The following is a 55,358-nucleotide window of genomic DNA, read 5'->3' on the forward strand; positions in this document are numbered from 1 at the left end:
CCAGTTCATCGGCGGGCAGGTCGGCCAGCTCCATGCGCGGTTGGTCGAGCACCAGCTCGTGTTCGTGGGTGCCGTGGCTGGTCAGGTAGATAAACACCAGGTCTTCCGGACCGCTGCGCTCGGCGAGGGTCTGGACCGCGCGTCGCAGGCTTTCGCGCGTGGCCATCGGACGGTCGGCGATATGGTCGCGGTGGTTGACCAGGCGAATCTGCCCGCGGGCACCGAAGCGCGTGGCGAGCATATTGCTGACGTAATCGGCTTCGCGCAGGAACACGCTTTGTTTGCCGTCACCGGCCAGTACCAGGGTGTACAGCTCCACCGCCGAGGTGGAGGCGGGCACCGCGGCGAGGGCGGCGTCGAGCAGGTGGCCCTGGGCCAGGATCCCGGTCTCCAGCGGATCGGGCAGCAGCTTGCCGTCGGCATCCCGCACGCGCATGCCGTTGACCCAGGTACCGGCCTGCACCGTGCCATCGGTCAGCACCAGGGTGCCTTTGCCTTGATAGCTGTCGCTGTCGAAGCCGCCGATATAGAAGCTGCCGTCGGTGAGGTTCAAGCGGCCTTCGCCGGTAAAGCGCCAGTCAACGAACTGGCCGACATAATGGCTGCCGTCCACGCCGATCAACTCGCCCTTGCCGCTGAGGGCGCCTTCCTTGAACTGGCCGATCCAGACATCGCCGTCGGCGTTTTCGTAGCGGCCCTTGCCGTTGAGCTGGTTCTGCTTGAACTGGCCGACATAGATGTCGCCGTCGGCGCTGTTGAACGTGCCGTTGCCTTCCAGTTGGCCATCCACGAAGTGGCCGTTGAACTGGTTGCCGCTGTCATCGTTGCGCTGGCCTTCGCCGTTCGGCTTGCCGTGGGCGAACTGGCCCTGGTATTGGCTGCCATCGGCCAGTTCCAGGCGGCCGAGGCCGGAATACTGGTCGTCCTTGAATTCGCCGCGATAGGTCATCTGCCCCTCTTTGAGGGTGCCTTCGCCGTTGCGCCGACCGTTCTTGAAGCCGCCGACATATTGACTGCCGGCCGTGGTCAGGCTGCCCTGGCCGTCGAACAGGCCTTGCTGGAACTGGCCTTTATAGACTTCGCCGTTGCTGCCATGCCACTCGCCCTGGCCGTGCCACTGGCCTTTGTCGAACTGCCCGGCGTACCAGCTGCCGTTCGGGTAGTCCACGCGGCCCTTGCCTTGCAGCAAGCCATCGACCACATCGCCCCGGTAACGGCCGCCATCGGGCAGGCGCGCATCGGGCGGCAACAGCGATTCGCCGTCTCCGCAAGCGGTGAGCAACAGGGCAAGGGCAAGGGGAGCGAGTGGGCGCATAGCGGGATCCGGATAATTGAGCGCCGAGTATGCCGTAGCTGCGGGTTTCATACATAAATTTACATCTGTTGTGGTAAGGATTTTGCCTTTCCACAGATCCGTAGGAGCCAGCTTGCCGGCGGGCATTCAGGGGGAATGCGGCGGCTGTGCGTTTTTCGCTGGCAAGCCAGCTCCTACACGGGGGCGGGTGGTTACACGAAGTAGAGCGACAACGACTCGGCTACGTAAGCGGGTTTTTCCTGGCCTTCGATTTCCAGGGTCGCGGTGGCCTTGAGCAGCCATTGACCGGGCTTTTTCTCGGTGACGTCATTGAGGGTCACGTTCAGGCGCACCTTGGAATTGACCTTCACCGGCTGGATAAACCGCACACTGTCCAGGCCATAGTTGACGGCCATCTTCAAGCCTTCGGGCACGATCAGCAGGTCTTCCATCAGCTTGGGCATCAGCGACAACGACAGGAAACCATGGGCGATGGTGGTGCCGAACGGCGTCTGCGCGGCCTTGACCGGGTCGACATGGATGAACTGGTGATCGCCGGTGGCCTCGGCGAACAGGTTGATACGAGCCTGGTCGATGGTGAGCCATTCGGAACGTCCCAGTTCCTTGCCGACATAATCTTTGAGCTGCGCTACGGGTACATAGGGCATTGCGTCTCTCCTTGGTTCATCGGTGCTGTTTTTATGGGTTACAGAGAACCAATGTAGATCATCATGGCCAATCAGCTCGGTCAACCCACCATGCTTTTGGCGAATGCCGATGCATAGGGCGGGCATGCTTATAATGCGGGCGGGTCTTGAGGGGGGAGAGAACGGATGCTGTTACGCGGTCTGACATGGCTGGTGTTGTTTCAATTGATCGGCACGGCGCTCAATCATTTGCTGTTACCGGTGCTGCCGGGCCCGATCATTGGCCTGCTGTTGATGCTCGGCTACCTGGTGTGGCGCGGCGAAGTCGGCGAGCCCCTGAGCCTGGCGGCCAGCAGCCTGTTGCGCTATTTGCCGTTGCTGCTGGTGCCGCCGGCGGTGGGGGTGATGGTGTATGCGCGGGACATTGCCGCCGACTTCTGGGCAATCGTCGGCGCGCTGGTGGTGTCGCTGGTGATCGCCATGGGCTTTGTCGGCCTGTTGATGGAGCACATGGTCAAGCGCAAGGAGAAGGATCAATGATCTTCGACTGGCAAGGCGCGTGGACAGCCGTGATTCACCACCCTCTGTTTGGCATCGGTATCACACTCGGCGCGTATCAATTGGTACTCGCGGGCTTTGAGAAAACCCGCTGGATTTTCCTGCAGCCGGTGCTGGTTTCCATGCTGCTGGTGATTGGCGTGTTGCTCACCTGCGGGCTGAGCTACGCCGAGTACCGCAAGAGCACCGAGATCATGAGCATCCTGCTCGGCCCCGCGACCGTGGCCCTGGCGGTGCCGCTGTACTTGAACCTGCGGCGGATTCGCCAATTGTTCTGGCCGATTTTTACTACGCTGGTGATAGGTGGCGTGTTGGCCACCGGCCTGTGTGTGTTGCTGGGGTGGTGGTTTGGCGCCGAGCATAGGATGCTGATGACGATGGCGCCCAAGTCGGTGACCTCGCCGATCGCCATGCTGGTGGCCGAGCAGATCGGCGGCGTGGCCGCATTGGCGGCGGTGTTTGTACTGATCACCGGGGTGATCGGTGCGATGATCGGGCCCGCTTACCTGACGCGCCTGGGAGTGCGCAGCCCCGAGGCGCGCGGCATGGCGCTGGGCATGACCGCCCACGCCGTCGGCACCTCGGTGGCCCTGCAGGAAAGCGAAGAGTGCGGCGCCTTTGCAGCGCTGGCCATGAGTCTGATGGGCGTGGCCACGGCGGTGTTCCTGCCGCTGGCTGTGTCGGTGATTGTTTAAACCGGGTTTAAGGAAACCTTTATGAGTCTGGCGCTGTTCCCGCTCAATACCGTGCTGTTCCCTGGCTGCACCCTCGATCTGCAACTGTTCGAGGCGCGCTATCTGGACATGATCAGCCGCTGCCTGAAAAAGGGCGAAAGCTTCGGCGTGGTGTGCATCCTCGACGGCAAGGAAGTGGGCATCGCCCCGGACGGCTACGCGCTGATCGGCTGCGAAGCGCTGATTCGCGACTTCAAGCAACAGGACAACGGCCTGCTTGGGATTCGCGTCGAAGGTGGCCGTCGCTTCCGCGTGCGTGACGCCGGCGTGCAGAAAGACCAGTTGCTGGTGGCCGAGGTGCAGTGGCTGGAAGAACAACCGGACCAAGCGCTGGAAGAAGAGGACGCCGACCTCCTGGCCTTGCTGCAGGCCCTGGCCGAACACCCGATGGTCGCCTCGCTGGACATGGGCGCCCACGCCGACGGCCAGCAAGCCCTGGGCAACCAACTGGCGTATCTGCTGCCGTTCACCGAGGCCGACAAGATCGACCTGCTGCAGCTCGACGACCCGCAGCAACGGCTGGACGCGATCCAGATGTTGCTCGATGAACTGCAAGGTGAGCTGTTCACCTGAGTTTCGGAAAAGTCCGGTGCTGCTTTCGGACGTTTCTTCGCGGCCCGCTGTGCGTTGCCTGAAATAGTCGCCGATCACATAACGATGATCGGGGGATGGACATGATTCGGCTAGCGCAATCGGAGCAGGCGGTCTGGGACGCTTTTTTTGTCAGCATTGCCGGGCAATTGCTGCAGTCGGACGCCAAGCGCGGTGCGGAATACATTGCCGAGCGCGCCGCAGAGATTGCCGATGAGATGCTGTTGGAGCGACGCGAACGCTGTATTGAGCGTCGCGTTGCTCCCGTCGATTGGTTGGGGCCGGCCCGGAGTCAGTAGGCATACCTGAGCAGCGCGTGCGGTGTGCCGGTAAAGGCGATAAAACTCAGCACCGCCACTATCGCCGGCAGTAACAGCCACCAGGCTTTCTGCGACATCGGCGGCAATGGGCTGCGGTACTGGCTGACGGTCAGGCTGAACGCACACACGGTCATCGCCAGCAGCGTGCCCGCCAGGATATCGGTGGGCCAATGAGCGCCCAGGTACACCCGGGACAATGCGATAAAAGCGGCGGGGATGCAGCCCAGCAGCATCCAGGTCAGGCGCAACCGCGTGGGCTGGCCGCGACCGGCCAATACCGCCAATGCCAGGAAAAACGCGAACGCGCCGGACGCGTGGCCGCTGGGCATGCTGAAGCTGGTGAGTGGGTCGGTCAGGATCTCCGGGCGACCGCGCGCGAAAAACAGCTTGGTCCCGGTATTGATCACCGCAGCGCCGGCCAGTGTGGCGCCGACAAACACGGCATGCCGCCATTGCCGTGCCAGGAGCAGCAGCCCGGTGAACACGGCGCTGGCGACGAACATCTTCTTGAACTCACCCAACTGCGTAATCCGCACCATCACCTCGTCCAGCCAGGCGCTGCGATGTTCCTGGACCAGCGCACTGAGGCCCTGGTCAAAGTCGTTGAGGTGCGGATAGCCGATAAACAGTGCGATCAACAGCGTCAGGCTGGCGCAGCCGATCCACAGCGTCGCGCGACGATGCCCGCGCAGGCTGCTGTTCAAGCTCAGCCCCAGCAGTATCGCCAGGCACGCCGCGACAATCCCCGCTTCCGGCCAGAACCCTGGTGGCAATGGCAGGCGAAACGCGGCGCCGGTCGCCCAGCCTGGCAACAGGTAGGCCACCGACCAGCCGGCGGCCGCTAGAACGCTGACGGCGGCAAAGCGCGGAAACGGCATGTCGCACATGCCGGCCACCATTGGCAGCATGGGGCGCAGCGGGCCGATGAAACGTCCGACCAACAGGCTGGCGATGCCGTACTTGTGGAAGTAGGTTTCTGCGCCGCTCATCCACTCGGGGTGGTGGCGCAGACCGGGCAGGCGGCGAATGTTCTGGTGGAAATGACGCCCCAGATAATAGGACACAGCATCGCCCAACAGCCCTCCGAGAAACCCCAGCAACAGGGTTTCGCTCAACGACAGCGCACCACTGCCGGCCAAGGCAGCGATGGCGAACAGCAACACCGTGCCAGGCACGATCAGTCCGGCAATCGCCAGGCATTCCACGCACGCGACGATAAACACCGCCACCGCCAGCCATTGCGGGTTGAGGGTCAGCCAGCCGGTAATGCTATCGAGCCATTGGCCCATACAATCCACTCCATCCAAGTTCGTACACCTTGCACGCGCCCGGCAAGCCGGGCTCCTGCAGGCCGTGTCATCACATCAAAAAATAATCGCGGCCTTCGACCTGGCCCCGACGCAGCGGGTTGCGCGTGCAATACGGCGCATAGCCCGCGTCCACGAAGCGGTACATCAAGTGTTCGTCACGGCCACTGGGGATGCCCAGGCGGGTGGTCTGGATGATCTGTGTGGGTGACTGGCCAACGTCTTCCACATAGAGCAAGTCCTGATCGAAGCGCTTGGCGTCCCAAACCGGTACCTTCAGGCCCAGCGCTTTGCACAGCAGCGTCTGCCCGGCGCACAGCTTCTGCGAGGCGCGGGGGCTGCCGTCGGCGTTCGGATTGTTCAACAGCATCTGCGCCAGGCTGGCGGGGCCGGAGCGTTCATCGACCCACGGATAGGCCGATTTGATCAGTACCGCATTGCCCGGGCCGTGGGCGCTGAAGTTCAGCGAATCGCCGCCACGGGCGTAGTACATGTAGATATGGCCGCCATCCAGAAACAAAGCCTTACGCTTTTCTGTGTAGCCGAGTGAGGCGTGGCTGCCTTTTTCGGCCACGTAATAGGCTTCGGTTTCAATAATTCGCGCCGAAAGCCAGATATCGCCGACGCGATGGCGTATGACTTTTCCGAGCAATTCGCGCGCGAGCAATTGTGCATCGCGGTCGAAGAAGCTGTCGGGCAGGGCGCTGGCGGGGAGTTGCGGGGTCAAACCGGACATGGCGTTCAGGGTTATTACGGCTAAATGTGACGGAATAATAACAACTCCCACCTTAATTACCGCTGAACCCCAGGTTTTTACAGTTCATTTCGACCATCCGCCCCTCACCGCTGTCAGTCGGGCGGCGTCACAGCTATAATCTGCCGCTTTCCTCTTTGCCAAGACTCCCTGACCATGACTGAGTCCGTTCTTGACTACATGACCCGCCTGGGTCGCGCTGCCCGTCAGGCCTCGCGGTTGATCGCCCGTGCGAGCACCGCGCAGAAGAACCGTGCCCTGCTGGCGGCCGCCGACGCTCTGGACGCCTCGCGCTCCGAGCTGACCGCCGCCAACGAACAGGACCTGGCCAACGGCCGCGCCAATGGCCTGGAACCCGCGCTGCTGGACCGCCTGGCGCTGACCCCGGCACGTATCGACGACATGATCGAAGGCCTGCGTCAGGTGGCCAAGCTGCCTGACCCCATCGGTGAAATCCGCGACATGCGTTACCTGCCGTCCGGCATCCAGGTCGGCAAGATGCGGGTGCCGCTGGGCGTGATCGGCATCATCTATGAGTCGCGCCCGAACGTGACCATCGACGCCGCGAGCCTGTGCCTCAAGTCAGGCAATGCCACCATCCTGCGTGGCGGCTCCGAAGCGATCAATTCCAACCGTGCCATTGCCGCCTGCATCCAGCAGGGCCTGGCGGTGGCCGAGTTGCCGGCTGAAGTGGTGCAAGTGGTGGAAACCACCGACCGCGCCGCCGTGGGCGCCTTGATCACCATGCCGGAATTCGTCGATGTGATCGTGCCGCGCGGTGGCAAGAGCCTGATCGAACGCGTCAGCCGCGATGCCAAGGTGCCTGTCATCAAGCACCTGGACGGCGTGTGCCACGTGTTCATCGACGTGGCCGCCGATATCGACAAGGCGATCCGCATCGCCGACAACGCCAAGACTCACCGCTACGCCCCCTGCAACACCATGGAAACCCTGCTGGTGCACGCAGGCATTGCCGAGCGCGTGCTGCCGCCGCTGGCTGCCATCTACCGTGACAAGGGCGTGGAGCTGCGGGGTTGCGAGCGCACCCGTGCGCTGCTCGGCGCGGAGGTGATCGAGGCGACCGAGCTGGACTGGTACACCGAATACACCGCGCCGATCCTGTCGATCAAGATTGTCGACGACCTCGACGAGGCCATCGAACACATCAACACCTACGGCTCCAAGCACACCGATGCCATTGTTTCCGAGCATTTCAGCGATGCCCGGCGTTTCCTCAACGAAGTGGATTCCGCTTCGGTGATGATCAATGCCTCGACGCGTTTTGCCGACGGCTTCGAGTATGGCCTGGGGGCGGAGATCGGCATCTCCACCGACAAGCTCCACGCACGCGGCCCGGTTGGCCTGGAAGGCCTGACCAGCGAGAAGTACGTGGTGTTCGGCGACGGTCATGTGCGCACTTGATGGCTAAACGCATCGGGCTGCTCGGTGGCACCTTCGACCCCGTGCACATCGGCCATTTGCGCAGTGCCCTGGAAGTCGCGGATGCCCTGGCGTTGGACGAACTGCGCCTGATCCCCAATTTCCGGCCGCCGCATCGCGATACTCCACAGGTGTCGCCGCAACAGCGCCTGGAAATGGTGCGCCTTGCCGTGGAAGGCATACCGCCGCTGGTGGTGGACGATCGCGAGCTCAAGCGCGATAAACCGTCCTACACTGTCGACACCCTGGAGCTGATGCGCGCCGAGTTGGCCGCGGATGACCAGTTGTTTCTGCTTTTGGGCTGGGACGCATTTTGCGGCCTGCCCTCTTGGCATCGCTGGGAGGAACTCCTCCAGCATTGCCACATCCTGGTTTTGCAACGCCCGGATGCCGACAGCGAACCGCCGGATGCCTTGCGCAACCTGCTGGCCGCGCGGTCGGTAAGTGACCCCTTGGCCCTGACCGGGCCGAACGGGAATATTGCATTCGTCTGGCAGACCCCGCTTGCGGTGTCCGCCACCCAGATCCGTCAACTGCTGGCCAGCGGGAAGTCGGTACGTTTCCTGGTGCCTGACGCGGTCCTGGCCTACATCGATGCGCACGGGCTTTACCGTGCGTCGAACTGAAAAGGCGCGCTTGAACGCACGGACAACCGTGCAGCAAGCGCCCGAACATACGAGCAAAACGAGTTTTTTATGACGAACAAAGACGTAAGCAAAGTTAAGCGCAAAGGCACGTTCAAAAGCGCCCCGCTGCCGGTCGAAGCGCACACCGGCCCTGAGCTGGCTGGCGAAGAGCTGGTAAAAGTCGCCGTGGCGGCCCTGGAAGACGTGAAGGCCCAGGACATCCAGGTCCTGGACGTACGCGACAAGCAGAGCATCACCGACTTCATGATCATCGCCACCGGTACCTCCAACCGCCAGATCGGCGCGATGCTCGACAAGGTCCGCGAAGCCGTCAAGGCCCAGGGCGTCAAGCCGCTGGGTGAAGAAGGCAAGGGCGACAGCGACTGGGTGCTGCTGGACATGGACGACGTGATCGTTCACATGATGACTTCCAACGCCCGTCAGTTCTACGACCTGGAGCGTCTGTGGAAAGGCGCCGAGCAGAGCCGTGCGGCTGACGGCAAGCACCACAGCCCGGAAGTGGGCCACGCGCACTTCGACAAGCTCAACAAAGACCAGGAATAAGGAACGGCTGTGCGCCTGCGTCTGATTGCTGTCGGTTCACGCATGCCCAAGTGGGTGGAAGAAGGCTGGCACGAGTATGCCAAGCGTCTGCCCGCTGAGCTGTCGCTGGAACTGGTAGAGATACCGCTCAATACCCGGGGCAAGAATGCCGACGTGGCACGCTTTATCCGTCAGGAAGGCGAGGCCATGCTGGCCAAGGTCGGCCCCAACGAGCGCATCGTCACCCTCGAAGTGCACGGCAAACCCTGGAGCACCGAGCAACTGGCGGTCGAGCTGGATCGCTGGCGCCTGGACTCGCGCACGGTCAACTTCATGGTCGGCGGCCCAGAAGGGCTGGCGCCGGAAGTCTGCGCGCGGGCGGATCAGCGCTGGTCGCTGTCGGCGCTGACGCTGCCGCACCCGTTGGTAAGGATCCTGATCGGTGAACAGCTGTATCGCGCCTGGACAGTTCTGTCCGGGCACCCTTACCACAAATAATCTGCGCCCCTCCCGATGACCCAGCCGATCCGCATCAAGGACCACGAGAAAGACGCACGTCTGGTACGCGCGCGCGTGGTGTTTGGCGCGATCATGGTCGTGGTGCTGTTGGGGGTGCTGATTGCCCGCCTGTATTTCCTGCAGGTGATCCAGTACGACTATCACTCCACCTTGTCGGAAAACAACCGGGTGCACGTGCAGCCGATTCCGCCGACCCGTGGCCTGATTTTCGACCGCAATGGCGTGGTGGTCGCGGATAACCGTCCCAGCTTCAGCCTGAGCATGACCCGCGAGCGTTCCGGCGACTGGCAGCAGATCCTCGATGTCATCGTCGAGGTGCTGCAGCTGACTCCGGAAGACCGGGTGATTTTCGAGAAGCGCATGAAGCAGGGGCGCCGGCCTTTCGAGCCGGTGCCGATCCTGTTTGAGCTGACCGAAGAGCAGATCGCGCGGATCGCGGTGAACCAGTTCCGCCTGCCGGGCGTGGAAGTGGTCGCACAATTGGTGCGTCATTACCCGCAGGGGCCGCACTTTGCGCACTCGGTCGGCTACATGGGGCGGATCAACGAGAAAGAGCTGAAAAGCCTCGACCCGGTCAACTACAGCGGCACCCACCATATCGGCAAGACCGGCATCGAGCGTTTCTACGAGCCGGAACTGCACGGCCAGGTGGGTTACGAAGAAGTCGAGACCAACGCGCGCGGCCGCGTGCTGCGGGTGCTCAAGCGGACCGACCCGGTGCCGGGCAAGGACATTGTGCTGAGCCTGGACATCAAGCTGCAGGAAGCGGCGGAGATGGCCTTGGGTGGGCGTCGTGGCGCGGTCGTGGCGCTGGACCCGACCACCGGTGAAGTACTGGCAATGGTCAGCCAGCCGAGCTTCGACCCTAACCTATTCGTCACCGGGATCAGCTTCAAGGCCTACGCCGAGTTGCGTGATTCCATCGACCGACCGCTGTTCAACCGCGTGTTGCGTGGCCTGTACCCGCCGGGTTCGACGATCAAGCCGGCGGTGGCGATTGCTGGCCTGGATGCGGGCGTGGTCACCGCCTCCAGCCGCGTGTTCGACCCGGGCTACTACATGCTGCCCAACTACGATCACAAATACCGTAACTGGAACCGCACCGGTGACGGCTATGTCGACCTGGACACCGCGATCATGCGCTCCAACGACACCTATTTTTACGACCTGGCCCACAAGCTCGGCATCGACCGTTTGTCTGCCTACATGGGCAAGTTCGGCCTGGGCCAGAAAGTCTCCCTGGACATGTTCGAGGAATCCCCTGGCCTGATGCCATCGCGCGAGTGGAAGCGCGCGACCCGTCGCCAGGCCTGGTTCCCGGGCGAAACCCTGATCCTCGGGATCGGCCAGGGCTACATGCAGGCCACGCCGCTGCAACTGGCCCAGGCCACGGCGCTGGTGGCGAACAAAGGCGTCTGGAATCGGCCGCACCTGGCCAAGACCATCGAGGGCGAAAAGCCGCTGGATGAAAACCCGATCCCGGACATCGTGCTGCGCGACCCGTCGGACTGGACCAAGGTCAACCACGGCATGCAGCAAGTGATGCACGGCGCCCGTGGCACCGCGCGCAAGGCGGCGGTCGGCGCGCAGTACCGCATTGCCGGCAAGAGCGGGACCGCCCAGGTGGTCGCGATCAAGCAGGGCGAGAAATATGACCGCTCCAAGGTTCAGGAACGCCACCGTGACCACGCCTTGTTTGTCGGCTTTGCCCCGGCGGACGACCCGAAAATCGTGGTGGCGGTGATGGTCGAGAACGGCGAGTCCGGCTCCGGCGTTGCTGCGCCCGTGGTGCGCCAAGTGATGGATGCCTGGCTGTTGGCCGACGACGGCAGGCTCAAGCCCGAATATGGCGGCCCCCCTTCAAGCACCGAGGTTACGGCCAGTGAAGAGTAATTTTGACCGCATCCTCTCCAGCGAGGATGTGATGCGTCGCCGCGCGACGTTGCTGCAGCGCATGCACATCGATGGCCCGTTGCTGATCCTGCTCCTGACCCTGGCGGCCGGCAGCCTGTTCGTGCTGTATTCGGCCAGCGGCAAGAACTGGGACCTGCTGATCAAGCAGGCCTCGTCCTTCGGCCTTGGCCTGTTGTCGATGCTGGTGATTGCCCAGCTCGAACCGCGGTTCATGGCGCGGTGGGTGCCCTTGGGCTACGTTGCCGGCGTATTGCTGTTGGTGGTGGTGGACGTGATGGGACACAACGCCATGGGGGCGACGCGCTGGATCAACATTCCCGGGGTGATTCGCTTCCAGCCGTCGGAATTCATGAAGATCCTGATGCCGGCGACCATTGCCTGGTATCTGTCCAAACGCACCTTGCCGCCGCAGCTCAAGCATGTGGCCATCAGCCTGTTCCTGATCGGCGTGCCGTTTATCCTGATCGTGCGCCAGCCAGACCTCGGCACCTCGCTGCTGATCCTGGCGGGCGGTGCGTTCGTGCTGTTCATGGGCGGGCTGCGCTGGCGCTGGATCCTCAGCGTGCTGGCCGCCGCCGTGCCGGTGGCCGTGGCCATGTGGTTCTTCTTCATGCACGACTACCAGAAGCAACGGATCCTGACCTTCCTCGACCCGGAAAGCGACCCGCTGGGCACCGGCTGGAACATTATCCAGTCGAAGGCCGCCATCGGTTCCGGCGGTGTATTTGGTAAGGGTTGGTTACTGGGCACCCAGTCGCACCTGGACTTCCTGCCCGAGAGCCACACTGACTTCATTATTGCGGTAATGGGCGAAGAGTTCGGCCTGGTGGGCATTTGCGCGCTGTTGCTGATTTATTTGCTGTTGATTGGTCGCGGCCTAGTGATCACCGCGCAGGCGCAGACGCTGTTCGGCAAATTGCTCGCCGGCAGCCTGACCATGACTTTTTTTGTTTACGTTTTCGTCAACATCGGTATGGTCAGTGGCCTGTTGCCGGTGGTTGGGGTGCCGTTGCCGTTCATTAGCTACGGCGGAACTTCGCTGGTGACATTGCTGTCAGCGTTTGGGGTTTTGATGTCGATTCATACGCATCGCAAATGGATCGCACAGGTTTGAATAAGGTGAAGATGTCAATGCAAGTAATGCGCGGCTGGGCGACTCGGCATGCGTCCTGGATGGGCCTGATCGGGCTGCTGGGGGCAACGCAGGAGGTGCAGGCCGGTGACTACGATGGCTCACCCCAGGTCGCCGAATTTGTCGGTGAGATGACCCGCGACTACGGTTTCGCCGGTGAACAACTGATGGGCGTGTTCCGCGAAGCCCAGCGCAAGCAGGCGATTCTCGACGCCATCTCCCGTCCCGCCGAGCGCGTGAAGCAGTGGAAGGAATATCGCCCGATGTTCCTGACCGACGCCCGCGTGGCCCGTGGCGTGGACTTCTGGCGCCAGCACGAGGCAGTCCTGGCCCGCGCCGAGCAGGAGTACGGCGTGCCGGCCCAGGTGATTGTCGCGATTATCGGCATCGAAACCTTCTACGGCCGCAACACCGGCAGCTACCGGGTGATCGATGCCCTGTCGACCCTGGGCTTCGACTACCCGCCGCGCGCCGACTTCTTCCGCAAGGAGCTGCGTGAGTTCCTGCTGTTGGCCCGCGAAGAGCAGGTCGACCCGCTGACCCTCAAGGGTTCCTACGCCGGTGCCATGGGCCTGCCGCAGTTCATGCCGAGCAGCTTCCGCGCTTATGCCGTGGATTTTGACGGCGACGGGCACATCAATATCTGGAGCAATCCCGACGACGCCATCGGCAGTGTGGCCAGCTACTTCAAACGCCACGGCTGGGTCGCCGGCGAACCGGTGGTGATCCGCGCCGATGTGACCGGCGATCGCGCCGATGAAGGCCTGACCCAGGGTATCGAGCCGGCCAAGACGGTCGGGGAGTTGCGGGCGCTGGGCTGGTCGAGTCAGAATGCGCCACGCGATGATATGCCGGTGACGGCGTTCCGCCTCGAAGGCGAAAATGGCCCTGAATACTGGATGGGCCTGAAGAATTTCTACGCAATCACGCGTTATAACCGCAGTGTGATGTACGCCATGGCCGTGCATCAGCTGTCAGACATGCTGGTCCAAGCACGGGGCAACAAGTAATGCGGGCATCGCCGTTCAATAAACCGCTCAAGCTGGTGGCGTTCGCCGCGTTGTCCTTGCTGGTTGTCAGTTGTTCCACCAGTCGCGGTCCGGCGCAGAAGTCCGGCGGCACCGCCATCCGTTCCCAGCCAGGCCTGGACATCAACCGTGCGCACAAAGATGGCGCGCCGTGGTGGGATGTCGACGTATCGAAGATCCCGGATGCCACCCCAACCCTGCACACCGGCGCCTACAAGGCCAACCCGTATACCGTGCTGGGCAAGACCTATTTCCCGCTGCAGGAATCCAAGACCTACGTGCAATCGGGCACGGCGTCCTGGTACGGCACCAAGTTCCATGGCCAGAACACCGCCAACGGCGAAGTGTATGACCTGTATGGCATGAGCGCGGCGCACAAGACCCTGCCGCTGCCCAGCTATGTGCGCGTGACCAACCTGGACAACAATCGCACGGTGATCCTGCGCGTCAACGACCGTGGGCCGTTCTATTCGGACCGGATCATCGACTTGTCCTACGCCGCCGCGAAGAAACTTGGCTACGCCGAAACCGGCACCGCGCGGGTCAAGGTCGAGGGGATCGACCCGGCGCAGTACTGGGCCCAGCGTGGCAAGCCGGCGCCGTTGATGCTCAACGAACCGCAAACGCCGCAACCACAGATTACCGCGTCGGCCGGCAAGGTCGAGCAGTGGACACCGCCGCCGGCGCAGCACGCGCCGGACACCGTGGCCGTGCCTCAGGCCGCGCCGGGCAGTTCGATGGCGGGCGGGCAGTACCTGCAGGTGGGCGCTTTCGCCAACCCGGATGCGGCAGAACTGTTAAGGTCCAAGCTGAGCAGCATGGTCAGCGCGCCGGTCTTCATCAGCTCCATCGTGCGTAACCAGCAGACCCTGCACCGTGTGCGCATGGGCCCGATCGGCTCGCCGAGCGAGGTCGCGCAAGTGCAGAACAGCGTGCGCCTGGCCAACCTGGGGCAACCCAGCGTGGTCACCGCCGAATAATAAAGATTGATGGTTCTGGCCCGTGCGCGGGCTTGAACCCTGGTTGTTGGCTCGTTGAACAATAAAAACCCAGGGGCAAGGGGTGAGCGGGCAACCGAACACGTGACAGTCTGGTAGCGGGCTGTCTGAATAAGTTTTGCCCGCGAGGGCAAGTTTCCATAAGCAATTTCGAGAGACGGATGAACATCACCACCTTAGCCAAACGCACGTGCCTGCTTCTTTCGCTGATCATCACCCCGGCCGCCTGGGCGGTTGAAATGGTGCCGGCTTCCCCGCAACTGGCTGCCAAGGCCTGGGTCCTCATGGATGCCGCCAGCGGCAACGTGCTGGTCGAGAACAACGGTGACCAGCGCCTGCCCCCAGCCAGCCTGACCAAGCTGATGACCGCCTACATCGCGACCCTGGAAATCCGTCGCGGCCAGATCGGCGAGAACGACCCGGTCACCGTCAGCGAAAACGCCTGGCGCACCGGCGGTTCGCGGATGTTCATCAAGGTCGGCTCGCAAGTGACCGTGAGCGACCTGCTGCACGGCATCATCATTCAGTCCGGTAACGACGCCAGCGTGGCCCTGTCCGAGCACATCGCCGGCAGCGAAGACGCGTTCGCCGACATGATGAACAAAACCGTGGCTGACCTGGGCATGACCAACAGCCACTTCATGAACCCGACCGGCCTGCCAAACCCAGAGCATTACTCGTCGGCTCACGACATGGCGATCCTGGCGCGCGCGATTATCCGCGTCGACCCGGTGCACTACGCGATCTACTCCCAGAAGGAATTCTTCTGGAACAACATCAAGCAGCCTAACCGCAACCTGCTGCTGTGGCGCGACAAGACCGTCGACGGTCTGAAAACCGGCCACACCGAAGAAGCCGGTTACTGCATGGTGTCGTCCGCCGTACGTGATGGCCAGCGCCTGATCGCCGTCGTATTCGGCACCAACAGCGAGCAGGCCCGTGCGGCCGAGACGCAAAAACTGCTGACCTACGGTTTCCGCTTCTTCGAAACCCAGACCTTCTATCAGAAGGGTGCTGAGCTGGCGACCGCTCCGGTCTGGAAAGGCGCAACCTCGCAGGTCAAGGCCGGCCTGGCTGAAGACCTGACCCTGACCATGCCTAAAGGCCAGCTGAAAAAGCTCGCGGCCAGCATGACCATGAACCCGCAATTGGTCGCGCCAATCGCCAAGGGTGACGTGATCGGTAAGGTCGAAGTGAAGCTGGACGACAAGGTGGTGCACAGCGCCGACCTGATCGCGCTGGACGCCGTCGACGAAGGTGGTATCTTCCGCCGCGTGTGGGATAGCATCCGTCTATTCTTCTACAGCTTGTTCAACTGATTAGTGTGCACCTGCAAAGCCCCGTGTTGATCCGACACGGGGCTTTGCCCGTCGCCACGGCTTACGCTTACGAGGCCGTTTCGCCATGACCGATAAAGAAGTAGAAGTAAAGGCGCCAAAGATCGAATTCCCAGTGACGGATTATCCCGTCAAGGTGATCAGCGATACCGGCGTGGGCCGCAAGGACAAGATTCTCGAGATCGTCAGAAAACACGCGACGATCAACGACAACCGTGTGGACGAGCGTCAGAGCTCCACCGGCAAATACACCACGATCCAGTTGCACATCGTTGCCACGGATCAGGACCAGCTCTACAACATCAACAGTGAACTGCGGGCCACCGGCTTCGTGCACATGGTGCTGTGATGTCGCATACCCTGGGCTTTCGCGAGCTCGGCCAGATGGACTATGAGCCCGTCTGGCACGCCATGCAGCGCTTCACCAATGAGCGCGGCAGCTCGGCCCCCGATGAGATCTGGCTGGTGGAACACCCGCCGGTATTTACCCAGGGCCAGGCCGGCAAGGCCGAACATCTGTTGCTGCCGGGTGATATTCCGGTGGTGCAGGTCGACCGAGGTGGCCAAGTGACTTACCATGGGCCGGGTCAACTGGTGGCGTATCTGCTGCTGGACGTACGCAAGCTTGGGTTTGGCGTACGCGACCTGGTGAGCCGCATGGAGGCTTGCCTGATCGAGCTGTTGGCCAGTTACGGCGTGACCGCCGCGGCCAAGCCCGATGCACCCGGTGTGTATGTGGACGGCGCGAAAATCGCCTCCCTCGGTTTGCGCATTCGCCACGGTTGTTCCTTTCATGGCCTGGCCTTGAACGTGGACATGGACCTGGCGCCGTTTCGGCGGATCAACCCGTGCGGTTACGCCGGGCTGGCGATGACCCAACTGAGCGACCACGCCACACCGATTAAATTTGCCGAGGTAAGTGCCCGGCTGCGTGCGCAGCTCGTCAAACACCTCGACTATGCTGAGCAGACGACCCTCACGGGCGGAATCGACTGATTATGACTACTGATGCAGTGCAAACCATGATCCCGACGCTGGACATCACCGAGCGTCCGGCCCCGGCCCCGCGTGCCAAGGTGGAAGCCGGCGTAAAGCTGCGCGGCGCCGAGAAGGTTGCACGCATCCCGGTCAAGATCATCCCGACCACCGAACTGCCGAAGAAGCCTGACTGGATCCGCGTGCGCATCCCGGTTTCGCCGGAAGTCGACCGTATCAAGGCCCTGCTGCGCAAACACAAGCTGCACAGCGTGTGCGAAGAAGCCTCCTGCCCGAACCTGGGTGAGTGCTTCTCCGGCGGCACCGCCACTTTCATGATCATGGGTGATATCTGCACCCGTCGTTGCCCGTTCTGCGACGTCGGCCACGGCCGGCCGAAGCCACTGGACGTCAACGAGCCGGAAAGCCTGGCCATCGCCATCGCCGACCTGAAACTCAAGTACGTAGTGATCACCTCGGTAGACCGCGACGACCTGCGTGACGGCGGTGCCCAGCACTTTGCCGACTGCATCCGCGAAATCCGCAAACTGTCGCCGAACGTGATGCTCGAAACCCTGGTGCCCGACTACCGTGGCCGCATGGACGTAGCGCTGGAAATCACCGCTGCCGAGCCGCCGGATGTGTTCAACCACAACCTGGAAACCGTGCCACGCCTGTACAAGGCCGCGCGCCCAGGTTCGGACTACCAGTGGTCGCTGACCCTGCTGCAGAAATTCAAGCAGATGATGCCGCACATCCCGACCAAATCCGGCCTGATGCTGGGCTTGGGCGAGACCGACGACGAAGTGATCGAAGTCATGAAGCGCATGCGCGAACACGACATCGACATGCTGACCCTCGGCCAGTACCTGCAGCCTTCCCGCAGCCACTTGCCGGTCCAGCGCTTCGTGCACCCGGACACCTTCGCCTGGTTCGCCGAGGAAGGCTACAAGATGGGCTTCAAGAATGTTGCCTCGGGCCCGCTGGTACGTTCCTCGTACCACGCTGACGAACAGGCCAAGCTGGTCAAGGCCAGCCTGGTTTCGTAAGCCGGCCCCGATCCAATTGTAGAAGCCGGTTTGTGTGGGAGCTGGCTTGCCTGCGATAGCTTCACCTCGGTGCATCTGTTGCATCGAAGTGACCGCATCGCCGGCAAGCCAGCTCCTACAGTTGTTTCTGCGTCACCGATACGGAGAGCATGGATGACCACTCAACTCGCGGCCGCCGTACCTGCTTTACGCAGTGAAGGCACCATCGCCCTGATCGCCCCCGCCGGCCCTGCCGCGCTGGACGTTGAAAAAGCCGGGCAATGGATGCGTGCCCGTGGCTACGACTTGCGAATCTTCCCCGGTGTGTATGAGCGCTACGGCTACCTGGCCGGCAGCGATGACGTGCGCCTGCATGACCTCCATACCGCCTTCGCCGACCCTGAAATCGATGCGATCTTCTGCCTGCGCGGAGGCTATGGCACGCCGCGCTTGCTCGATCGCCTGGATTTCGACCTGCTGCGCGCCAATCCCAAGCCGTTCGTGGGTTACAGCGACATCACCGCGGTGCACCTGGCGATCAGCCGCTACGCCGGTTTCGTGACCTTCCACGGGCCGATGCTCAATGCCGACCTGCTCGGCGACAAGCAACAACCCACCGAGTCTTCCTTGTTCAGCCTGCTGCGCGGCCAGCTGGGCAGCGGCAGCCTGTTGGCGCACCCGGTGGCGTACCCGTTGACCACGATTGAGCCTGGCATTGCCTGTGGGCGCTTGCTGGGTGGCAACCTGTCGATGATCGCCGCGGTCATGGGCACCCCGTTTGAAATCGACGCGCAGGGCATCATCCTGCTGATCGAGGACGTCAACGAGCCGATCTACCGCATCGACCGCCTGCTGACGCATCTGCGCCTGGCGGGCAAGCTTGCACAAGTGGCCGGTGTGCTGGTGGGGGATGTAGCAGGTGTGGACGCTGTGGCGCTGGAGCGCCTGCTAAAACAGACCTTCGCCCCGTTGGGCATTCCGGTGTTGTCTGGCTGGCGCACCGGGCATTGCGACCCGAACCTGACGCTGCCGATGGGCGCGCTGGTGCGGTTGGATGCGGGGGAGAAGCGGTTGGTGCTGGAGCAGGATGTCGTGCTCAAAGGCTGAGTTTGATGTTGCCTGTCAGGCCGTCTTCGCAGGCAAGCCAGCTCCCACATTTGGAACGCATTCCCCTGTGGGAGCTGACTCGCCTGCGATAGCGGTAGTTGCCTTACGACGCTCTACCGGGTCTGCAGCGACTCCAGCAGATTCACTGTCGGCCAGCCAGCTCCCACATTTGGAAAGCATTCCCCTGTGGGAGCTGGCTTGCCTGCGATAGCGGTAGTTGCCTTACGATGCCCTACCGGTTCTGCAGCGACTCCAGCAGTTTTACCGTCGGATAGCCATCTGCCGGCCAGCCAGCTCCCACATTTGGAATGCATTCCCCTGTGGGAGCTGGCTTGCCTGCGATAGCGGTAGTTGCCTTACGACGCCCTACCGGTTCTGCAGCGACTCCAGCAGTTTCACTGTCGGATAGCCATCCGCCGGCCAGCCCAGCGCCTGCTGCGCTGCACGAATCGCCTTGCGCGTGTTGGCGCCGATGATGCCGTCCGGGTTGCCGGCGTCATAGCCTTTGGCGCTCAGCGCCGTCTGCAGGTCAATGCGCTGGGAGCGACTCAGCGGCAGCTCATCCTTGGGCCAATCGCCACGAATCACGCCGCCGCCGGCGAAGCGCTCTGACAGCAGCCCCACCGCCAATGCATAGGACGACGAGTTGTTGTACTTGAGGATCGCGCGGAAGTTATCCAGCACCAGGAACGCCGGCCCACGGTAGCCGGCCGGCAGCAGCAGGGCGGCGGATAACGAGTCGACGTTCGGTGGCAGGCTCGCGCCCGGCGGCAACTGAATCCCCAACTTCAGCCAGTCGGCCACGCTTTTGCGGATGCCGCCATCGGCCAGTGCATAGTCGAAGTTCGCCGGCAATTGCTTGACTTCAAAGCCCCACGGCTGGCCTTTCTGCCAGCCGGAGCTTTGCAGGTAATGCGCGGTGGAGGCGAGGGCATCGGCAGGGCTGTTCCAGATGTCGCGGCGACCGTCGCCGTCGAAGTCCACGGCGTGGGTGTTGTAGGTCGTCGGGATGAACTGGGTCTGGCCCATGGCGCCGGCCCAGGAGCCTTTCATCTGGTCGGCCTGGATATCGCCGTGCTGGATGATCTGCAGCGCCGCGAGCAATTGCGCCTGGGCAAAGGCCGGACGACGGCCTTCATAGGCGAGGGTCGCCAGGGAGCGGATCACGGAGTTGTTGCCCTGGAACTGGCCGAAGTTACTCTCCATGCCCCACACCGATACCAGTGCCTGACGGTCGACGCCGTAGCGTTGTTCGATGCTTTGCAGGATGTCAGCGTACTTGATCAGCAGCGCCTGGCCATTGCGCACCCGCACCGGCGACAGCGCGCCGTCGAGGTATTCCCACACCGGACGGGAAAATTCCGGCTGGCTGCGGTCGGCACGAATCACGGCCATGTCGGGGGTGACATTGGCGAAGGCATTGTCGAACACGGCGGCAGTGATGCCGGCCTGCAGGGCTTGCACACGAAAGCCAGCCTGCCATTCGGCAAAGGTCTGGGTCGGTTGGATATCGAGGTTGTCCACGGCCAGCGGGGCGACGACGGCGGGCGCTGCGACAGGGGCGGTCTGGAGCGTCGGCAGGGGCTGGGCGTCAGCAGCGGTGGGTTTTTCCGCGCAGGCGACAAGCAGAATGAGGCTGGAGGCAGCGATCAATTGGCGAAGGTGCCAACGACGGGAAAGACTAGAGGGCATGCACAGGTCCAGGGATTACAAATCAGGTGCAGACCTTATCATGCCAGAGGGGCGCTTGCCTTCAGGCAGCCAGAAAGTAAGAAGCCTCCCAGCTATTAGACTGGAAGGCTTCGCGGCGGTAGCTGCCTTTGCCCTTGCCGGCGCGTTCCTGACGGCTGCGGAACAGTGGCTGGGCGATGATGGATTTGGCCTTGTTGGGGCCATGCTTGGATGGCTTTTTGCTCATGGTCGGTACTCTCGTGGGGTGGGGCAACGGCGCAAATAATCTGCCGAAGTTGCGCCGCTGTAAAGCCCGCTGATATGTCAGACCGTGCGCCATAACTTGTAGGAGCCTGCTTGCCGGCGATAGCATTCTTGGCCTAGGGGCTAATCGCCGGCCAGCCGGCGCCTGCAGGGCGCTGGGTTATTCGGCGGGCAATGTCAGGCGCTGGCCGGCCATCAACAGCGACAGGCGACTCAGGCTCATCCATGGCGAACCGGCCGCTTGGCCCTTGATCTGCGCATCGATGCGCTGCGCTTCCAGCAGCAGTTGCGCCCAGCGTTGCGCCGAGTGCCGTTGCAGGGCTTTGCTCATCAGGGGTTTGCGCTTGTCCCATACCGGCGGCCGGGCCTGGCTGAAGCATTTGTCCAGCGGCGTGCCCTGGCTGTATTGCAGGGAGATATTGGCCAGTACCCGCAGTTCGCGGGCCAGTGCCCAGAGAATCACCGGTGGCTCGACGCCTTCGCCGCGCAGGCCTTCGAGCATGCGCAGGGCGTGGGCGGGTTCACCGTTGAGGATCGCGTCCACCAGCCCGAACACGTCAAAACGCGCACTGTCGGCCACGGCGCCCTGGACGGTCTCGACGGTAATCTGCCCGTCTTCGGCCATCAGCTTGAGCTTCTCGATCTCCTGGGCGGCGGCAAGCAGGTTGCCTTCCACGCGGGCGGCGATCAGCTCCACGGCGTCCTGGGTCGCCGACAGGCCGGATTGGGACAGGCGCTGGCGAATCCATTGCGGCAACTGGTTGCTGTCCACCGGCCAGATCTGGATGAACTGGGTTTGCGCCCCTTCCACCAGGGCCTTGCCCCACTTGGTTTTCTGCGCGCTGCCGTCAAGCTTGGGCAGGCTGATCAACAGCACCGTGTCCTCGGCTGGGCGCGAGCAGTATTCCATCAGGGCGGCCGCGCCTTTGTCGCCGGGCTTGCCCGAAGGCAGGCGCAGTTCCAGCAGGCGCTTTTCGGCAAACAGCGACATGCTCGCGCCGGCTTGCAGCAACGTGCCCCAGTCGAAACTGGCGTCGGCGCTGAAGACCTGGCGTTCATCGAAGCCTTGCTGGCGTGCGGCGGTGCGAATCGCGTCGGCGGCTTCCTGGCACAGCAGCGGGTCATCCCCGCTGACAATGTAGACAGGCGCGAGGCCACCTTGCAGGTGTTTGGCGAGTTGGGCGGGGGCGAGTTTCATAGGCAGGGCGAACGGGGCGCCTGGGGCGCCCCGTCGGGCTTACTCGACTGGGACTTCAACAGGCGACTGTTTCGGCGTGTTGTCTTCGTACTCTTGCGCCGCTTTCAGCGCGTCCGCATCGGCCTTGGCCTTGTCGTCAGCGCGTTGTTGCAAGGTCGCGAGTTGTTCCGGGGTGATCATCGACAGGCGCAGGACCATGCGCTGTACCAGCTCACGACGCATTTCCTTGCGCACCTGGATGATTTCGGAGTCCGAGCCCACGAGGTTGTTGCCGTCGTGGCTGACGATTTTCTGCACCTGGATGTCGTCATTCATCAGGGGCAGGTGATCGCGACCCTGGACTTCAAAGCTGAGCACGGTGCTCAGTTCGATGTCGGAAGCACGGCCGGCACTGGCGTAGCTCAGGTTGCGCTGGGTCTCTTTTTCATTGGCCAGGAACAGCTTGTAGGTCGCGCCGGTGTAGACGTGAACGCCGCTGTTTTCCAGGACCTGACGCAGCTGGGTGACGGTTTCGCTGTAGGCGTCGCGGGCGCTGACGTCCAGTTCCTTGATCGCCAGTTCGTTGGTGCCGGTACCGCGCAGCTGGAAGCCGCAAGCGCTCAGCAGCACGGCGAGGCCCATAACCAGCAGGTTGCGTTTGATCATTTTGTTGCTCCCCTTGAAACCATGTGGGCCTTATCGAGGCCCTGAAGGCTTTGTTCGGCGCAGGGCTCAAGCCCTGCGCCCGATCCGATTAGCTAGCGACGATGTTGACCAGTTTGCCAGGCACCACGATCACTTTGCGGATCGTCAGGCCTTCGGTAAAGCGCAGCACGTTCTCGTTGACGCGTGCGACTGCTTCGACTTCCTCGCGAGTAGCGGTGGCTGGCATGTCGATCTGGCCACGCAGCTTGCCGTTGACCTGGATTACCAGCTGCAGCGTGTCCTGTACCAGGGCGCTGTCGTCCTGCACCGGCCAGCGCGCATCGATCACCGCGTCGCTGTGGCCCAGGCGGCTCCACAGGTCGTGGCTGATGTGCGGCGTGATCGGCGCGAGCAGCAGGGTGACTGTTTCCAGGCCTTCCTGTACCAGCGCGCGGTCCTGTTCGGTGGCCTGTGGGGCTTTTTCCAGCACGTTCATCAGCGTCATCACCTGGGCAATGGCGGTGTTGAACTTGTGGTTCTGGCCCACGTCCTGGCTGGCTTGCTTGATTGCCAGGTGGGTGCTGCGGCGAATGGCTTTCTGCTCGTCGCTCAGTGCTGCGACATCCAGCTTGCCCGGCAGGCCCTGGCTGATATGGGCATGCGCCAGGCGCCAGACGCGCTTGAGGAAACGGTGCGAACCTTCGACGCCGGAGTCGGACCATTCGGCGCTCATGTCCGGCGGCGAGGCGAACATCATGAACAGGCGGCAGGTGTCGGCGCCGAACTGGTCGATCATCGACTGGGGGTCGACGCCGTTGTTCTTCGACTTGGCCATCTTCTCGGTGCCACCGATTTCCACCGGCAGGCCGTCGGCGATCAGCTTGGCGCTGATGACCTTGGCTTTGCTGTCGCGCTCGAGCTCGACGTCGGCCGGGTTGAACCAGGTGTAGGCGCCGTTGGCTTCGCGGCGATAGTAGGTCTCGGCGACCACCATGCCCTGGGTCAGCAGGTTCTTGAACGGCTCATCGGAGCTCACCAGGCCTTCGTCGCGCATCAGCTTGTGGAAGAAGCGCGCGTACAGCAGGTGAAGAATGGCGTGTTCGATACCGCCGATGTACTGGTCTACCGGCAGCCAGTGGTCGGCCGCGGTTTTTTCCACCAGGCCGCCTTCATAGTGCGGCGAAGCGTAGCGTGCGTAGTACCACGAGGACTCGACGAAGGTGTCCATGGTGTCGGTTTCACGCTTGGCAGGCTGGCCGCATTTCGGGCAGCTGCACTCGTAGAACTCGGGCATGCGCGCCAGGGGCGAGCCAGCGCCGTCCGGCACCACGTCTTCCGGCAGGACGACCGGCAGTTGGTCTTCCGGCACGGGGACGTCACCGCAGCTGTCGCAGTGGATGATCGGGATCGGGCAGCCCCAGTAGCGCTGGCGGCTGATGCCCCAGTCGCGCAGGCGGAACTGGGTGCGCGAGGCACCGAGGTTTTTCTCCACCAGTGCAACTTCGATCGCGTCGAAAGCGCCCTGGAAGTCCAGGCCGTCAAATTCACCGGAGTTGATCAGTGTGCCGTGCTCGCCGTAGGCGTCTTGCCACGGGGCCGGGTTGGTGTCGCCCGAGCTGGTGCGCACCACGGATTTGATCGGCAGGCTGTATTTGGTGGCGAACTCGAAATCGCGTTCGTCGTGGGCCGGTACTGCCATTACTGCGCCATCGCCGTAATGCATCAGCACGTAGTTGGCGACCCACACCGGCAGTTTTTCGCCGGTCAGCGGGTGCTCGACGAACAGCCCGGTCGGCAGGCCTTTTTTCTCCTGGGTGGCGACGTCGGCTTCGGCCACGCTGCCGCCTTTGCATTCGGCGATGAACGCCTGCAGCTCAGGGTTGTTCTGTGCGGCCTGGGTGGCCAGCGGGTGCTCAGCGGCCACGGCGACGTAGGTCGCGCCCATCAGGGTGTCCGGACGGGTGGTGAAGACTTTGAGTGCGCCCGCTTCGCCGATCGAGTCGACGTTGTACGGGAACTGCACTTCCATGCCCTTGGACTTGCCGATCCAGTTGCGCTGCATGGTCTTGACCTGTTCAGGCCAGCCCGGCAAGTCGTCGAGGCTCGACAGCAGTTCATCCGCGTAGGCGGTGATCTTGAAGTAGTACATCGGGATTTCGCGCTTTTCGATCAGCGCGCCGGAGCGCCAGCCGCGACCGTCGATCACCTGCTCGTTGGCCAGTACGGTCTGGTCGAGCGGGTCCCAGTTCACGGTGCCGCTCTTCTTGTAGATCACACCTTTTTCGAACAGGCGCGTGAACAGCCATTGTTCCCAGCGGTAGTAATCCGGCTTGCAGGTGGTCACTTCGCGAGACCAGTCTACCGCCAGGCCCAGGCTGCGCAGCTGGGTCTTCATGTAGGCGATGTTTTCGTAGGTCCACTTGGCGGGCGCCACGTTGTTTTTCATCGCGGCGTTTTCTGCCGGCATGCCGAAGGCGTCCCAACCCATGGGTTGCAGGACGTTCTTGCCTTGCATGCGCTGGTAGCGCGAGATGACGTCGCCGATGGTGTAGTTACGCACGTGCCCCATGTGTAGCTTGCCGCTGGGGTAAGGGAACATCGATAGGCAGTAGTAAGTCTCCTTGCCTGGCTGTTCACTGACTTCAAAGGACTTTTGCTCGTCCCAGAAGGTTTGGGCGGCATTTTCTATTTCACGGGGCTGATATTGTTCGTGCATGGCTACTTTTGAACTGAATAGGGGTGGCCTAATCCTCTTCGGTGCACTGTCCGGGTTGTTCGACACCAAAAAGCGGCGCGTCCGTGCCCAAACCCTGCGGGAAGTGGAGTTACAGGAAGCGCCGTAGCATACATGACCCCACTCTATCGAGGGAAACCCTGATTGCGCAGGCAGGGCCGTCTGTCGCGGCGCCAGGCAGGTGCAGCCACTAGGACTACGCTGTTTATTGGGGAATGAGTCATATCTTCAATGAGGTGAGGGGATGGTTGAATCGCAGCGAATCGCAACGAAACCGGAAATCTACGAAGGACTGATCGACCGATTGGGTCGTGCATTGGATGCAGCGAGAACAGCGGGCCGATTGCGTGATGAACGGCCTGTCGAGTTGGAACTGCGCGGTCTGAGCCGCGCGGAGCTGGAACTGATCAAGGCTTATCTGGAACGAAACGGGCGCAGTGCGCCTCCTTGGGTAGCACCCCCGCCAGCCAAGGAACCCACGCACTCAGCCAAGGTGGTGTGGCTCAAGGACTTGTCGGCCGGTCGCGGCCCGGAAAAGCTCCGGTCCGTCCGCTACAAGTAGTTCATTCCCCCCTGAGCTGCGTTATCGCGTCATGTCAGCGTAAAGATTGTCGCTAAACCCCGTTACACCTTAGGCTTCGGGCATCTATGGAGATGCCCGATGCCTATTCGCTATTTCGTTAAACAACTGCTCTTGCCGCCCGGCATCCTCTTGCTGTTGCTGGCGCTTGCCTGGTGGTTTCGTCGCAGCCGCCCACGCTTGGCCGGTGTCTGTTTTGCCCTCGGGTTGGGCGGCATGTGGTTGATCAGCCTGCCGGTGATGGTGGAGTGGGGCGCCCGTGCGCTGGAGACCGAACCGCCGCTGGCGCGGGAAGACTGGTCGACCCTGGCCCTGCGCGCCGATGCCATTGTGGTGCTGGGCTCGGGCCGCGAACGTGGTGATCCGGCATGGGGCGCCGATCAGCCGACCGGTATCGGCCTGGAGCGCCAGCGCTATGCCGCGCGCCTGGCCAAGGCATCCGGGTTGCCGGTGCTGACCACCGGCGGCCTGCATTACGGCACGCCGCCCAGCGAGGCCGAGTTGATGGCGGTGTCGATGCACGACGACTTCGGCGTAACGGTGCGCTGGAAGGAAGAGCGCAGCCGTACTACCTGGGGAAATGCGCAAATGAGTGCCGAGATATTGCTGCCCGAAGGCATCAAGCGCGTGGTGTTGGTGACCCAGGCCTGGCACATGCCGCGCTCGGTGTGGAGCTTTGAAAAGGCTGGCTTTAGCGTGGTCCCGGCGCCGGTAGGCTTTCTGGGCGTGGACAATGCCCGGCCGCTGGGCGGCTGGATGCCGGAATTCAAGTCGGTGTGGCAGAGCGGGCAGTTGATCAACGAGGCGGTGGGGCAGGTGGGTTATCGGTTGTTCTACCGCTAGCGCCGCCCTGCAAATGTGGGAGCGGGCTTGTTCGCGAAGGCGGTGTGTCAGTCAACGTAGCTGTTGGCTGAACTAACGCCTTCGCGAGCAAGCCCGCTCCCACATTGTTTTGTCGTGTCTGTCAGACTGTCTTGGCCATCCGGCTCGCCAGCAGCGCCCAGCCAAACAGCCCCAGGCACAGGATGATCAACGGCCACGAGCGCCATTGCAGGTACGGCGTGAGGTTGTGCATCGGCACCACTTCGCCGTAGAGAATGCCGCGCTCGAATTGCGGGATCTGTGCAGTGATCTGCCCGAACGGGTTGATCAGTCCGGTCACGCCGTTGTTGGTAGCGCGGATCATCCAGCGACCCGCCTCCAGCGCGCGCATCTGCGCCATCTGCAGATGCTGCAGTGGGCCAATGGAGCGGCCAAACCAGGTGTCATTGCTGATGGTCAGCAGCAAGTCGCTCTGGGCCGACAGGCCGGCGGCAAATTCCGGGTACACCACTTCGTAGCACACGAACGGCGCGATCTGATAGCCCTTGGCTTGCAGCATCGCCTGGTCGGCGGGGCCGCGGGCGAAGTCCGACATCGGCAGGTCGAAGAAGGCGATCAGCCCGCGCAGCATGTCCTGCAGCGGTACATACTCGCCGAAGGGCACCAGCTTCTGCTTCAGGTAGGTGCCGTCGCCTTCACCCACCACGGTGACGCCATTGAAATAGCGCTTCTGGTGGTGCACTTCCTGGCGAATCGGAACGCCGGTGATCAGTGCGGTGTGCCGGTCGGCGGCGAACTTGCCCATCATCCCCAGGTAGCCCTCGACGGACTCCTTGAGTACCGGCACGGCGGTTTCCGGCCACACCAGCAAGTCCACGGGCTTGGAGCTGAAGCTCATGTCGCGGTACAGCGCGAGCTGCGCATTGAGCTGCTCGGGGTCCCACTTCATGCTTTGTTCGACGTTGCCCTGGATGGCGGCCACGCTCAGTGGTGCGCCGGAAGGCGCAGTCCAGGCGTGATGCTTGAGGGCCAGGCCGATAGCCCAGGGGGCGACCAGCAAGACCAGGCCCGCGCCGATAAAGGCATTGCGCTTGCTCGCCAGCAGGCGTGGCAGGTTGCACAACAGGGCCGCCGTCAGTGCCAGGGCAAAGGAGATCAGCCAGATCCCGCCGACAGGGGCGAGGCCCGTCAGCGGGCCGTCGAGTTGGCTATACCCGGAATACAGCCACGGGAAGCCGGTGAGGAACCAGCCGCGAAAGGCTTCCTGGCCGACCCACAGCGCGGCAAACGTCAGGGCATCGGCCAGTGGCGCTTCATTGCGACGCAGCCAGCGCGCCCACAACCAGGCGGGCAAGGCGAAGAACCAGGCGATGGCGGCAGTGAACAGCAGCATCAGGAAGCCTGCCAGCAACACCGAGGCACCGCCGAAGTGGTGGATGCTGTAGTAGATCCAGCTGGTGCCGGCGCCAAACAGGCCGAAACCGAAACACCAGCCACGGCCCAAGGCCTGGCGTGGTGTCAGCTGCCGCAGACCGATATAGAACAGTCCGACTGCCAGTAGCGCAAACGGCCACAGATCGAACGGCGCCAGCGCCAGGGTGGTGATGGCACCGGCCGCCACGGCCAGCAGGTTACCGGGCCAGCCGGGTGCGATCATACGGCGCATGTCAGTCCTTAACGGGCAATAGGTGTCAGGCGAATCAAGTGAATCCGGCGGCTGTCGGCATTCAGGATGCGGAAGCGGTAGGCGCCGATCTCGGTGGTCTCGTTACGCTTGGGCAAGTGGCCAAACGCACTCATCACCAGGCCGCCGACGGTGTCGAACTCATCGTCGGAGAATTCGCTGTCGAAGAACTCGTTGAAGTTCTCGATCGGCGTCAGCGCCTTGACCAGGAAATCACCGCTGGGCAGCGGCTTGATGTAGCTGTCTTCTTCGACGTCGTGCTCGTCTTCGATGTCGCCGACGATTTGTTCCAGCACGTCTTCAATGGTCACCAGGCCCGCTACACCGCCGTATTCGTCGATCACAATGGCCATGTGATTGTGGTTGGCGCGGAACTCGCGCAACAGCACATTCAGGCGCTTGGATTCGGGCACGAAGGTGGCAGGACGCAGCAGGTCCTTGATGTTGAAGTTGTCGCCGTTCTCCTTGAGGATCAGCGGCAACAGGTCCTTGGCCAGCAGGACACCCATGACGTCGTCATGGCTTTCACCGATCACCGGGTAGCGCGAGTGCGCCGAGTCGATCACGGCCGGGAGGAATTCCCGAGGGGTCTGGGTCGCCTTGATGCTGATCATCTGCGAGCGCGGGACCATGATGTCCCGAACCTGCAGGTCAGCCACCTGGATGGCGCCTTCGACGATGGCCAGCGCTTCGCTGTCCAGCAACTTGTTCTGATGGGCCTCGCGCAGCAGCTCCAGCAGCTCCTGGCGGTTTTTCGGCTCGTGGGCAAAAGCCTGGGTCAGTTTGCCCAGCCATGACTTCTGCCCGTTGCTCGATCGGTCTTCGCTCATAGCGATTACTCTAAATCCTTTGATGTTTCAGTTGAGTGTTGATCAGTTTTCGTCGTCTGCATACGGATCGCGGTGACCCAATTCTGCAAGCAACGTTCGTTCCAGTGCTTCCATTTCTTCGGCTTCGTCATCGTCTATATGGTCGTAACCCAAGAGATGCAAGCAGCCGTGGATGACTAGATGGGCCCAATGGGCTTCAAGTTCCTTGCCTTGCTCCTTTGCCTCGCGCTCGACCACTTCGACGCAGATCACCAGGTCGCCCAGCAGCGGGATATCCAGCAATTCGTCGGGGACGTCGGCGGGGAAGGACAGCACGTTGGTCGCGTAATCCTTCTGGCGCCAGGTGTGGTTCAGTTCGCGGCCTTCGGGCTCGTCCACCAGGCGGATGGTCAGCTCCGAATCGGCGGTGCGCTGGCGCAGGGCCAGGGTGCACCATTGACGGAACTGTTCTTCGCTGGGGGCGGGCGCTTCGGTGGCCAGTTGCAGGTCAAGCTCAAGCATCGCGGCGGCTGTCCTTGGCGGGAGCGTCATCGCGATGATCGAAGCGCTCGTAGGCTTCGACAATGCGCTGCACCAGCGGGTGACGGACCACGTCCTTGGGCATGAAGTGCGTGAAGCTGATACCCGGCACGTCCTTGAGCACCTCGATCACCTGGGCCAGGCCGGACTTGGTGCCCTTGGGCAGGTCGACCTGGGTGACGTCGCCGGTGATCACGGCGGTGGAGCCGAAACCGATGCGGGTGAGGAACATCTTCATCTGCTCGACCGTGGTGTTCTGGCTTTCGTCGAGGATGATAAAGCTGTTGTTCAGCGTACGACCACGCATGTAGGCCAGCGGGGCGATCTCGATCACTTGGCGTTCGATCAGCTTGGCCACGTATTCAAAGCCGAGCATCTCGTACAGCGCGTCGTAGAGCGGGCGCAGGTACGGGTCGATCTTCTGGGCCAGGTCGCCGGGCAGGAAGCCAAGCTTTTCGCCGGCCTCGACCGCCGGTCGCACCAGCAGGATGCGGCGCACTTGTTCACGCTCCAGGGCGTCAACGGCGCAGGCTACCGCCAGGTAGGTCTTGCCGGTACCGGCCGGGCCGATGCCGAAGTTGATGTCGTTGCCGAGGATTTCCTTGACGTAGCGCTGCTGATTCAAGCCGCGCGGGCGAATCATGCCTTTTTTGGTGCGCAGGGCCACGCTGGCTTCGGCCACAGGGTTGTTGGCCAGGTCTTCCACGGCCGATTCCTGCAGGTACAGGTGCACCGTTTCCGGCGACAGCTCACTGCCCTTGGTTTCACGGTAGAGACGGCGCAGCAGGTTTTCTGCGGACGTGGTGTGCTGGGGTTCACCAATGAGCTCGAACTGATTGCCGCGGTTGCGGATCTCGATGCTCAGGCGTTGTTCGATCAGGCGCAGGTGCTCGTCGAACTGTCCGCACAGATTGGCGAAACGGCGAGCCTCAAACGGCTCGAGGAGAAAACGATGGGGTTCTGCTATGGGTGCGTTCAAGGTTGCTTTTAGCCGCCCTTTGGCTGTTTAGGTGAAATAGAGGATAACGCCAGCCGCCGGTGTGCGAAAGCACTTATGTAGGCGGGGTCCACTCTCAGGAACCAAGGCGATCCCTGTGAGGGCTGGCTTGCCGGCGAAGGGGCGGCACATCCAAAAGAGCTGCCGCCTGTTTCACCGCTATCGCCGGCAAGCCAGCGCCCACAGTTGAGCTTCGTGTGTCCTGAAGTCAGTTGATCAACGAGCCGCGCAACGAGTGCGGTTGCGCCGCATCGATGTGCACATCGGCAAACTGGCCGATCAGCGTGGGATTATCACAGCGGAAGTTGACGATTCGGTTGTTCTCGGTACGGCCCTGCAATTCGCCCGGGTCTTTTTTCGAGTAGTCGGTGACCAGGATGCGCTGGGTTGAGCCGACCATTTGTCGGCTGATCTCGAAACCCTGCTGGTTCAAGCGATGTTGCAGGGCATTCAGGCGCTCTTTTTTCAGCTCTTCCGGGGTTTCGTCCAGCAGGTCCGCCGCCGGGGTACCCGGGCGCTGGCTGTAGACGAACGAGTAGGAGAAGTCGAAACCGACGTCTTCGATCAGCTTCATGGTCTGCTGGAAGTCTTTTTCGGTTTCGCCAGGGAAGCCGACGATAAAGTCCGAGCTGATGCAGATACCCGGCACCGCCGCGCGCAGCTTGCGCAGTTTGGATTTGTATTCCAGCGCGGTGTGGTTGCGCTTCATCGCCGAGAGGATGCGGTCCGAGCCTGATTGCACCGGCAAATGCAGGTGTTTGACCAGTTCCGGCACTTCGGCGTGAGCCTGGATCAGGCTGTCGGAGAACTCGAGCGGGTGCGAGGTGGTGTAGCGAATACGCTCGATGCCGTCGACGGCGGCGACCACCCGGATCAGCTCCGCCAGGTCGGCCAGGCGCCCGTCGTGGGTCAGGCCGCGATAGCCGTTGACGTTCTGGCCCAGCAAGGTCACTTCGCGCACGCCGTTTTCGGCGAGGTGGATGATTTCCGACATCACGTCGTCAAACGGCCGGCTGACTTCTTCACCCCGGGTGTAGGGCACCACGCAGAAGGTGCAGTACTTGCTGCAGCCTTCCATCACCGACACGTAGGCACTCGGCCCGTCGATACGCGGCTCGGGCAAGTGGTCGAATTTTTCGATTTCCGGGAACGAGACATCGACCTGCGGCAGCTTGGTGAAGCGTGCGGCGTCGATCATTTCCGGCAGGCGGTGCAAGGTTTGCGGGCCGAACACCACGTCCACATAGGGCGCGCGGTCGCGGATCGCCGCACCTTCCTGGCTCGCCACGCAACCGCCGACGGCGATCACCATGTCCGGGTTGGCCAGTTTCAATTCGCGCCAGCGGCCCAGCTGCGAGTACACCCGGTCCTGGGCCCGCTCGCGGATCGAGCAGGTATTGAGCAGGATCACGTCGGCATCTTCGGCGCGGGCGGTGACTTCCAGGGCCTGGTGTTCACCCAGCAGATCGACCATGCGCGAGCTGTCGTACTCGTTCATCTGGCAACCGTGGGTTTCGATATAGAGCTTCTTGGCCATGGGGATCGTCAACTGGTGGTAAAGAACCGCGCATTATAGGGGGCATGCCCATTGGTTCCTAGCGTTGTGCATCGGGTGCCATGCTATAGTTCGCGCCCTCTTTTATATCCCCGATGTGTTATTCGCCCACCATGACCAAACGTGAAGCTCCAATCTATAAGGTGATTTTCCTTAACCAGGGCCAGGTGTTCGAAATGTACGCCAAGCAGATCTATCAAAGTGATCTGTGGGGCTTCCTGGAAGTGGAAGAGTTCGTCTTTGGCGAGCGCACCCAGTTGGTCGTCGACCCGGGCGAGGAAAAACTCAAGGCGCAGTTTGAAGGCGTGGTGCGCAGTTTTGTGCCGATGCATTCGATTGTGCGCATCGATGAAGTCGAGCGCCTGGGCACGCCGAAAATCAGCGAAGCCCGGGGCGTGAGCAATGTCATGCCGTTTCCGGTGCCGATGCCTGAGAAGTAAGGCTTAAGACCGCGCCGACCCCTTCGCGAGCAAGCCCGCTCCCACATTCGACCGAGTTCCATCTTTGGAATACAGTCGAATGTGGGAGCGGGCTTGCTCGCGAAGGCGGCAGTAAAGGCGCTACAAAACTCAGGGCAGCGGCGAGAATGGCGATCTGCCATCTGCGCTCTGCAGTTCCTGCAGGTAGTTGCGGAAAATCTGGCCCAGCACCTGGGTCGCGGTTTCCAGTTCATTGCGCTGCATGTGCTCGGCGACTTCGTCGGCAGTGTCCAGCGCGTCTTCGGCGCCGTTGACCGCCGCCATCTTCAGCACGATATACGCCTGAACGTTATTGGCCGGCACACCTTCACCTTTGAAGAACATGGTGCCGAGCTGGAATTGCGCCTGCGCGTGGCCCTGCAACGAGGCTTTCTCGAAGTAACTCAAGGCTTTGTTGAGGTCGCGGGCGGGGTTCTTGCTGTCGTGGTAGTACTCGCCCAACTCGTATTGCGCCTGCGCATCCCCACCGTCGGCCTGTTTCTGGCACGCGCTCAGGGCTTCGGCCTGGCTGTCTGGCTGGGTATTGAGGGTGCAACGACCCATCGCTGGGATTAACAACGAGTTGCCGCCTGCTTGTGCATGTGCCAGCAGCGGCTGAAGGAGCAACAGGCAGCCCAGAACCAGGGTGCGGCCGGTGCGTTTCATGGGAATCGACTTACCTCTGACGGGGCGCGCGGATCCTCGGGGGATCCAATAAGCGCGCATTATGAAATAAGCAGGCCTCTGCTTACAAAGTCTTTACTCGTTTTTCTGCTGGTTGGGCAAGTTATCTGCCGGATTGCAGGTGGTTTCTCGAAAAAACTCGGAAATCTCTGTAAACAAAGTAGCAAATCAGACACCGCTGGGGCGGCGCCTGATTTTTTCCGTCGTTTATTTCAAGGCTGCGAAGGCGCGCTCGGCGGCATCGAGGGTCAGTTTCAGCTCGGCGTCGCCATGGGCGATCGAGGTGAAGCCGGCTTCGAAGGCGCTCGGTGCCAGGTACACGCCGCCTTCGAGCATCAGGTGGAAGAAGCGCTTGAACAGATCGGCATCGCTGCCCATCACGTCATCAAAGGTGACGATGTCATCGGCGCCGCTGAAGTACAGGCCAAACATGCCGCCCGCCTGGGTCGTCACAAACGGGATGCCGGCGGCATCGGCACGCTGTTGCAGGCCGTCGAGCAGGCGGGTGGTGTAGTCGGTCAGCTCGGCGTGGAAGCCAGGGCGGCTGATCAAGCGCAAGGTGGTCAGGCCGGCAGCCATCGCCAGCGGGTTACCCGACAAGGTGCCTGCCTGGTACACCGGGCCCAGCGGCGCGATGTGCTGCATGATTTCGCGCTTGCCGCCGAAGCAGCCGACCGGCATGCCGCCGCCGATGATCTTGCCGAAGGTGCTCAGGTCCGGCGTGACGCCGTAGTGCGCCTGTGCGCCGCCGAGTGCAACGCGAAAACCCGTCATCACCTCGTCGAAAATCAGCACCACGCCGTGCTTGTCGCACTGCTCGCGCAGGCCTTCGAGAAAGCCCGGCGCCGGTGGTACGCAGTTCATGTTGCCGGCCACCGGCTCGACGATGATGCACGCCACGTCTTGCCCGACTTCATCGAGCATCTGCTCGACGGCCGCGATGTCGTTGAACGGCAGGGTCAGGGTGTGTTTGGCGAACGCCGCAGGCACGCCGGCCGAGCTGGGTACGCCCTGGGTCAGCGCGCCCGAACCGGCTTTGACCAGCAGGCTGTCGGAGTGGCCGTGGTAGCAGCCTTCAAACTTGATGATGCTGTCGCGGCCGGTGAAACCACGGGCCAGGCGAATCGCGCTCATGGTGGCTTCGGTGCCGGAGCTGACCATCCGCACCATTTCCATCGACGGCACGATTGAGCACACCAGGTCAGCCATCTCGGTTTCCATGGCGGTCGGCGCGCCGTAGGAGAGGCCGTGTTCCAGCTGCTTGCGCACCGCGTCGAGTACGTCCGGGTGGCTGTGGCCGAGGATCATCGGGCCCCAGGAGCCGACGTAGTCGACGTAGCGCTTGTCATCTTCGTCAGTGACGTACGCGCCTTCGGCATGCTTGAAGAACAGCGGCGTGCCGCCCACGCTCTTGAACGCACGCACGGGGGAGTTCACACCGCCGGGGATGTGTTTCTGGGCATTGGCAAACAGGGTTTCGGAACGGGACATGATCGGGCTCTCTAAACTGAATATTTAAGAAGATCGTTAAAGGCGCGGGCGCGACGCGTCACTTCCTGGGTGCTGTCCGCACCGAACAGGCCGTGCACCACGGCCAGCAGGTCAGCGCCATGCGCCACCAGCGGTTCGGCGTTCTCCAGGGTGATGCCGCCGATCACGCAGATCGGCAGCTGCAGGCGCGCGCGGGCCTGGGCCAGCATCGGGACGGTGGCGGCAGAAGCGCCCGGCTTGGTGTTGGAGGTGAAGAAGCGGCCGAAGGCGACGTAGCTGGCGCCTTCCTTGGCGGCCTGCTCGGCCAGCTCGATCTGGCTGTGGCAGGTCGCGCCGATGATCGCCTTGGAGCCCAGCAACGCGCGGGCCGGGGTCAGCGGGCCGTCGGTCTGGCCCAGGTGCACGCCGACGCCCAGGCGCGCGGCCAGCTCGGCGTCGTCGTTGATGATCAGTTGGGTCTTGTAGCGCGAGCACAGTTCGCGCAGCTTCTCGGCCTCACGCAGGCGCCGGGCTTCGTCGCTGCTTTTGTCGCGGTACTGCAGCAGGGTCACGCCACCGTCCAGCGCCGCTTCGACGTAGGCGAGGAACTTGCCAGCCAACAGTTGGCTGTCGGTAATGGCATACAGGCCACGTAGTTTCATCGGGCAGGCCCCTTCGAGCAGAAAAAGTTACGAGCAGAAATCCAGCGGCAACCGACGCGGTACGAACTGGCCCTGACCGAGTTGTTCGGCGTCACGCAGGGTGCGCCAAGTGTAGTTGAGGGCCGATTGCACCGCGCTGACCAACCCTTCGCCCTGGGCAATCCGGCCGGCCAGGGCACTGGCAAGCGTGCAGCCCGAACCGTGATAGCTGCCGGGCAAGCGCTGGCAGGTGAAGGTCTGGCGCGTGCCGTCACGGCTGTACAGGCGGTTGTGCACTTCATGCTCGTCGCCATGCCCGCCGGTGATCAGCAGGTGCTTGATGTACGGCAGCAGCTTTTCGGCGCATTCGTCTGCCGTGCCCTCGGGCAGTTCGGCGAGGATGCGCGCTTCGGGCAGGTTCGGCGTGGCGATCAGCGACAGCGGCAACAGCCGCTCGCGCATGGCATAGCCGACTTCATCCTTGCCCAGGCTGCCACCGCCGCCGGCGCGCAGCACCGGGTCGCAGACGACCGGCAGGTGCGGGTGCGCCTGCAGCAGTTCGACCACGGTGTCGACCATCGCGGTGGAACCGAGCATGCCCAGCTTGACCGCTGCCACTTCGGAGTCGCCGAGCACGGCATTGGCCTGGGCCAGCACCCACTCGCGGTCGAGCACGCGGAAATCGCTGACGTTGACGGTGTTCTGCACGGTCAGGGCGGTGACGGCCGGAGCCGCATGGCAGCCCTGGGCGAGCAGGGCTTCGATATCTGCCTGCAAGCCGGCGCCACCACTGGGATCATGGCCGGAGAGACAGAGGACAACGGGGCGAGAGCTGTAGATATTCATGGTGCGCGAGCTTACCACCAAACGCTTTTTGCGTGGCTGTCGGGTGAGGGTTGAATGTTGCCGTGGCTGTGACGCTTTTTTGGCGCTTTTTCACTCGAGAAAACCCGCTGAAACCCGCGTCCTAGAGCCTTTCAAAAAATTATTTCAATGGTGTCCAATGGCCTTTAGCGGCTATGCTAAAGTGGATCCAAACAACTTAATGTACCGCCGGTGTACGTCTTCTCAAAAGGAATGGGGGGCTTTTGACATAACCGGACACGCCACACTGGGGCTCTATGCGCTATTTGCTGATTTTATTGTTGTGCGGGCTGCCAATGCTCGCCAGCGCCATCGAGTTCAACCAGGACACGCGAAGCCTGCCGCTGGGCCGAGTCATGCAAGTGCTCGAAGACCCCACCGATGCGCTGACCATCGCCGACGTCAGTTCACCCGCCTACGCCGCCCAATTCAAGCCCCATGACAAAGCCACCCTCAACGCCGGCTATTCGCGCTCGGTGTTCTGGCTCAAGGTCGACCTGCATTACCTGGCCAAGGACCCGCGCGCGCCGCGCACCTGGTTTTTGGAGTTGGCCTACCCCCCCCTGAATCACCTGGACCTGTACCAGAACGACGGCACCGGCACCTACCGGCTGACCTCCCGCACGGGCAGCGCATTGCCGTTTTCCAGCCGTGAAGTACGCCAGAGCAACTACCTGTTCAAGCTCAACTTTGTGCCCGATCAACGGCAGACGGTCTACCTGCGCCTGCAAAGCGAAGGCTCGATCCAGGCGCCCTTGACGCTGTGGGCCGGCACCGCTTATCTGGAACAACAACCCCTGCGCCTGTCTGTGCTCGGGGTGATCTACGGCGTGCTGCTGGGGATGTTGGTCTACAACCTGTTCATCTACCTGAGCGTGCGCGACACCAGCTACCTCTATTACATCCTTTATATCGCCTCGTTCGGCCTCTACCAGCTGTCGGTCAATGGCGTGGCGGTGGAGTACTTCTGGCCGAACAACCCGTGGTGGGCGAACGCGGCGGTGCCGTTCCTGATCGGTTCGGCGGCGCTGTTCGGCAGCCTGTTCGCCCGCAGTTTCCTGCACACCGCGCAGCACAGCCGCTGGCTCAACCGCATCCTGCTGGGGCTGGCGGCCTGCGGCGCGGTCGTCATGGCGCTGGCGCTGCTGACCAGCTATGCGGTGGCCTTGCGCCTGGCCACCGGCCTGGCGCTGGTGTTTACCGTGACCATCTTCGTGGCTGCCATCAAGGCCTGGTATTGCGGCCAGCGCATGGCGCGGTATTTCATCATCGCCTGGTCGGCGTTCCTGCTCGGTGGGGTGATCAATACCCTGATGGTGCTGGGCTACCTGCCGAATATGTTTCTCACCATGTACGCCAGCCAGATCGGTTCGGCGATCGAAGTGGCGCTGTTGTCCCTGGCGTTGGCCGACCGCATCAATTCCATGCGCGAGCAGCAGGCGCAGATCCTGTTCGATGCCAGCCAGAAGCTTGAAGTGCTCAACCAGCAATTGGCCCGCAGCAACCGGCTCAAGGATGAATTCCTTGCGACCCTGACCCATGAATTGCGTACGCCGATGAACGGCGTGATCGGCTCCCTCGAACTGATGCAAACCGTGCCGCTGGGCGACGACCTGGCGCAGTACCAGCAAACCGCCGCCGGTTCGGCGCGGGACATGATGCGCATGGTCAACGGCATTCTGACGCTGACCGAATTGCAAGCCGGACGCCTGACTCCCCAGCCCAAGGTCTTCAGCCTGCGCGGCGCGCTCGACGGTTTGCGCCAGCAATTCAATGCCAGCGCCCAGAGCAAAGGCCTGGCGTTTTCCATCGACGTGGCGGACGAGTTGCCGGACCGCGTGATGGGCGACGCCGACAAACTCCTGCAGTGCCTGGATTGCCTGCTGGACAACGCTTTCAAGTTTACCCATGAGGGCTCAGTGCGCCTGCGAGTGGTGGGCGTTCCGCAGAGCGACGGTGGCGTGCGCTTGAGTTTTATCGTCACCGACACCGGTATCGGCTTCGCCTTCCTCGACGAGGCCACGCTGTACCAGCGTTTCTTCCAGCTTGATGGCTCGACCACCCGCGAATACGGTGGCCTGGGGATTGGCCTGGCGATTTGCCGGCAGTTGATCGAACTGCTGGGCGGGCGCCTCACCCATCACTCCGAGCCGGGCAAGGGCAGTCGCTTCCAGTTGGAGATGCAGGTCAGCCTGGTGGCGCCGGAGCCAAAGCGGACACCCGATCGGCAGCGTGGCCCGCAGGATTGCGCGGTGCTGCTGGTGGATGACAACAGCGTGGGCCAGTTGGCTGTGCGAGGCATGTTGCTCAAGCTCGGTTACCGGGTAAAAACCGTGGACAACGGGCCGTCCGCGTTGGCGAGCCTGCAGGCCGAGACATTCGATGCAGTATTGTTGGATATACCTGAAGGCGGTTTCTCGTTGTGCTGTCAGATTCGTGCCCTGCCTGGCTGCGCTGAGTTGCCGGTGATTGCCTTGAGTACGTCGCTGAATGTGTCCGAGCGCGAACATTGCCATGGCATCGGCGTCTCCGAGCGCCTGGCCAAGCCCGTGCGTTTCGACGCTTTGCAGGCGGTGCTGGAGCGTCGATTGTTGGGGCGAGTAGAGGGCGAAAGCGCCGGACATTCGGCGGGTATGCCACTTTTTTAAGCCCGGTGTCGGTGCTTAACTGAAATTCAGGCCTCAAATCGACGTGGCCTTTTTTCCAGGAGGCCCGTCATGAACCTGCACTCGTTCGCCGAAACCCACGACGTCACCAACCAGCCGCCATCTCTGGATGGCACCAACCTCTACCGCATCGACCTGCCCCTGCAAGAGTGGTCGCGCCGCTTCGGTGCCGGCTGGGCCGAGACGCGCATCGATGCCTACGGGGAGCTGGCCGGCGGGCCGTTGATGGCGGCCGGGTTCCTGGCGAACCAGAACAAACCGGTGTTCAGCAGCCATGACCGTTATGGGCATCGCATTGACCTGGTGGAGTTTCATCCGGCTTACCACGAACTGATGCGCGCCGCCGTCGAGCATGGCCTGCCGTCGCTGCCGTGGGCCCATCCGCAGTCCGGCGCGCATGTCGCCCGCGCGGCCATGACCTACCTGCACAGCCAGGCCGAAGCCGGCACCGGCTGTCCGTTGACCATGACGTTTGCCTGCGTGCCGGCCCTGCGCCTGCAGCCGGATCTTGCGCAGACCTGGTTGCCGAAAGTCCTCAGCACCGAATACGACCCGCGCAACGTCGGCATTGCCCACAAGGGCGGTGCCACCATCGGCATGGCCATGACCGAGAAACAAGGCGGCACCGACGTGCGCGCCAACACCACCCGCGCCTATCCGGTAGGCGCCGGTGGCCCGGGGCAGGCCTACGAGCTGGTGGGGCACAAGTGGTTCTGCTCGGCACCGATGTGCGATGCGTTCCTGACCCTGGCGCAGACTGACAAGGGCCTGACCTGTTTCCTACTGCCTCGGCACCGCCCGGATGACACGCGCAACGAGTTCTATATCCAGCGCCTGAAAAACAAACTCGGGAATTGCTCCAACGCCTCCAGCGAAGTCGAGTTTCGCGGCGCCCTGGCCTGGATGATCGGCGAAGAGGGCCGTGGCGTACCGACCATCATCGAGATGGTCGCCATGACCCGCTTCGACTGCATGGTCGGCTCCAGTGCCCTGATGCGCCAGGCGTTGACCCAGGCCAGCCATCATTGTGCCCATCGTTCCGTGGGCGGGCGTGTGCTCAGCGAGCAACCGCTGATGCAAAACGTGCTGGCCGACCTGGCCCTGGAAAGCGAAGCCTCGCTGGCCTTGAGCATGCGCATGGGCCGGGCGCTGGATCATCTGGATAATGAGCAGGAAGCCAAGTTCGCCCGGCTGGTGACGGCGGTGGGCAAGTATTGGATCTGCAAGCGTGCGCCGGCGATGATCAACGAAGCCGCCGAGTGCATGGGCGGTGCCGGCTATGTGGAGGACAGCATCCTGCCGCGCCTGTACCGTGAGGCGCCGGTGAATTCCACGTGGGAAGGTTCCGGCAACGTGCAATGCCTGGACGTGCTGCGCGCCCTGTCCAAAGAGCCGGGCGTGCTCGAGGCGCTGTTCGTCGAATTGGGCGACGGGCACGGCGACAGGCAACTGGCGCGGCATATCGAGCAACTGAAGTCGGCGTTCATGGACACCCAGGACATCCAGTACCGCGCGCGGCAACTGACCGAGGACATTGCCGTGGCGCTGCAGGCCAAGCTGCTGCTGGAGGCCGGGAATGCGGCGGTCAGCGATGGCTTCATTGCCAGCCGGCTGGGTGAATCGTCCGGCCGCGTGTATGGCACCTTGCCGCGGGGTGTCGATGTGGAGGCCATCGTCGCGCGCTCTACCCCGCAAACCTGATCACCGTCCCGTGTAGGCGCCGGCTTGCCGTCGATAGCGGCCTTGAGACATGTATTGAATTCAAGGGCCTTATCGCCGCCAAGCCGGCTCCTGCAAGGTAATGTGTTTCCAAATCGGTGTTTCGGTGTGGCCGGGATACAGGCAAGATAAAGGCCTGCACGTCAGAACACAGGATGCTTACCGTGACCGAAGCTTTTGTTGTCGTTCAAACCGCTGAAGAAGCCGTGGATCGGCTGGCGGCTCTGCATGAGCGTGCTACCGGCGCCCTCAACCAAGCCCTCAAGCAATACCTCAAAGACCGCGTCGAACCCGACGCCGAACAACGCGCGCTGTTTCGCTATCCGGAACTGCGCTTGACCTACCACTGCCACGGCGAAGTCCCACAGACCACCCGGGCGTATGCCAAAGTCCAGTTGCCGGGTACCTACAGCGTTACCGTCACCCATCCGGCGGCGTTCCGTAAGTACCTGCTGGAACAACTGGTGCCGCTGATGCATGACTTCACCGTGACGGTGGAAGTCGGCGTCAGCCAACAGAACATCCCGTACCCGTACGTGGTGGAGCAGGGCGACGAACTGGCCGGCTCCGGCGTGACGGCCGCGACCCTCGCCCGTGTGTTCCCCAGCACCGACCTGTCGGCGGCCACCGATGGCATCGCCGATGGCCTGTACGACTGGGAAAACACCGACCCGCTGCCCCTGGCGTTGTTCGACGCGGCGCGCGTGGACTTTTCCCTGCGCCGCCTGGTGCACTACACCGGCAGTGACTGGCGCCATGTGCAGCCGTGGATCCTGCTGACCAACTACCATCGCTATGTCGACCAGTTCATCTTGCATGGCCTGGAACAACTGCGCAGCGACCCGCGTTTCATCCGCATGGTGCTGCCGGGCAACGTGGTGATCGACAAGAGCATGGACCACGGTGAAGCATCGGCGATTGCCGCCGGTGTGGTGTGGCATCGCTACCAGATGCCGGCCTATCACTTGCAGGCCACTGATGGCCACGGCGTGACCCTGGTGAATATCGGCGTCGGCCCGTCCAACGCCAAGAACATCACCGACCACCTGGCCGTGCTGCGCCCGCATTGCTGGCTGATGATCGGTCACTGCGGCGGCCTGCGCCAATCGCAGACCATCGGTGACTATGTATTGGCCCACGCCTATATGCGTCGCGATGGGATTCTCGACCGCGTGGTACCGCCGAATATCCCGATCCCGGCCCTGGCCGAAGTGCAGCTGGCCTTGCAGCAAGCGGCGGCCAATGTCACCGGCGAAAAAGGCGAAGAGCTGAAAAAACGCCTGCGTACCGGCACCGTGCTGACCTACGACGACCGCAACTGGGAACTGCGTTGGGCTCAGGAGCGCCCGTTGATCAACCTGTCCCGCGCAGTGGCCGTGGACATGGAAAGCGGCACCATCGCCGCCCAGGGTTATCGCTTGCGCGTACCGTACGGCACCTTGTTGTGTGTGTCGGACAAACCGCTGCACAGTGAAATCAAGCTGCCGGGTTCGGCCAACGCGTTCTATGAACGTGCGGTCAGCCAGCACTTGAAGATCGGCATCGAGGCGGTCGACCTGTTGCGCACCGAACTCAACTCGCTGCACTCGCGCAAACTGCGCAGCTTCGACGAGCCGCCGTTCCGCTAAGCGGTTGGGATGGTCATTTGGCGGTCAGGCCACTAGCATTGTCGGTCCTGACCGTTAGATGTTCCTTTTGCCATGTCCCGTCCTGCCCGTCCCGATTCGCGCCGCCCCGGCGTGAAACCCCCGTATTCCGCTGCGCGTCGAGTCGCCAAGGCGCCACCGGCGGAGCCGAAGTTGATCCTGTTCAACAAGCCTTTCGATGTGTTGACCCAGTTCAGCGACGAAGGCGGGCGGGCGACCCTCAAGGATTTTATCGACATCCCCGGCATCTACCCCGCTGGCCGCCTGGACCGTGACAGCGAAGGCCTGTTGCTGCTGACCAACGACGGCCAGTTGCAGGCACGCATCGCCGACCCCAAGCACAAGCTGGCGAAGACCTACTGGGTGCAAGTCGAAGGCGAGCCGACCGAGGAGCACCTGCAACGCCTGCGCAATGGCGTGGAACTCAACGACGGCATGACCCTGCCCGCCGAAGCCCGGCGGCTGGATGAGCCTGAGTTATGGCCGCGCAACCCGCCGGTACGCTTTCGCAAAAACATACCGACTTACTGGCTGGAACTGGTGATTCGAGAAGGGCGTAACCGTCAGGTTCGGCGCATGACCGCCGCAGTCGGGTTGCCGACCTTGCGTCTGGTGCGCGTGCGAATTGGCGATTGGTCGATCGATGGCCTGGATCAAGGCCAGTGGAAGGAAGTGCCGGCGCGCTTATAAGGCGCCGGACTCGATCAGGCCGATCACCACGCTCTTGATGATGAACGCAGCCACGCCCAGGCCGAGCACGAAGAACAGGATGAACGAGCCAAAGCGCCCGGCCTTGGACTTCTTTGCCAGGTCCCAGACGATAAAGCCCATGAAAATGATCAGGATGGTGACCAGGCCAGTCATCATCCATTCTTCAAACAGGGCGGGATCGATGTTGTTCATGGGCTCTTCCGACGGGGCAGGCGGCAAGTATAAGGCAGCGTCTTCAACACAACATTGATTTGGATCGAGGTACGGTCCAAATGTGGGAGCCGGTTTGCTCGCGAAAGCGCAGTGTCAGTCAACGCATGTATTGACGGAATCAGCGCTTTCGCGAGCAAGCCCGCTCCCACAGGGGATTTTCAGTGTTGTTGAAATCAGGTACGTAAATGAGTCAGCGGCAATTCGGTGCTGTTGAGCACCTGGTTCAGCACGAAGCTGGAGCGCACGCTGGTCACGCCTTCGATGCGGGTCAGGTGACCCAGCAGTAGCTTCTGGTAGTGATCCATGTCCGGCACCACCACTTTCAGTTGATAGTCGGCGTCCATGCCGGTCACCAGGCTGCATTCCAGCACTTGGGGCAGGGTGCGGATGGCCGCTTCGAAATTCTCGAAGCGCTCCGGGGTGTGGCGGTCCATGCCGATCAGCACATAGGCGGTCAGGCTCAGGCCGAGCATCTTGCGGTCGAGCAGGGCGACCTGGCGTGCAATGTAGCCGTCGTCCTCCAATTGCTTGACCCGGCGTGAGCAGGGCGAAGGCGACAGGCCGATACGCTCGGCCAACTCCTGGTTGGAGATCCTCGCGTCGCGCTGCAATTCCGCCAAAATACTCAGGTCGTATCGGTCAAGCTTGCTCATTGGGTTGGCCTTTGTCGTAACTATTGCGGTGAATTATCCATGAAGGGTTAAAAATTGCGCAAGCACTGTTTATTGACGCAATCTTCGCAATCATCTGTCGGACGTTGGCGGGTATCGTTATCAACAGAATCACCGCCTGGACAACAGTCCACAGCAGCTCGCCCAATCAGGCCCGCTGCGGCCGCCACCCCAGCAGGGTTGAGTTGGCCTCCAGGCTGCACACTGTCCACAAGACGGCGTGAGGTGAGCCAACGTCAAAAGCGTTGAGCCAGGACGAAGTTCTCAAGGGGTGGCCGACGGGTCACCCTTTTCTTTTGCCTTGAGAAAATTGTTCTCGTGACTGATAACCTGTCTCAGAACCGGGCGCGGCTTTTCCAGTCTTATCTATGAGGCCGGACGTTCTAGGCCCTTATCCGCAGTGAGGAATAGCATGAAGCGCATCTGGCGTATGGCAGGTGTAGGTTTGCTGATGGTGACCGTCGGCACGCAAGTGATGGCAGACGACCCGCGCCCTGAAGGCGGCGGTCAGCATGAGCGAGGGCCGGAAGGCGGTCGGCAAGGTAACGAACAGCCGCGACCGCAAAACAACCAGCCTCGCCCCCAGAACAATCAACCACGGCCGGAAAACACTCAGCCGCGTCCGCAGAACCAGCACTTCGAGAACAACCAGCCGCGTCCCCAGAATCCGCATTTTGATCGCGCCGAGCAGCAGCCGCACGGTGGCGGGCAATGGCAGGGTCGCCCGCAAGGGGCTGAACAGCCTCGGCCGGCGCCGCAGCCGGCGAATAACCTGCCGATCCAGGGGCGTCCGGATACCGTGCGCCAGACCCAGGAACCGCGCCAGGGCAACTACCAAGACATCCCACGTCGCAATGATGGCAACCAGCACTGGCAGGCCGGCAATGGTCCGGGCCCACGTCCGGGTGGTGGCTTCAACAACGGTCACCCGAATGACAACCGCTGGCCGGGTCGCCCCGACGGGCATGGCAATGGTTGGGGGCCCGGCCCGCAATATCGTCCCGGTTATACCGTCGACCGTTTCCCCGACCGCAATTACCGCGTGCCGTACCGTGGCCAGGATTACTTCTTCTCCGGCGGCTACTGGTATCGCCCGCAAGGCCCGCGCTACGTGGTGGTAACGCCGCCGTATGGGATACGCGTGCGCTACCTGCCGGACTACGCGCGCGAAGTGTGGGTGGGCAGCGCGTTGTTTTTCCTCGCGGCCGGTGCCTACTACACCTACGAAAGCACCTCCCAGGAATACGTGGTGGTGCAACCGCCGACCGCAGTGCCTGGGCCGCAGCCGGCGCCGCAAGGCAACGGGTATGACGTGGTGGCCTACCCCGCGAATGGCCAGTCACCGGCCCAGGTGCAGCAGGACGGTTATGACTGTTATCGCTGGGCGGTGCAGCAAAGCGGCTTCGACCCGCAGGCCGTCACCTACGCGCCAGACCCGGCGGTGGTGCAAACCTACCGCCAGGCACAGGGCAACTGCCTCAGCAGTCGCGGGTATCAAGTGCAGTATTGATAAGCTGCAAGCTTCAAGCTTCAAGCTTCAAGCCGCAAGCCGCAAGCCGCAAGCCGCAAGCCGCAAGCTTCACGCTTCACGCTTCACGCTTCACGCTTCACGCTTGAGGCTTGAGGCTTAAAGCTTATAGCTGGCTTCTTGCGGTTGATCTGCGGGGTCCGCGTGTACCAGTACTTCGGCACGCGGGTAGGCCTGGTGAATGGCATCGGCGGCCTGGTCGCTGATGCCGTGGGCGACTGACAGGGTCAAATCCCCCGGCAGTTCCAGGTGCAGTTGCACGAACCAGTGGCTGCCGGAAATCCGCGTGCGCAAATCATGCGCACCCAGCACGCCGGGCACGCCGCGCGCCAGTTCCAGCATATGCTGGCTGACCTCCGGCGGCAGCTCCTCGTCCATCAATACCGCGAAGCTTTCCCGGGCGATCTGGATCGCACTCCACAAGATGTAGGCGGCAATGCCCAGGCCGAACCAGGCGTCGACCTGATGAAAGCCCATGCCCGCCAACACCAGTGCCACCAGGATGCTGCCGTTGAGCATCAGGTCCGAACGGTAATGCAGAGAATCCGCGCGTACCGCGTTGGAGCCGGTTTCGCGCACCACCCGGTGTTGCAGCATCAGCAAGGCCACGGTCAGCACCAGGGAAAACACAATCACACCAATGCTCAGCCACGGCGCGCCCACTGGTTCCGGGTGTTGCAGGCGCTCGTAGGCCTGGAATGCGATCAGCACCGCACTGCCGCCGATAAACAGCGCCTGGGCCATGCCTGACAGCGATTCCGCCTTGCCATGACCGTAACGGTGATCGTCATCGGCCGGGCGCAGGGCGTAGTGCACGGCCAGCAGGTTCAGCAGCGAGGTCACGCCGTCGAGTAGTGAGTCGGTCAACCCGGCGAGCATGCTCACCGAGCCACTGAGCCACCAGGCGATGGCCTTGGTGATAATCAGCGCACAGGCCACGCCGACCGAGGCGCGGGTGGCCAGGCGCAGGAGCCGCGCGTGTTCGGGGCTGGTGGTCATGGGCAGTCCTTAGGCAGCGGGTTGCAGGCCCAGGGATGCAAGCTGTTGCACGCTGCCCTTGAACTGGATCATGCGCGGGTCATCCAGCGGCAGGCTGCGGCCGGTTTCCTTCTGGATGATGCTTTGCAGCTTGGCGTTGTCGACCTTGCCGTCGGCACCGATAGCCTCGTGGAGTTTTTCCGGGGCTACCTGGGCAGTCTTGCCCGGTTCGAAGTAGATCGCGCCAGTGGCGAAGTCCACGCCGAACGCGATCAGGCCAGGGATCACATAGAACAGCAGGCCCACGGCGTCGAGCACGGCAATCGCCGGGTCGATCTTGCCGTCGATCTGGCCGCGGCGGTCGGGGTAGAAAATCGAGCCGCAGGCCGTCAACTGGCTCAGCAGGGTGACGGCGAGGACACCGCCAATGACACGGGAAGCGATACGCATGAAGACTCTCCTGAACACGGTTGATACGAAACTATAAGCCAGCGCCCACCTTTGAGCGCATCCACCGCGAAAGGGCGGGGTGCTTGTGAGACCAGCACCGGCATCCGGCAGTTCGCCGTTATACTCGCCGCTCTGCTTTGGAGCCAGTATGAATTCGTTGCCGATCGATGATGTTTTACCCGCCCTGCGTGACGCCTTGGCGAATCGCCATGAAGCCGTGCTGGAAGCGCCGCCCGGCGCCGGTAAAACCACCCGTGTGCCCTTGGCCTTGTTGAACGAGCCCTGGCTGGCCGGGCAGACCATCCTGATGCTCGAGCCGAGGCGCCTGGCGGCGCGTGCTGCCGCCGAACGGCTGGCCAGTGAGCTGGGCGAAAAGGTCGGCGACACCGTCGGCTATCGCATCCGCCTCGACAGCAAAGTCGGCCCCAATACACGGATTGAAGTGGTCACCGAAGGCATCCTCACCCGTCGCCTGCAGGATGACCCGGCACTCGACGGCGTGGGTTTGCTGATCTTCGACGAATTCCACGAACGCAGCCTCGACGCCGACCTGGCGCTGGCCCTGAGCCTGAACGGGCGCGAGCTGTTTCGCGATGAGCAGCCGCTGAAAATCCTTCTGATGTCCGCGACCCTCGAAGGCGAGCGCCTGGCCGGTCTGCTGAACGACGCGCCGATCCTGCGCAGCGAGGGACGTATGTTCCCGGTGCAGACGCGCTGGGGCCGGCCGTACCAGCCGGGTGAATTCATCGAGCCGCGTGTGGTGAACACCCTCCTCGAGGCCCTGCACGACGAGTCCGGCAGTGTGTTGGTGTTTTTGCCGGGGCAGGCGGAGATTCGCCGGGTCCATCAACAACTGGCCGACGCCCTGGGCGACCGCAGCGATGTGCTGCTGTGCCCGCTGCATGGCGAGTTGGACCTCAACGCCCAGCGCGCCGCCATCGACCCGGCCCCGGCCGGCAAACGCAAAGTGGTACTCGCCACCAACATCGCCGAGACCAGCCTGACCATCAATGGCGTACGTGTGGTGATCGACGCCGGGCTGGCGCGCGTGCCGCGTTTCGACCCTGGCAGCGGCATGACCCGCCTCGATACCCAACGCATCTCCCGCGCCAGTGCCACCCAGCGCGCCGGCCGGGCAGGGCGCCTGGAGCCGGGGGTGTGTTATCGCTTGTGGTCCGAGGACCAGCATGAAGGCCTGGCGGCGTATGGCAGTGCGGAAATCCTCGCCGCCGATCTCGCCGGCCTGGCGCTGCAACTGGCGCGTTGGGGTGTTACGCCCACGCAACTGGTGTGGCTCGATGTGCCGCCGACCGCCGCCTATGCCCAGGCCCAGGATTTGCTGCAGCGCCTGGGGGCGTTGAATGACGACACGCTGACCGCGCATGGCCAGAAAATGGCCGAGCTGCCGGCCCATCCGCGTATCGCCCATCTGCTGTTGCGCGGCCAGGATCTGGGCCTCGCGGCGACCGCGTGTGAGGTCGCCGCGCTCTTGGGGGAGCGCGATATTTTGCGCGGCGCTGGCGCGGATTTGCACAGTCGCCTGGCGTTGCTGTCCGGTGAAGAACGCGCGCGCGGCACCCAAGGCGGCGTGCAGCGGGCCAAGCAACTGGCGCGGCAATACCGTGGCTATCTAAGAGGCAAGGCCACCCAGCCGGTGGCCGATCCCGACCACCCACGCTGGCTCGGTGCCCTTCTGGCACTGGCCTACCCGGACCGTGTCGCCCAGCAACGTCGCCCCGGTGGCGCCGAATATCGCCTGGCCAACGGCCGAGCGGCGCTGTTCGCCGAGGCCGACAGCCTGATGAAACAATCCTGGCTGGTGATCGCCGACCTGGGCAGTCGCCAGGGCCAGCGTGAAGAACGTATCTACCTGGCGGCCGATTTTGATCCGGCACTGTTCGACACGGTGCTGGCCGAGCAAGTGCGCACCGTGGACCAGCTGGATTGGGACGAGCGTGAAGGCGTATTGCGTGCCGAACGCCAGCGCAAAGTCGGCGAACTGGTGCTCAGCCGTGAACCGCTGACCGGCCTGGACGAGTCCGCCCGCAGCCAGGCGCTGGTCAACCTGGTACGCCGCAAAGGCCTGGAGTTGCTGCCCTGGACGCCTGAACTGCGCCAATGGCAGTCCCGCGTCATGCTGCTGCGCCAGCTGGACGCCGGCAAAACCAGCGAATGGCCGGATATCAGCGACACCGCCTTGCTCGCCAGCCTCGAACACTGGCTGATGCCCTACCTGGGCAAAGTCTCGCGCCTGAGCCATTTCGCCCACCTGGATATTTCCAGCTTCCTGCATAACCTGTTGCCGTGGCCGCTGCCTCAGCGGCTCGACGAGTTGGCGCCGCAACATGTGAAGGTGCCGTCGGGCTCGTCAGTGCGTTTGGACTACAGCGAACAGCCGCCGATTCTGGCGGTGCGCCTGCAGGAATTGTTCGGGCTGGCCGACACCCCGCGCATTGCTGGCGGGCGCCAAGTGGTGAAGCTGCACCTGCTGTCCCCGGCACGGCGGCCGGTGCAGGTGACCCAGGATCTGGCGAACTTCTGGCGCAGTACCTACGCCGAAGTGAAGAAGGATCTGAAGGGCCGTTACCCCAAGCACTATTGGCCGGATGACCCGCTGGTGGCGGAGGCGACCGCCAGGATCAAGCCGAGAAAGTAGCGACCACCGGGATCAAATGTGGGAGCCGGCTTGCCTGCGACTGCGGTGCAGCCGACACACCGCGTCGTCTGTATCGCCGCCAAGCCGGGCTCCTACAGGTGTTGGTTATTGCGCGGCAGGCAGCAGGAATCGTGCGATCACCGGCAGATGGTTGGAAATACGCAAGGTATCCTCCTGCCGCACCTTGGCCTGCACCCGTTTGATCCGTGGGCTGTAGAACAGGTAATCGAGCGTGCGATCCGGGCCTTCGATGCCGGGATCATTCGGAAAGTGCGTCAGCCATTTCTCACGATCAATCCCGCTCGATTCGCTGTTACTCGGGATCATCGGGTACTTGTCCCACAGCAGGTGCAACTCGCTGTCCGGCGAATACCGTCCGCGTTTGCCCGCGTCCAGGCGCAGGAATTGCCCCAGGGGCAGCAGGTTGAAATCGCCGCCGATCAACCAGGGCGTGCCGCGACCTTCGAACTTATCCAGCAACTTGACCGTGGTTTGCACCTGCGCCTGCACCGCGCTGCGGCCCGGGGCGTCGCCGTCCAGGCGGGTGTTGAGCACTGCCAGCTGGCCGCCATCACTCAGTGGCAAGTAGGTCAGCAGCAAGGCGGGCTTGGGCTGGAACTGACGGCTGATGAAGTTGGCGTCCGGCGCCGGCAATTGCAGGCGTTCGGCGTGTTCGATCTGGTAGCGGCTCAGGGTCGCCAGCTTGCGGCCGACGCTGCCGAAGATATGCCGGTCGGGGACGAAGTCGGCTTTCCAGTCGAAGGTCTGGGCGCTGCAGGGGTAGAGGTCGACCAGGCGTTCCTGGAGCAGGGCCAGTTGGTCCTGGTAGTGGGAGGGCTTGGCGTTTTCGTCGAGTTCCTGCAGCAGCAGGATGTCGGGTTGTTCGTCGCGGATCACCCGCGCCACTTCGTCGAGGCTGGCGGCCATGTCTTCCACGGTGGGGCGGTCGTCGGGGCCGCTGCCGTCGGTGGTGTCGTACCAGAACACGTAGTTCTTGCCGGCCAGGTATTGCACGTTCCAGGTCATGACCTTGAGCGCCTGCCCTGGCAACAGGGTCGGCGCACGCGGCGCAACACAGCTCACGGGCAGGATTTCCTTGGGCTCGGGGCGCCAGGTCAGGCTGTAGATCAGGGCCGTCAGCAGGCCTGCAATGATCAACAGGCCCAGCAAGGTTATGCGCAATAAACGGGTCATCGGCTCGGCTTATAGCGTTTCGGGAGTGGCACGGAGCATATCACCGCGCGTCGGCATCGCCACCGATCAGCATGAATAAACGAAACAGCACCACACTGGTAAACAGCTGCAGGAAGCTGTGCGCGCTGTCGATCAGCACGCCGAGCAACGGCGCAGGCTCGGGATAGGCCGCCACACTGGCGCCCTTGAGCAGCCACAGCGGTGTCATCACGCACAACAGGCACACCAGGATCCGCCAGAAATGCCCACGGGTCAGGCGGAAGCTTTCCTTCATTGCCTCCAGCGCCGGCATGCTGCGCAGTACCAGCAGGTACTCGGCAAACGCCAGCACCACCATCAACCACAGGCCCGGCAGGAAATACAGCGACAGGCCAAGCAGAATCAGCAAGGTGCTCATGGCCGTCAGCAGGGCGAAGCGCGGCCACAGGGTCAGCGCCATCGCCCACACATCCTTGGTGCGCGGCGACTCGCCCCGGGTGCGGGCGTCGAGAAACAGGATCAAGGCGCCGGTGTACAGCGGGTACACCAGCAATCCCACCACCACGCTGTAGCCGGGGAAGGCATCCGGGCCCAGCGTGTGGTCGAGCACCTGTTGCAGCAGGGCCTCCAGGATGACCAACGGCAGGCATAGCTGAACGATGGCACCCAGGTTGTTCCGGGTAAAACGGAAAGAGTCGCGCAATACGTCTAACGGATTCATCAGGTTCATCGCAGGCCTGGAAACAAGGGCGACACTTTAACCGATCAGGGTTGCAGGGACGCAAACGTAAACCTTGAGTAAAGACCATTGAAACAACTGGTAACAGCCCCATAACTAGAGTGCACCTGGCCTGATCACAGGCAGGACCACGATTTCTACCGGCAATCTAACGAGGTCGCCATGAACAGCGAAGAGCAAACCCTGATCGATGGACTGTTTTCACGGTTGCAGCAAGCCGAAACGGACTCAGCCCCCCGCGATGCGCAAGCAGAAGCGCGGATCAAGGAGCACATGACTCGCCAACCGGCCGCCGGGTATTACATGACCCAGTCGATCCTGGTGCAGGAACACGCGCTCAAGAGCCTCGACGCGCAGAACAAGCAGCAGGCGCAGCAGATCCAGCAATTGCAGGAGGAGCTAGAGCGCGCCAAGTCGTCGCAGCCAGCCCCTGCAAGCGGCGGCGGCTTCCTGTCGAGCATCTTTGGCGGCGGTTCCCGCGACCCGCAGCCAAGCCAGAGCGCCCCGGCTTCGTCGGGTGGCTGGCGTGAACCGGGCAGGCCTGCGTTTGGCCAGCCTGCGCCGCAGCAGAACTATGGCGCGCCCCAGCAGAACTACCAGCAACCGCAACAGGCGCCTGCGGCCCCGATCGGCAGCGGCTTCCTCGGCGGCGCACTGAAAACCGCTGCAGGCGTGGCCGGTGGTGTAATGCTGGCCGAGGGCATCAGCAGCCTGTTCCACCACAACCAGCAGCCGCAGGTAGTGGAAGAAATCATCGAGCAACCGGAGCCGACCAGCGACCAGGGCGGCTGGGGCAACGACGACCAGCGCTTTGCCGGCAATGACAGCGACAGCTGGGGCAGCAACAACGCGGACAGTTTTGCCGACAGCGACTATTCCGACGACTCTTCTTCCTTTGGCGACGACGATTCCTTCGTCTGACCTGCACTCAACCGGGGCGCTGTGTCGCCCCGGTCTGATTTTTCCCGGAAACGTTCTCGCGACTGGCATACTGGCACCCTTTCCGGGCGCTGGCGCCTGGCTGTCATGAGGAAGTGCGGTGAAGAAAATTGCAGTGTTCGCCGATGTACAAAACCTCTATTACACCGTCCGCCAGGCCTATGGTTGCCACTTCAACTACGCCGCCCTGTGGGCTGATATCAGCGCGCGCGGGCAGATCGTCGAGGCCTATGCGTATGCCATCGACCGAGGCGACAGCAAGCAGCAGCAGTTCCAGCAGATCCTGCGCAACCTGGGCTTCACGGTGAAACTCAAGCCGTATATCCAGCGCAGCGACGGCTCGGCCAAGGGCGACTGGGACGTGGGCATCACCATCGACATCATGGACGCCGCCGACCACGTCGACGAAATCGTGCTGGCCTCCGGCGACGGTGACTTCGACATGCTGCTCGACCGCATCATCCACAAGCACGGCGTCGAAGCCGTGGCGTATGGCGTGCCGGGGCTGACGGCCAACTCGTTGATACGCGCTGCCAGCCGCTACGTGCCGATCGAAGGCGCGTTGCTGCTCAAATAAGCGCTACGGCGCAATAAATAGTTAGACGGAGTTGGAACAGGTTTGGAACGTATAGCGGTCATCGACTTTGAAACCACCGGCATCACCCCGAGCAGCCACTGCCGGGCCACGGAAATCGCCGTGGTCATCCTCGAACGTGGCCAGATCGTGGACCGTTACCAGAGCCTGATGAACGCTGGCGTGCGCGTGCCCGGCTTTATCGAACAGCTCACCGGCATCAGCAACGCCATGCTGCGCAGCGCGCCGCCGGCTGAGCGGGTGATGAACGAAGTGAATGAATTCGTCGGCACCACGCCGCTGATGGCGCACAACGCTGCGTTCGACCAGAAATTCTGGGATTACGAACTGGGCCTGATCCGCCGCACCCGCCTGCAGAAATTCGCCTGCTCCCTGCTGCTGGCGCGCCGCCTGATGCCGTCGGCGCCGAACCACAAACTCGGCACGTTGAATGCCTTCGCCAAGCTGCCCCACACCGGCCAGGCTCACCGGGCGCTGGCGGATGCGGAAATGGCCGCCAACCTCACGGCGCACCTGGCCCAGGAACTGCGCTGCACCCACGGATTGCGCGAACTGTCCCACGACCTGCTGTGCACCTTGCAGAAAGTCCCGGCGGCGAAGATCAATGAGCATCTGAAGAAACATCGCGGGTTCTGATAGAACAGCGCCGTTCAAAATGTGGGAGGGGCGGTGTTCATCGAGGCTGCACACACTCCAGCGCCCGATCCACCACCCCCTTCGCCATCTCCACCAAATGCATCACCGCCCGCTGCTGCACATCCATCGTTTTGCCCGACGAGTGCGCAGAGCCCACCGCGCAATGCGGCAAATCCGCCGCGCAAATGAAAGAGAGTGGTCTTGCTGGCCATTGAAACAACCGCTCTTTTTGGGGGCGCTTATCTGCTTTCTGAATAGTCAGTAGGCTTAGCCTTGCTGTCCTGTCGGACCATTCTGGATTTTCCCTTCTCCCGTCTATACCCCTTCGCTGCGACCTAAGATCCCGGCTGTCATTTACGTACAGGGACTACGTCATGCAGGAAAGCGATCTTCACACAGCAATCAGGCGAAGCCAGTTTGAGCTCCAAGGCAGCGGCATCGATTTCGGCTCAACTTCAAGCATGGCGTTTCATTTGGGAAACACGATGACAAGTTGCCCGGCAGTCATGGTTTTACCTCATTCGCCAGGCTGGACCCATGGCGCCAGTTACCAGTTACTCAAGCCCCTTCATGCGGACTCCTCGGTGCCGAGCACCACGTTTGACGAACTCTGGAAATGTACCCAGCAACACTATGGCTTGACGGCCGCAACGGTTCTGACTGGCGCCGCCGGCATACCTATAAACAAAATTGCCGTGGGCACTTGGGTTCATGTTGGCTCTAGCAAAACGACGAACCTGGCGAGTCTCATTGGAATGCGCTTTTTCCCTCGTACATTGATCAGGCAACCCACGGTGGCCAGAATGGCGAAAGCAACGTTTGGCACCGTCCGGGTATTTGGCATTATTGGACGGGGCATTCCTTTCGTTGCTGCGGGGTTGGCTGTCTTTGATCTAATCAGTATTGGTAAGTGCGCCTATGAGGCAAGAAATGGTAGGTAGCCCGACTAGAGCCGAGATCAGCGAAAAGGTGATTCAGCTATTCGTCGATATCATCGGTTTCATCGACCGAAGTCAGGTCACCGAGCAAACGGACTTCATCCATGACTTCAAGATTATTGATGATGATTTGACCTGCTTTGTCATGCAGATCAAGTGGCAATTCAACTTGCAAGCGACGCAGAAAGATTGGGATCACATCACCACCATCGAGCAGGTGGTCGATTTGATTGTTCAACGCTCACAGCTGTGTTGAAGCAACTGACGTCATCGCGGGCAAGCCCAGCTCCCACAGTTGACCGAGTTGCCCGGACTGTATGAGGTCTAGTGTGGGAGCTGGCTTGCCTGCGATGGCGTCGGTAGGGCCTACCTGCAAGTCAGGGAATAAACGCCATCACTGATGCTGGTGATCCCGAACCGCCTTCCAGTCCTAGTACACCTATCACTAACGTGGCGCCCTTGGCCGGGAGCCGGTCGAGGTGGGTCAGGCACTCCAGCACAATCCCGTTTCCCGCCAACACGGCATGGTTTGTCGCGAAGGCGGTGCTTTGCCCTGGATCAACCCCGTGGGTATCAATGCCAACCCCGGCAATCTGGCGCTGTTCGAGCAAAAACCGAATCGCCGCTTCACCAATCCCAGGGAAGTGTGAGCC

Annotated in this window: 56 protein-coding genes and 1 pseudogene (2 of these 57 cut by a window edge); 31 read left to right on the forward strand and 26 right to left on the reverse strand. The window is 62.4% G+C overall.

The features are described 5' to 3' along the window. Both AC07SI_RS13065 and AC07SI_RS13070 read right to left on the reverse strand, forming a co-directional pair. Positions 1-1,315 carry the 5' portion of a C13 family peptidase gene (locus AC07SI_RS13065; RefSeq protein ID WP_065910049.1) on the reverse strand. The gene continues 404 nt to the left of window position 1, outside the view, so the window shows 1,315 of its 1,719 coding nt (coding positions 1-1,315); it begins with the start codon at positions 1,313-1,315; the stop codon falls past the left edge of the window. A gap of 191 nt (positions 1,316-1,506) precedes the next feature. Beyond that, positions 1,507-1,962 (reverse strand): MaoC family dehydratase, encoded by a 456-nt coding sequence (locus AC07SI_RS13070; protein ID WP_065910051.1) that lies wholly within the window; start codon positions 1,960-1,962, stop codon positions 1,507-1,509. Between the two features lie 165 nt (positions 1,963-2,127). Here AC07SI_RS13070 and AC07SI_RS13075 point away from each other — a divergent pair, with 165 nt between their 5' ends. The 4 genes from AC07SI_RS13075 to AC07SI_RS13090 all read left to right on the forward strand — a co-directional run bounded on the left by AC07SI_RS13075 (position 2,128) and on the right by AC07SI_RS13090 (position 4,123). Beyond that, positions 2,128-2,481 carry a CidA/LrgA family protein gene (locus AC07SI_RS13075; protein WP_495005835.1) on the forward strand — a complete coding sequence of 118 codons (354 nt, stop codon included), beginning with the start codon at positions 2,128-2,130 and terminating at the stop codon, positions 2,479-2,481. Continuing rightward, positions 2,478-3,194 (forward strand): LrgB family protein, encoded by a 717-nt coding sequence (locus AC07SI_RS13080; RefSeq protein WP_495005836.1) that lies wholly within the window; start codon positions 2,478-2,480, stop codon positions 3,192-3,194. The genes AC07SI_RS13075 and AC07SI_RS13080 overlap by 4 nt, the downstream gene beginning before the upstream one ends. Before the next feature lie 21 nt (positions 3,195-3,215). Further along, positions 3,216-3,806 (forward strand): LON peptidase substrate-binding domain-containing protein, encoded by a 591-nt coding sequence (locus tag AC07SI_RS13085; RefSeq protein ID WP_065910057.1) that lies wholly within the window; start codon positions 3,216-3,218, stop codon positions 3,804-3,806. A gap of 101 nt (positions 3,807-3,907) precedes the next feature. Then, a complete protein-coding gene (locus tag AC07SI_RS13090; RefSeq protein WP_065910332.1) occupies positions 3,908-4,123 on the forward strand; it encodes a hypothetical protein in 216 nt (71 codons plus the stop codon). Here the strand turns inward: AC07SI_RS13090 and AC07SI_RS13095 are convergent. Both AC07SI_RS13095 and AC07SI_RS13100 read right to left on the reverse strand, forming a co-directional pair. Continuing rightward, complete coding sequence (locus tag AC07SI_RS13095) at positions 4,117-5,433, reverse strand: bifunctional DedA family/phosphatase PAP2 family protein (RefSeq protein ID WP_495005837.1); 1,317 nt, start codon at positions 5,431-5,433, stop codon at positions 4,117-4,119. The two genes, AC07SI_RS13090 and AC07SI_RS13095, sit on opposite strands and share 7 nt — an antisense overlap. A gap of 70 nt (positions 5,434-5,503) precedes the next feature. After that, positions 5,504-6,187: a DNA-3-methyladenine glycosylase gene (locus tag AC07SI_RS13100; RefSeq protein ID WP_120450102.1), complete on the reverse strand. Its 684-nt coding sequence runs from the start codon at positions 6,185-6,187 to the stop codon at positions 5,504-5,506. A 174-nt stretch (positions 6,188-6,361) separates the two neighbouring features. On the opposite strand from AC07SI_RS13100, the gene AC07SI_RS13105 reads away from it, so the two are divergent. The 13 genes from AC07SI_RS13105 to AC07SI_RS13165 all read left to right on the forward strand — a co-directional run bounded on the left by AC07SI_RS13105 (position 6,362) and on the right by AC07SI_RS13165 (position 18,852). Next, entirely contained in the window at positions 6,362-7,627 is a 1,266-nt protein-coding gene (locus AC07SI_RS13105; RefSeq protein WP_065910063.1) for a glutamate-5-semialdehyde dehydrogenase, read from the forward strand. Beyond that, entirely contained in the window at positions 7,627-8,271 is a 645-nt protein-coding gene (gene nadD, locus AC07SI_RS13110) for a nicotinate-nucleotide adenylyltransferase (RefSeq protein ID WP_065910068.1), read from the forward strand. Before AC07SI_RS13105 ends, nadD begins: the two co-directional genes overlap by 1 nt. A gap of 69 nt (positions 8,272-8,340) precedes the next feature. Continuing rightward, positions 8,341-8,835 (forward strand): ribosome silencing factor, encoded by a 495-nt coding sequence (rsfS, locus tag AC07SI_RS13115; protein WP_003215432.1) that lies wholly within the window; start codon positions 8,341-8,343, stop codon positions 8,833-8,835. Between the two features lie 9 nt (positions 8,836-8,844). Then, the gene (gene rlmH / locus AC07SI_RS13120) at positions 8,845-9,312 is read left to right on the forward strand and encodes a 23S rRNA (pseudouridine(1915)-N(3))-methyltransferase RlmH (protein WP_003176297.1); all 468 of its coding nucleotides are present in this window, start codon (positions 8,845-8,847) and stop codon (positions 9,310-9,312) included. Between the two features lie 15 nt (positions 9,313-9,327). Then, positions 9,328-11,226: a penicillin-binding protein 2 gene (gene mrdA, locus AC07SI_RS13125; RefSeq protein ID WP_495005838.1), complete on the forward strand. Its 1,899-nt coding sequence runs from the start codon at positions 9,328-9,330 to the stop codon at positions 11,224-11,226. A 31-nt stretch (positions 11,227-11,257) separates the two neighbouring features. Then, positions 11,258-12,361, forward strand: a complete 1,104-nt coding sequence (rodA, locus tag AC07SI_RS13130) for a rod shape-determining protein RodA (protein ID WP_065910334.1) — start codon at positions 11,258-11,260, stop codon at positions 12,359-12,361. A 17-nt stretch (positions 12,362-12,378) separates the two neighbouring features. Further along, positions 12,379-13,389, forward strand: a complete 1,011-nt coding sequence (mltB, locus tag AC07SI_RS13135; RefSeq protein ID WP_065910072.1) for a lytic murein transglycosylase B — start codon at positions 12,379-12,381, stop codon at positions 13,387-13,389. Continuing rightward, positions 13,389-14,387, forward strand: coding sequence for a septal ring lytic transglycosylase RlpA family protein (locus tag AC07SI_RS13140; RefSeq protein WP_065910074.1), 999 nt, complete (start codon positions 13,389-13,391; stop codon positions 14,385-14,387). The genes mltB and AC07SI_RS13140 overlap by 1 nt, the downstream gene beginning before the upstream one ends. A 179-nt stretch (positions 14,388-14,566) precedes the next feature. Next, positions 14,567-15,724, forward strand: coding sequence for a D-alanyl-D-alanine carboxypeptidase family protein (locus AC07SI_RS13145; protein ID WP_065910075.1), 1,158 nt, complete (start codon positions 14,567-14,569; stop codon positions 15,722-15,724). Between the two features lie 85 nt (positions 15,725-15,809). Further along, on the forward strand, positions 15,810-16,091 hold the full coding sequence (locus AC07SI_RS13150) for a DUF493 domain-containing protein (RefSeq protein WP_043047980.1): 282 nt from the start codon (positions 15,810-15,812) through the stop codon (positions 16,089-16,091). Continuing rightward, positions 16,091-16,738, forward strand: coding sequence for a lipoyl(octanoyl) transferase LipB (lipB, locus tag AC07SI_RS13155; protein ID WP_065910077.1), 648 nt, complete (start codon positions 16,091-16,093; stop codon positions 16,736-16,738). The genes AC07SI_RS13150 and lipB overlap by 1 nt, the downstream gene beginning before the upstream one ends. Positions 16,739-16,764: 26 nt before the next feature. After that, a complete protein-coding gene (gene lipA, locus AC07SI_RS13160; RefSeq protein ID WP_162473202.1) occupies positions 16,765-17,766 on the forward strand; it encodes a lipoyl synthase in 1,002 nt (333 codons plus the stop codon). Positions 17,767-17,919: 153 nt separating this feature from the next. Then, positions 17,920-18,852 carry a S66 peptidase family protein gene (locus tag AC07SI_RS13165; RefSeq protein WP_495005839.1) on the forward strand — a complete coding sequence of 311 codons (933 nt, stop codon included), beginning with the start codon at positions 17,920-17,922 and terminating at the stop codon, positions 18,850-18,852. A 366-nt stretch (positions 18,853-19,218) separates the two neighbouring features. Here the strand turns inward: AC07SI_RS13165 and AC07SI_RS13170 are convergent, their stop codons facing one another. The 5 genes from AC07SI_RS13170 to leuS all read right to left on the reverse strand — a co-directional run bounded on the left by AC07SI_RS13170 (position 19,219) and on the right by leuS (position 25,325). Further along, complete coding sequence (locus tag AC07SI_RS13170; RefSeq protein WP_120450090.1) at positions 19,219-20,544, reverse strand: lytic murein transglycosylase; 1,326 nt, start codon at positions 20,542-20,544, stop codon at positions 19,219-19,221. Positions 20,545-20,605: 61 nt separating this feature from the next. Further along, positions 20,606-20,770: an alternative ribosome rescue factor ArfA gene (gene arfA / locus AC07SI_RS13175; protein WP_003176285.1), complete on the reverse strand. Its 165-nt coding sequence runs from the start codon at positions 20,768-20,770 to the stop codon at positions 20,606-20,608. 177 nt (positions 20,771-20,947) lie between these two features. Further along, positions 20,948-21,985 carry a DNA polymerase III subunit delta gene (holA, locus tag AC07SI_RS13180; protein WP_065910085.1) on the reverse strand — a complete coding sequence of 346 codons (1,038 nt, stop codon included), beginning with the start codon at positions 21,983-21,985 and terminating at the stop codon, positions 20,948-20,950. Between the two features lie 39 nt (positions 21,986-22,024). Then, complete coding sequence (locus tag AC07SI_RS13185; protein WP_120450085.1) at positions 22,025-22,630, reverse strand: LPS-assembly lipoprotein LptE; 606 nt, start codon at positions 22,628-22,630, stop codon at positions 22,025-22,027. 88 nt (positions 22,631-22,718) lie between these two features. Further along, the gene (gene leuS / locus AC07SI_RS13190; protein ID WP_495005840.1) at positions 22,719-25,325 is read right to left on the reverse strand and encodes a leucine--tRNA ligase; all 2,607 of its coding nucleotides are present in this window, start codon (positions 25,323-25,325) and stop codon (positions 22,719-22,721) included. Positions 25,326-25,587: 262 nt separating this feature from the next. Between leuS and AC07SI_RS13195 the strand changes: the two genes are divergently transcribed. Both AC07SI_RS13195 and AC07SI_RS13200 read left to right on the forward strand, forming a co-directional pair. After that, on the forward strand, positions 25,588-25,905 hold the full coding sequence (locus AC07SI_RS13195) for a hypothetical protein (RefSeq protein ID WP_065910089.1): 318 nt from the start codon (positions 25,588-25,590) through the stop codon (positions 25,903-25,905). A gap of 99 nt (positions 25,906-26,004) precedes the next feature. After that, complete coding sequence (locus AC07SI_RS13200; RefSeq protein ID WP_495005841.1) at positions 26,005-26,766, forward strand: YdcF family protein; 762 nt, start codon at positions 26,005-26,007, stop codon at positions 26,764-26,766. A gap of 121 nt (positions 26,767-26,887) precedes the next feature. Here AC07SI_RS13200 and lnt read toward each other — a convergent pair whose 3' ends face one another. The 5 genes from lnt to miaB all read right to left on the reverse strand — a co-directional run bounded on the left by lnt (position 26,888) and on the right by miaB (position 32,312). Further along, on the reverse strand, positions 26,888-28,411 hold the full coding sequence (lnt, locus tag AC07SI_RS13205; protein ID WP_495005842.1) for an apolipoprotein N-acyltransferase: 1,524 nt from the start codon (positions 28,409-28,411) through the stop codon (positions 26,888-26,890). Between the two features lie 8 nt (positions 28,412-28,419). Continuing rightward, the gene (locus tag AC07SI_RS13210; RefSeq protein ID WP_015373027.1) at positions 28,420-29,259 is read right to left on the reverse strand and encodes a CorC family transporter; all 840 of its coding nucleotides are present in this window, start codon (positions 29,257-29,259) and stop codon (positions 28,420-28,422) included. Between the two features lie 42 nt (positions 29,260-29,301). Then, positions 29,302-29,760: an rRNA maturation RNase YbeY gene (ybeY, locus tag AC07SI_RS13215; RefSeq protein ID WP_120450077.1), complete on the reverse strand. Its 459-nt coding sequence runs from the start codon at positions 29,758-29,760 to the stop codon at positions 29,302-29,304. After that, entirely contained in the window at positions 29,753-30,757 is a 1,005-nt protein-coding gene (locus AC07SI_RS13220) for a PhoH family protein (protein ID WP_065910097.1), read from the reverse strand. Before AC07SI_RS13220 ends, ybeY begins: the two co-directional genes overlap by 8 nt. 226 nt (positions 30,758-30,983) lie before the next feature. Further along, entirely contained in the window at positions 30,984-32,312 is a 1,329-nt protein-coding gene (miaB, locus tag AC07SI_RS13225; protein WP_065910099.1) for a tRNA (N6-isopentenyl adenosine(37)-C2)-methylthiotransferase MiaB, read from the reverse strand. Between the two features lie 131 nt (positions 32,313-32,443). Between miaB and AC07SI_RS13230 the strand changes: the two genes are divergently transcribed. Then, positions 32,444-32,770 carry a DUF1820 family protein gene (locus AC07SI_RS13230; protein ID WP_065910336.1) on the forward strand — a complete coding sequence of 109 codons (327 nt, stop codon included), beginning with the start codon at positions 32,444-32,446 and terminating at the stop codon, positions 32,768-32,770. A gap of 129 nt (positions 32,771-32,899) precedes the next feature. Here AC07SI_RS13230 and AC07SI_RS13235 read toward each other — a convergent pair whose 3' ends face one another. From AC07SI_RS13235 to AC07SI_RS13250, 4 genes are all read right to left on the reverse strand, one after another. Further along, positions 32,900-33,454 (reverse strand): tetratricopeptide repeat protein, encoded by a 555-nt coding sequence (locus AC07SI_RS13235; RefSeq protein WP_065910101.1) that lies wholly within the window; start codon positions 33,452-33,454, stop codon positions 32,900-32,902. Positions 33,455-33,679: 225 nt separating this feature from the next. Beyond that, entirely contained in the window at positions 33,680-34,963 is a 1,284-nt protein-coding gene (gene hemL / locus AC07SI_RS13240) for a glutamate-1-semialdehyde 2,1-aminomutase (protein ID WP_065910103.1), read from the reverse strand. Between the two features lie 11 nt (positions 34,964-34,974). Next, positions 34,975-35,604 carry a thiamine phosphate synthase gene (thiE, locus tag AC07SI_RS13245; protein ID WP_065910105.1) on the reverse strand — a complete coding sequence of 210 codons (630 nt, stop codon included), beginning with the start codon at positions 35,602-35,604 and terminating at the stop codon, positions 34,975-34,977. A gap of 27 nt (positions 35,605-35,631) precedes the next feature. Continuing rightward, on the reverse strand, positions 35,632-36,429 hold the full coding sequence (locus AC07SI_RS13250) for a hydroxymethylpyrimidine/phosphomethylpyrimidine kinase (RefSeq protein ID WP_049711392.1): 798 nt from the start codon (positions 36,427-36,429) through the stop codon (positions 35,632-35,634). 275 nt (positions 36,430-36,704) lie between these two features. On the opposite strand from AC07SI_RS13250, the gene AC07SI_RS13255 reads away from it, so the two are divergent. The 4 genes from AC07SI_RS13255 (at position 36,705) to AC07SI_RS13270 (ending at position 43,168) form a co-directional block, all read left to right on the forward strand. After that, positions 36,705-39,095 (forward strand): hybrid sensor histidine kinase/response regulator, encoded by a 2,391-nt coding sequence (locus AC07SI_RS13255; protein ID WP_495005843.1) that lies wholly within the window; start codon positions 36,705-36,707, stop codon positions 39,093-39,095. 69 nt (positions 39,096-39,164) lie between these two features. Continuing rightward, positions 39,165-40,814 (forward strand): acyl-CoA dehydrogenase family protein, encoded by a 1,650-nt coding sequence (locus AC07SI_RS13260; RefSeq protein ID WP_495005844.1) that lies wholly within the window; start codon positions 39,165-39,167, stop codon positions 40,812-40,814. Positions 40,815-40,987: 173 nt separating this feature from the next. Continuing rightward, on the forward strand, positions 40,988-42,460 hold the full coding sequence (gene amn / locus AC07SI_RS13265; RefSeq protein WP_161630243.1) for an AMP nucleosidase: 1,473 nt from the start codon (positions 40,988-40,990) through the stop codon (positions 42,458-42,460). Positions 42,461-42,532: 72 nt separating this feature from the next. Next, positions 42,533-43,168: a pseudouridine synthase gene (locus AC07SI_RS13270; protein ID WP_120450069.1), complete on the forward strand. Its 636-nt coding sequence runs from the start codon at positions 42,533-42,535 to the stop codon at positions 43,166-43,168. Here AC07SI_RS13270 and AC07SI_RS13275 read toward each other — a convergent pair. Both AC07SI_RS13275 and AC07SI_RS13280 read right to left on the reverse strand, forming a co-directional pair. Then, complete coding sequence (locus AC07SI_RS13275) at positions 43,163-43,372, reverse strand: DUF2788 domain-containing protein (RefSeq protein WP_025999909.1); 210 nt, start codon at positions 43,370-43,372, stop codon at positions 43,163-43,165. The two genes, AC07SI_RS13270 and AC07SI_RS13275, sit on opposite strands and share 6 nt — an antisense overlap. A 203-nt stretch (positions 43,373-43,575) precedes the next feature. Beyond that, entirely contained in the window at positions 43,576-44,055 is a 480-nt protein-coding gene (locus AC07SI_RS13280) for an Lrp/AsnC family transcriptional regulator (protein WP_003194418.1), read from the reverse strand. A gap of 430 nt (positions 44,056-44,485) precedes the next feature. On the opposite strand from AC07SI_RS13280, the gene AC07SI_RS13285 reads away from it, so the two are divergent. Next, positions 44,486-45,583 carry a DUF6515 family protein gene (locus AC07SI_RS13285; RefSeq protein ID WP_106802547.1) on the forward strand — a complete coding sequence of 366 codons (1,098 nt, stop codon included), beginning with the start codon at positions 44,486-44,488 and terminating at the stop codon, positions 45,581-45,583. A gap of 117 nt (positions 45,584-45,700) precedes the next feature. Here AC07SI_RS13285 and AC07SI_RS13290 read toward each other — a convergent pair whose 3' ends face one another. Together AC07SI_RS13290 and pmcY are read right to left on the reverse strand one after the other, a co-directional pair. Then, positions 45,701-46,600 (reverse strand): cation diffusion facilitator family transporter, encoded by a 900-nt coding sequence (locus tag AC07SI_RS13290; RefSeq protein ID WP_065910114.1) that lies wholly within the window; start codon positions 46,598-46,600, stop codon positions 45,701-45,703. A 9-nt stretch (positions 46,601-46,609) separates the two neighbouring features. Further along, entirely contained in the window at positions 46,610-47,029 is a 420-nt protein-coding gene (gene pmcY / locus AC07SI_RS13295; RefSeq protein WP_106802549.1) for a periplasmic Zn2+ metallochaperone PmcY, read from the reverse strand. 148 nt (positions 47,030-47,177) lie between these two features. Between pmcY and hrpB the strand changes: the two genes are divergently transcribed. Next, a complete protein-coding gene (gene hrpB, locus AC07SI_RS13300) occupies positions 47,178-49,685 on the forward strand; it encodes an ATP-dependent helicase HrpB (RefSeq protein ID WP_495005845.1) in 2,508 nt (835 codons plus the stop codon). 105 nt (positions 49,686-49,790) lie between these two features. Here the strand turns inward: hrpB and AC07SI_RS13305 are convergent, their stop codons facing one another. After that, positions 49,791-50,879, reverse strand: a complete 1,089-nt coding sequence (locus tag AC07SI_RS13305; RefSeq protein ID WP_213552418.1) for an endonuclease/exonuclease/phosphatase family protein — start codon at positions 50,877-50,879, stop codon at positions 49,791-49,793. A 40-nt stretch (positions 50,880-50,919) separates the two neighbouring features. Beyond that, positions 50,920-51,579, reverse strand: a complete 660-nt coding sequence (locus AC07SI_RS13310) for a YciC family protein (RefSeq protein ID WP_065910342.1) — start codon at positions 51,577-51,579, stop codon at positions 50,920-50,922. A gap of 180 nt (positions 51,580-51,759) precedes the next feature. Between AC07SI_RS13310 and AC07SI_RS13315 the strand changes: the two genes are divergently transcribed. The 3 genes from AC07SI_RS13315 to AC07SI_RS13325 all read left to right on the forward strand — a co-directional run bounded on the left by AC07SI_RS13315 (position 51,760) and on the right by AC07SI_RS13325 (position 53,767). Further along, entirely contained in the window at positions 51,760-52,518 is a 759-nt protein-coding gene (locus AC07SI_RS13315; RefSeq protein WP_495005846.1) for a DUF2076 domain-containing protein, read from the forward strand. 118 nt (positions 52,519-52,636) lie between these two features. Beyond that, positions 52,637-53,113: a LabA-like NYN domain-containing protein gene (locus AC07SI_RS13320; RefSeq protein ID WP_034117765.1), complete on the forward strand. Its 477-nt coding sequence runs from the start codon at positions 52,637-52,639 to the stop codon at positions 53,111-53,113. A gap of 42 nt (positions 53,114-53,155) precedes the next feature. Next, entirely contained in the window at positions 53,156-53,767 is a 612-nt protein-coding gene (locus AC07SI_RS13325) for a 3'-5' exonuclease (protein WP_495005847.1), read from the forward strand. A 37-nt stretch (positions 53,768-53,804) separates the two neighbouring features. On the opposite strand, the pseudogene AC07SI_RS13330 reads toward AC07SI_RS13325, so the two are convergent. Continuing rightward, positions 53,805-53,948: pseudogene (locus AC07SI_RS13330) on the reverse strand (DUF3077 domain-containing protein); the annotation flags it as partial. A gap of 193 nt (positions 53,949-54,141) precedes the next feature. Here AC07SI_RS13330 and AC07SI_RS13335 point away from each other — a divergent pair. Together AC07SI_RS13335 and AC07SI_RS13340 are read left to right on the forward strand one after the other, a co-directional pair. Continuing rightward, on the forward strand, positions 54,142-54,708 hold the full coding sequence (locus AC07SI_RS13335) for a hypothetical protein (RefSeq protein ID WP_495005848.1): 567 nt from the start codon (positions 54,142-54,144) through the stop codon (positions 54,706-54,708). Then, positions 54,698-54,961 carry an acyl carrier protein gene (locus AC07SI_RS13340; protein ID WP_257236358.1) on the forward strand — a complete coding sequence of 88 codons (264 nt, stop codon included), beginning with the start codon at positions 54,698-54,700 and terminating at the stop codon, positions 54,959-54,961. The genes AC07SI_RS13335 and AC07SI_RS13340 overlap by 11 nt, the downstream gene beginning before the upstream one ends. 121 nt (positions 54,962-55,082) lie before the next feature. Here the strand turns inward: AC07SI_RS13340 and AC07SI_RS13345 are convergent, their stop codons facing one another. Next, a protein-coding gene (locus AC07SI_RS13345) for a cyclase family protein (protein WP_065910130.1) crosses the window boundary here: on the reverse strand, positions 55,083-55,358 show its 3' end. The gene runs 423 nt beyond the window's last position; only the last 276 of its 699 coding nucleotides appear in the window; its start codon lies off the right edge, out of view; its stop codon occupies positions 55,083-55,085.

It is taken from the genome of Pseudomonas sp. GW821-FHT05D12, from assembly GCF_059419825.1.

Coding starts and splice junctions, on each gene's coding strand:
- AC07SI_RS13070 (WP_065910051.1), bottom strand. CDS start 1,962: ATGCCCTATGTACCCGTAGCGCAGCTCAAAGATTATGTCGGCAAGGAA.
- AC07SI_RS13075 (WP_495005835.1), top strand. CDS start 2,128: ATGCTGTTACGCGGTCTGACATGGCTGGTGTTGTTTCAATTGATCGGC.
- AC07SI_RS13080 (WP_495005836.1), top strand. CDS start 2,478: ATGATCTTCGACTGGCAAGGCGCGTGGACAGCCGTGATTCACCACCCT.
- AC07SI_RS13085 (WP_065910057.1), top strand. CDS start 3,216: ATGAGTCTGGCGCTGTTCCCGCTCAATACCGTGCTGTTCCCTGGCTGC.
- AC07SI_RS13090 (WP_065910332.1), top strand. CDS start 3,908: ATGATTCGGCTAGCGCAATCGGAGCAGGCGGTCTGGGACGCTTTTTTT.
- AC07SI_RS13095 (WP_495005837.1), bottom strand. CDS start 5,433: ATGGGCCAATGGCTCGATAGCATTACCGGCTGGCTGACCCTCAACCCG.
- AC07SI_RS13100 (WP_120450102.1), bottom strand. CDS start 6,187: ATGTCCGGTTTGACCCCGCAACTCCCCGCCAGCGCCCTGCCCGACAGC.
- AC07SI_RS13105 (WP_065910063.1), top strand. CDS start 6,362: ATGACTGAGTCCGTTCTTGACTACATGACCCGCCTGGGTCGCGCTGCC.
- nadD (WP_065910068.1), top strand. CDS start 7,627: ATGGCTAAACGCATCGGGCTGCTCGGTGGCACCTTCGACCCCGTGCAC.
- rsfS (WP_003215432.1), top strand. CDS start 8,341: ATGACGAACAAAGACGTAAGCAAAGTTAAGCGCAAAGGCACGTTCAAA.
- mrdA (WP_495005838.1), top strand. CDS start 9,328: ATGACCCAGCCGATCCGCATCAAGGACCACGAGAAAGACGCACGTCTG.
- rodA (WP_065910334.1), top strand. CDS start 11,258: ATGCGTCGCCGCGCGACGTTGCTGCAGCGCATGCACATCGATGGCCCG.
- mltB (WP_065910072.1), top strand. CDS start 12,379: ATGCAAGTAATGCGCGGCTGGGCGACTCGGCATGCGTCCTGGATGGGC.
- AC07SI_RS13140 (WP_065910074.1), top strand. CDS start 13,389: ATGCGGGCATCGCCGTTCAATAAACCGCTCAAGCTGGTGGCGTTCGCC.
- AC07SI_RS13145 (WP_065910075.1), top strand. CDS start 14,567: ATGAACATCACCACCTTAGCCAAACGCACGTGCCTGCTTCTTTCGCTG.
- AC07SI_RS13150 (WP_043047980.1), top strand. CDS start 15,810: ATGACCGATAAAGAAGTAGAAGTAAAGGCGCCAAAGATCGAATTCCCA.
- lipB (WP_065910077.1), top strand. CDS start 16,091: ATGTCGCATACCCTGGGCTTTCGCGAGCTCGGCCAGATGGACTATGAG.
- lipA (WP_162473202.1), top strand. CDS start 16,765: ATGATCCCGACGCTGGACATCACCGAGCGTCCGGCCCCGGCCCCGCGT.
- AC07SI_RS13165 (WP_495005839.1), top strand. CDS start 17,920: ATGACCACTCAACTCGCGGCCGCCGTACCTGCTTTACGCAGTGAAGGC.
- AC07SI_RS13170 (WP_120450090.1), bottom strand. CDS start 20,544: ATGCCCTCTAGTCTTTCCCGTCGTTGGCACCTTCGCCAATTGATCGCT.
- arfA (WP_003176285.1), bottom strand. CDS start 20,770: ATGAGCAAAAAGCCATCCAAGCATGGCCCCAACAAGGCCAAATCCATC.
- holA (WP_065910085.1), bottom strand. CDS start 21,985: ATGAAACTCGCCCCCGCCCAACTCGCCAAACACCTGCAAGGTGGCCTC.
- AC07SI_RS13185 (WP_120450085.1), bottom strand. CDS start 22,630: ATGATCAAACGCAACCTGCTGGTTATGGGCCTCGCCGTGCTGCTGAGC.
- leuS (WP_495005840.1), bottom strand. CDS start 25,325: ATGCACGAACAATATCAGCCCCGTGAAATAGAAAATGCCGCCCAAACC.
- AC07SI_RS13195 (WP_065910089.1), top strand. CDS start 25,588: ATGGTTGAATCGCAGCGAATCGCAACGAAACCGGAAATCTACGAAGGA.
- AC07SI_RS13200 (WP_495005841.1), top strand. CDS start 26,005: ATGCCTATTCGCTATTTCGTTAAACAACTGCTCTTGCCGCCCGGCATC.
- lnt (WP_495005842.1), bottom strand. CDS start 28,411: ATGCGCCGTATGATCGCACCCGGCTGGCCCGGTAACCTGCTGGCCGTG.
- AC07SI_RS13210 (WP_015373027.1), bottom strand. CDS start 29,259: ATGAGCGAAGACCGATCGAGCAACGGGCAGAAGTCATGGCTGGGCAAA.
- ybeY (WP_120450077.1), bottom strand. CDS start 29,760: ATGCTTGAGCTTGACCTGCAACTGGCCACCGAAGCGCCCGCCCCCAGC.
- miaB (WP_065910099.1), bottom strand. CDS start 32,312: ATGGCCAAGAAGCTCTATATCGAAACCCACGGTTGCCAGATGAACGAG.
- AC07SI_RS13230 (WP_065910336.1), top strand. CDS start 32,444: ATGACCAAACGTGAAGCTCCAATCTATAAGGTGATTTTCCTTAACCAG.
- AC07SI_RS13235 (WP_065910101.1), bottom strand. CDS start 33,454: ATGAAACGCACCGGCCGCACCCTGGTTCTGGGCTGCCTGTTGCTCCTT.
- hemL (WP_065910103.1), bottom strand. CDS start 34,963: ATGTCCCGTTCCGAAACCCTGTTTGCCAATGCCCAGAAACACATCCCC.
- thiE (WP_065910105.1), bottom strand. CDS start 35,604: ATGAAACTACGTGGCCTGTATGCCATTACCGACAGCCAACTGTTGGCT.
- AC07SI_RS13250 (WP_049711392.1), bottom strand. CDS start 36,429: ATGAATATCTACAGCTCTCGCCCCGTTGTCCTCTGTCTCTCCGGCCAT.
- AC07SI_RS13255 (WP_495005843.1), top strand. CDS start 36,705: ATGCGCTATTTGCTGATTTTATTGTTGTGCGGGCTGCCAATGCTCGCC.
- AC07SI_RS13260 (WP_495005844.1), top strand. CDS start 39,165: ATGAACCTGCACTCGTTCGCCGAAACCCACGACGTCACCAACCAGCCG.
- amn (WP_161630243.1), top strand. CDS start 40,988: ATGCTTACCGTGACCGAAGCTTTTGTTGTCGTTCAAACCGCTGAAGAA.
- AC07SI_RS13270 (WP_120450069.1), top strand. CDS start 42,533: ATGTCCCGTCCTGCCCGTCCCGATTCGCGCCGCCCCGGCGTGAAACCC.
- AC07SI_RS13280 (WP_003194418.1), bottom strand. CDS start 44,055: ATGAGCAAGCTTGACCGATACGACCTGAGTATTTTGGCGGAATTGCAG.
- AC07SI_RS13285 (WP_106802547.1), top strand. CDS start 44,486: ATGAAGCGCATCTGGCGTATGGCAGGTGTAGGTTTGCTGATGGTGACC.
- AC07SI_RS13290 (WP_065910114.1), bottom strand. CDS start 46,600: ATGACCACCAGCCCCGAACACGCGCGGCTCCTGCGCCTGGCCACCCGC.
- pmcY (WP_106802549.1), bottom strand. CDS start 47,029: ATGCGTATCGCTTCCCGTGTCATTGGCGGTGTCCTCGCCGTCACCCTG.
- hrpB (WP_495005845.1), top strand. CDS start 47,178: ATGAATTCGTTGCCGATCGATGATGTTTTACCCGCCCTGCGTGACGCC.
- AC07SI_RS13305 (WP_213552418.1), bottom strand. CDS start 50,879: ATGACCCGTTTATTGCGCATAACCTTGCTGGGCCTGTTGATCATTGCA.
- AC07SI_RS13310 (WP_065910342.1), bottom strand. CDS start 51,579: ATGAATCCGTTAGACGTATTGCGCGACTCTTTCCGTTTTACCCGGAAC.
- AC07SI_RS13315 (WP_495005846.1), top strand. CDS start 51,760: ATGAACAGCGAAGAGCAAACCCTGATCGATGGACTGTTTTCACGGTTG.
- AC07SI_RS13335 (WP_495005848.1), top strand. CDS start 54,142: ATGCAGGAAAGCGATCTTCACACAGCAATCAGGCGAAGCCAGTTTGAG.
- AC07SI_RS13340 (WP_257236358.1), top strand. CDS start 54,698: ATGGTAGGTAGCCCGACTAGAGCCGAGATCAGCGAAAAGGTGATTCAG.